Origin of the sequence: Microlunatus endophyticus (assembly GCF_014646195.1) — a bacterium.
Classification (GTDB): Bacteria; Actinomycetota; Actinomycetes; order Propionibacteriales; family Propionibacteriaceae; genus Microlunatus; species Microlunatus endophyticus.
Genome location: NZ_BMMZ01000001.1, coordinates 450,284 through 507,954 on the forward strand (window position 1 = coordinate 450,284; position 57,671 = coordinate 507,954).

The following is a 57,671-nucleotide window of genomic DNA, read 5'->3' on the forward strand; positions in this document are numbered from 1 at the left end:
ATGTATCCAATTTCTTCGCCACCCCGTCCCAGGTGGCCCTTGCGGAGCGGCTGACCGGGCTGGTGCGTCCTGAGCCTGTCGAAGGACCGGGCGCCCTTCGACAAGCTCAGGGATCTGTGGAGGCGAAGGTGTTCTTCGCCAATTCCGGCACCGAGGCCAACGAGGCCGCGTTCAAGATCACCCGGCAGACCGGTAGGACCAGGATCATCTCCACCGAGGGTTCGTTCCACGGCCGGTCGATGGGCGCCCTGGCGGTGACCCACAATCCCAAGTACCGCGAGCCGTTCGAGCCGTTGCCCGGGGACGTGGAGTTCATCCCGTACGGAGATGTCGATGCCCTGCGTGCCGCCGTCGACGACCGGACCGCGGCCGTCGTCCTGGAGCCGATTCAGGGTGAGAACGGCATCGTCGTCCCTCCGGACGGCTATCTCGCCGAGGCCCGGCGGATCACCAGCGAGGCCGGCGCGCTGTTGTGGATCGACGAGGTCCAGACCGGCATGGGCCGTACCGGCCGCTGGCTGGATTCCAGCCGCGAAGGCGTCGTCCCGGACGTCGTGACGCTGGCCAAGGGGCTCGGCAACGGTTTCCCGATCGGTGCCTGCATCGCCCTGGGTCCCGCCGCGGCGCTGCTCGGACCGGGCAGTCACGGCTCGACCTTCGGTGGCAATCCGGTGGCGGCGATCGCCGGTCTGGCGGTCATCGCGGTGATCGAACGCGACCGTCTGCTGGACAACGCCACCGCGATGGGCGACCGGCTGGCCGCCAACATCACCGCTCTTGATCATGCGCTGGTCGATCACGTCCGTGGCCGTGGACTGTTGCGCGGTGTGGTGCTGACCTCCGACGTCGCACCGGCCGTCGCCGATGCCGCCCTGGACGCCGGGTTCATCATCAACGCGCCCCGGCCGAACGTGTTGCGGATCGCGCCGCCGCTGATCATCACCGCCGAGCAGATCGACAGTTTCACCGAGGCGCTGCCCATGCTCCTCGGCCGAGCACAAGGAGCACGTGCATGACCCAGGCGATCAGGAGCTTCCTCGCCGACGATGACCTCAGTCCGTCCGAGCAGGCCGAGGTGCTCGAGCTGGCCCTTGCACTGAAGGCGGATCCGTACGGCGCCAAGCCGCTGGCCGGCCCGGTGAGTGTCGCGGCGATCTACGACAAGCCGACCTTGCGCACCCAGAGTTCCTTCGCCGCCGGGATCGCCGAGCTGGGCGGCTATCCGCTGCAGGTGGACGGCAATCTGGCCGGGATCGGCGTCCGCGAGTCAGTTCCCGATGTCGCGAGGATCCTCGGGCGCCAGGTCGGCATGATCGTTTGGCGGACCTTCGGTCAGGACAAGATCACCGAGTTGGCCGCGTACGCAGGCGTTCCGGTTGTCAACGCCCTGACAGACGATTATCACCCGTGCCAGTTGCTCGCCGATCTGCTCACTGTCAAGGAACAGAAGGGGACGCTTGCCGGGCTCACGGTGGCTTTCCTCGGCGACGCCGCCTGCAACATGGGCAACTCCTGGGCGCTGGCCGGAGTGACCGCCGGGATGCAGGTCCGCTTCGGCGCTCCGGAGGGTTACCTGCCAGACGAGGCGGTATTGGCCCGGGCCGCCGAGATCGGGAAGATCACCGGAGGCAGCACCAGCTGTGATCATGACCCGGTCAAGATCGTCGCCGGTGCCGACGTCGTCGTCACCGACACCTGGGTGTCGATGGGCAAGGAGGACGAGGCGGCCGCTCGCACTGCGGTCTTCCAGCCGTACGCGGTGACCAGCGAGCTGGTCAGTCACGCGAAACCGGACGCGATTGTGATGCACTGCCTGCCCGCCTACCGCGGCAAGGAGATCGACGCCGAGGTCCTCGACGGTCCTCAGTCGGTGATCTGGGACGAGGCGGAGAACCGCCGGCACGCGCAGAAGGCGATCATGGCCTGGCTGTGGCAGCAGTCCGAGGTGCAGCGCCGGACCCGGCAGGAGGCGTCGCGACGATGACCGAGGCCGCCCGCACGATCAGCAAATCGGCCCGGCACGCGAAGATCATCGCGCTGCTGGAGCACCACCAGGTGCGCTCCCAGTCCGAGCTCGCCGAGTTGCTGGCAGCGGACGGGGTGTCGGTGACCCAGGGCACGTTGTCGCGGGACCTGCTCGATCTCGGGGCGTTGCGGGTCCGCGGCCAGGACGGCCAGCTGATCTACGCCGTGCCGGGCGAGGGCGGCGACCGTACGCCGCTGGTGGGGGAGCAGGCAGCCTTCAACGAGCGGCTGGCCCGGCTCTGCGTCGAGATCATGGTCTCGGCCGAGGCGTCGGCCAATCTGGTCGTTGTGCGTACGCCACCGGGCGCCGCGCAGTATTTCGCCTCGGCGGTCGACAGAGCCGGCTGGCCGAGCATTCTGGGCACCATCGCCGGCGACGACACCATCCTGTTGATCACCCGGGATCCCGAGGGCGGCCGGGCGATCGCCGAGGAACTCACCCACTTGAGCACCCGTTGAGCCGGGTGGCAGCTGGAAAGGACGATATGACAGGCACAACCGGCAGCGGCCGGCTCTGGGGTGGTCGCTTCTCCGGCGGCGCCGCGGAGGCAATGTTCGCGCTGAGCAAGTCGACCCAGTTCGACTGGCGGCTGGCGCGCTACGACATCGCCGGGTCCCGGGCCCATGCGGGTGCGTTGCACCGTGCCGGGCTGCTCACCGACGATGAGCATTCGGCCATGATCACCGCGCTCGACCAGCTGGAAGCGGCGGTCGTCGACGGCAGCTTCGCTCCGGCGGACAGCGACGAGGACGTGCACGGGGCGCTGGAACGTGGGCTGCTGGAGATCGCCGGCGCGGATCTGGGCGGACGGCTGAGGGCCGGGCGGTCCCGCAACGACCAGATCGCGACGCTGCTGCGGATGTACCTACGGGACGCGATGGCTGCGGTCCGCGTCGACGTCGCCGACCTGATCCAGGCTCTGCACACCCAGGCAACCAGGTATCTGGGGGCGCCGATGCCCGGACGGACCCACCTCCAGCATGCCCAGCCGATCGGGTTGTCCCATCACCTGCTGGCCCATGCCTGGCCGCTGGTCCGGGACCTGGAGCGGATCCGCGACCTCGATCGCCGGCTTGCCGTCAGCCCGTACGGGGCCGCGGCGCTGGCCGGCACCTCGCTCGGACTCGACCCGGAGCAGACCGCGCGCGACCTCGGCTTCGCCACCAGCGTGGCCAACTCGATCGACGGCACCGCGGCCCGCGACCTCGCTGCCGAGGCGGCGTACGTGCTGGCCCAAATCGGGGTCGACCTGTCCCGCCTCAGCGAGGACGTGATCCTGTGGGCGACCCACGATTTCGGCTACGCCAAACTCGACGACGCCTGGTCGACCGGCTCCTCGATCATGCCGCAGAAGAAGAATCCCGATGTCGCCGAGCTGGCCCGCGGCAAGGCCGGCCGGCTGATCGGCAACCTGTCCGGTCTGCTGGCCACCCTGAAGGGACTGCCGCTGGCGTACAACCGGGATCTGCAGGAGGACAAGGAGCCGCTGTTCGACTCGATCGACCAGCTGCTGGTGCTGCTGCCAGCGGTCACCGGCATGGTCGGCACACTGACCTTCGACACCGACAAGATGGCCGCCCAGGCGCCGCAGGGCTTCTCGCTGGCGACCGACATCGCGGACTGGTTGGTACGCGCCCGGGTGCCCTTCCGCGAGGCGCACGAGATCTCCGGCGCGTGCGTGCGCTACTGCGAAGCGGAAGGTATCGAGCTGTCGGACCTGACGCCGGAGCAACTGACGGGGATCGACCCGCGACTGACGCCCGAGGTGCTGACCGTGCTCACCGTGCAGGGATCGATCGACTCGCGCAACGGTCGGGGCGGCACCGCCACCGAACGGGTACGCGAGCAACTGGACGAAATCACCGAACGGCTGGCCAAGCTCCGCCACTAGGCTTAGCGACGTGGGAGTACTCGAAGAACTGAAGTGGCGGGGCCTGCTCGCCGACTGCACCGACGAAGAAGCACTGCGTGAGCACCTGGACGCGGGGCCGGTCACGTTCTATATCGGGTTCGATCCCACCGCACCGAGCCTGCACTTCGGCAATCTCGTGCAGTTGATCGTCGCCCGGCACTTCCAGGCGGCCGGGCACAACCCCTTGATCTTGGTTGGCGGCTCGACCGGTCTGATCGGCGACCCCAAGGAGACGGCGGAGCGCACGCTCAACTCGAAAGAGACTGTTGCGGGCTGGGTCGACCAGATCCGCCGCCAGGTCAGCAGATACGTGCGATTCGATGGAGCCAATCCCGCTCGCGTGGTCAACAATCTCGACTGGACCGAGGGCGTTGGTGTGCTGGACTTCCTGCGGGATGTGGGCAAGCACTTCCCGGTCAACCGGATGCTGGCCCGTGAGGTGGTGCGTAAGCGACTCGAAGCCGGGATCTCCTACACCGAGTTCTCCTACGTGTTGTTGCAGTCGTTCGACTACCTGAATCTCTTCCGGCAGTACGGCTGCACGCTCCAGTTCGGCGGCAGCGACCAGTGGGGGAACATCACCGCCGGTGTCGAGCTCATCCGCCGCTCCGACGGGGAGCGAGTGCACGCGATCGCGACACCCCTGCTGACCAAAGCCGACGGGACCAAGTTCGGCAAGACCGAGGGTGGCTCGGTCTGGCTGAGCCGCGAGCTGACCAGCCCGTACGCCTTCCACCAGTTCTTCCTGAACGCCGAGGACGAGAAGGTCATCGAATACCTGAAGGTCTTCAGCCCGCGCAGCCAGGAGGAGATCGCGGAGCTGGAGAGACAGACGAACGAGAAGCCGCACCTGCGACTGGCCCAACATGCCCTGGCCGACGATGTCACCGACCTGGTGCACTCGCCCGAGGACACCAAGGCCGCCAACGACGCTGCAGAGGCCTTGTTCGGCAGATCGGAGCTGAGGTCGCTGTCGGCGGACGTGCTTCGGGACGTCTCTGCCGAACTCGGCGGCGCGGATCTGAAGGTCGACGGCGAGTTGCCGACATTCGTTGATGCCCTGGAGGCCGGTGGCGTGGTGGCGAGCAAGTCGGCTGCCCGGCGCGCGATCAGCGAGGGCGGGGCCTATCTCAACAACGAGAAGGTGACTGATCCGGACCGACGTCTGGCGCCCGAAGACCTGCTCGCCGGCGACTACGTCGTCGTGCGCCGGGGAAAGAAGACCGTGGGAGCGGTACGCGTGCTCGCCTGAGTACACAGCGCGGCAGGAATGTCGGTAGCGGTCCCGATGTCAGGCTGCTGCGCACCGACGGCGCCGATTGCCGCGCTGACCAGGGGTTTCAGTGCATGTGACCAGCGACACGGCACCTCGATTTGACCCGCTGGGAGCGTACGCGTAATGTTTTCCAAGCCGCCGGGGAGCGGGACGCGGAAGCCGAGAGGCGAAGCGGCCGGCCCGAGCGGAACCCAAACGGTATCAAAGTAGCCGTGATGGCGTGCGCCCTAGAGCGCAGCAGCCTCTTCACGGTCGACAGAGATGCCCGGAGGGGGAGGGGAAGCGCCGGTTTGACCGGAGCGGAACTTCTGGGTAAAGTTGGTCGGGTTGCCCCAGACGAGATCCGAAGGGTCCGGATGGGACACGAAGACCGAGGTGAAGGCCTCAAAGCGGGATCAACGCCAAGTTGACAAAGCAGCGAGCACTTCACTAAAGTAAGTCGAGTTGCCCCAAGCGGAATTCGAAAGAAAACCGCGCGGTGTGCGCCCGAAACTTGAGAACTCAACAGCGTGCTAAAAGTCAATGCCAGTTTATGCACAAATAAACCCCGTGCCTAGGCATTCAGAGATGATCTTCGGATCATCGACGATCAACTAGGCTCGGATTCCTTTGATTGATGACAGAACCTTTCGAGGTTCACGTCAGAGATCAAACTTGTTGACGGTAAAACAGCCCATGGTTATCAAACGCTGTGGTGCTGCACCGATATATTTCAACGGAGAGTTTGATCCTGGCTCAGGACGAACGCTGGCGGCGTGCTTAACACATGCAAGTCGAACGGTAAGGCCCCTTCGGGGGTACACGAGTGGCGAACGGGTGAGTAACACGTGAGTAACCTGCCCCTAACTCTGGAATAACGGCTGGAAACAGCCGCTAATACCGGATATGACCTCGAGCGTCATCGCTCTAGGTGGAAAGCTCCGGCGGTTAGGGATGGACTCGCGGCCTATCAGCTTGTTGGTGAGGTAACGGCTCACCAAGGCTTCGACGGGTAGCCGGCCTGAGAGGGCGACCGGCCACACTGGGACTGAGATACGGCCCAGACTCCTACGGGAGGCAGCAGTGGGGAATATTGCACAATGGGCGCAAGCCTGATGCAGCAACGCCGCGTGTGGGATGACGGCCTTCGGGTTGTAAACCACTTTCAGCTAGGACGAAGCGCAAGTGACGGTACTAGCAGAAGAAGCACCGGCCAACTACGTGCCAGCAGCCGCGGTGATACGTAGGGTGCGAGCGTTGTCCGGAATTATTGGGCGTAAAGGGCTCGTAGGCGGTTCATCACGTCGGAAGTGAAAACTCAGGGCTTAACCCTGAGCCTGCTTCCGATACGGGTGAACTAGAGGTATGCAGGGGAGAATGGAATTCCTGGTGGAGCGGTGGAATGCGCAGATATCAGGAGGAACACCAGTGGCGAAGGCGGTTCTCTGGGCATTACCTGACGCTGAGGAGCGAAAGCGTGGGGAGCAAACAGGCTTAGATACCCTGGTAGTCCACGCCGTAAACGGTGGGCACTAGGTGTGGGACTCATTCCACGAGTTCCGTGCCGAAGCTAACGCATTAAGTGCCCCGCCTGGGGAGTACGGCCGCAAGGCTAAAACTCAAAGGAATTGACGGGGGCCCGCACAAGCGGCGGAGCATGCGGATTAATTCGATGCAACGCGAAGAACCTTACCTGGGTTTGACATATACCGGAAAGCTGCAGAGATGTAGCCCCCGCAAGGTCGGTATACAGGTGGTGCATGGCTGTCGTCAGCTCGTGTCGTGAGATGTTGGGTTAAGTCCCGCAACGAGCGCAACCCTCGTCCTATGTTGCCAGCACGTAATGGTGGGGACTCATAGGAGACTGCCGGGGTCAACTCGGAGGAAGGTGGGGATGACGTCAAGTCATCATGCCCCTTAAGTCCAGGGCTTCACGCATGCTACAATGGTCGGTACAAAGAGCTGCAATACCGCAAGGTTGAGCGAATCTCAAAAAGCCGGCCTCAGTTCGGATTGGGGTCTGCAACTCGACCCCATGAAGTCGGAGTCGCTAGTAATCGCAGATCAGCAATGCTGCGGTGAATACGTTCCCGGGCCTTGTACACACCGCCCGTCAAGTCATGAAAGTCGGTAACACCCGAAGCCGGTGGCCCAACCTTTTGGAGGGAGCCGTCGAAGGTGGGACTGGCGATTAGGACTAAGTCGTAACAAGGTAGCCGTACCGGAAGGTGCGGCTGGATCACCTCCTTTCTAAGGAGCCATATGGCGACGCGTTCTCTCTGAGGACGTGGCCGTCCATGCGCTCGGATCCAGGACGTTCGTTCCTGGCCGAGCAGGCACCGGAATGTGGAACATTGACTATTAAGCACACCGAAGACAGATCTCGTCAGTACAACCCGTAAGGGAGTGGAACACCGGGTGACGTCGGAAGTGAGCCCAAGCACGCTGTTGGGTCCTGAGGTGTCGGTCGCAAGACCAGGCAACTCAGCGGACCGAGGGCCGGCTGGAAACAGCAGGTAACCGGATCCCGCCCGTATATTGAGAACTTCACAGTGGACGCGAGCATCTTTGTAGTAACAACAAGCTACTAAGGGCAATCGGTGGATGCCTTGGCACCAAGAGCCGATGAAGGACGTTGTAACCTGCGATAAGCCCCGGGGAGCTGGTAAACGAGCTTCGATCCGGGGATCTCCGAATAGGGAAACCTCGAAGGAAACCGGAGTAATGTCCGGCGACCCCTGCCTGAACACATAGGGCAGCGGGAGGGAACGTGGGGAAGTGAAACATCTCAGTACCCACAGGAATAGAAAACAACAGTGATTCCGTGAGTAGTGGCGAGCGAAAGCGGAAGAGGCCAAACCACATCTGTGTGATAGCTGACAGGCGTTGCAGATGCGGTGTTGTGGGGCCACCTGGACCGGGCTGTCGATCGGTCAAACAGTCAGAAATGCTCACTGAAGTCGAAGCGCTCTGGGAAGGCGCGGCACAGAAGGTAATACCCCTGTAGACGTAAGGTGAGCACTGTTAGGTGTTACCCCAAGTAGTACGGAACCCGTGAAATTCCGTACGAATCCGGCGGGACCACCCGCTAAGCCTAAATACTCCTTGGTGACCGATAGCGGACAAGTACCGTGAGGGAATGGTGAAAAGTACCCCGGGAGGGGAGTGAAATAGTACCTGAAACCGATTGCCTACAATCCGTCGGAGCTCTTCGGAGTGACGGCGTGCCTTTTGAAGAATGAGCCTGCGAGTTAGTGGTATGTGGCGAGGTTAACCCGTGTGGGGAAGCCGTAGCGAAAGCGAGTCCAAATAGGGCGATTGAGTCGCATGCTCTAGACCCGAAGCGAAGTGATCTATCCATGGCCAGGGTGAAGCGACGGTAAGACGTCGTGGAGGCCCGAACCCACCAGGGTTGAAAACCTGGGGGATGAGCTGTGGATAGGGGTGAAAGGCCAATCAAACTTCGTGATAGCTGGTTCTCCCCGAAATGCATATAGGTGCAGCGTCGCGTGTTTCTTGCCGGAGGTAGAGCACTGGATAGTTGAGGGGGCCCACAAGCTTACCAACATTAGCCAAACTCCGAATGCCGGTAAGTGAGAGCGCGGCAGTGAGACTGCGGGCGATAAGGTTCGTGGTCGAGAGGGAAACAGCCCAGAACACCAGCTAAGGCCCCTAAGCGATTGCTAAGTGGAAAAGGATGTGGAGTTGCGGAGACAACCAGGAGGTTGGCTTGGAAGCAGCCACCCTTTAAAGAGTGCGTAATAGCTCACTGGTCAAGTGATTCTGCGCCGACAATTTAGCGGGGCTCAAGCAATCCGCCGAAGCTGTGTCATTGACGCATGTGCTTGGTCTTTTAGACCCAGGCGCGTTGATGGGTAGGGGAGCGTCGTGTGCGCGAGGAAGCAGCGGGGTGACCCAGCTGTGGAGAGCACACGAGTGAGAATGCAGGCATGAGTAGCGAATGACGGGTGAGAAACCCGTCCGCCGAATGACCAAGGGTTCCAGGGTCAAGCTAATCTGCCCTGGGTAAGTCGGGACCTAAGGCGAGGCCGACAGGCGTAGTCGATGGACAACGGGTTGATATTCCCGTACCGGCGCAAGAACGTCCCTGCCGAGGCGAGTAATGCTAAGCACGGAAGGTCTTCGGATTCCTTCGGGATGAAGTTGACTGACTCTGCGACCCAAACTTGTATTAGGCAAGCTGCGGAGTGACGCAGGAAGGTAGCCCATCCCGGGCGATGGTAGTCCCGGGGTAACTGTGTAGGGCGAGATGTAGGCAAATCCGCATCTCATGTGCCTGAGACAGGAAGCCTCTCACGGTTTTTACCGTGTTGGAGTGGGTGATCCTATGCTGCCTAGAAAACCTTCGTGAGCGAGTGATTGTGCCGCCCGTACCCTAAACCGACTCAGGTGGTCAGGTAGAGAATACCAAGGCGATCGAGATAACCGTGGTTAAGGAACTCGGCAAAATACCCCCGTAACTTCGGGAGAAGGGGGGCCGACATTGTCTAGGGACTTGCTCCCAAAGGCATTGGAGGCCGCAGAGACCAGGCCCAAGCGACTGTTTACTAAAAACACAGGTCCGTGCCAAGTCGAAAGACGATGTATACGGACTGACGCCTGCCCGGTGCTGGAACGTTAAGGGGAGATGTTAGCCGCAAGGCGAAGCATTGAACTTAAGCGCCAGTAAACGGCGGTGGTAACTATAACCATCCTAAGGTAGCGAAATTCCTTGTCGGGTAAGTTCCGACCTGCACGAATGGCGTAACGACTTGGGCGCTGTCTCGACCACGGACTCGGCGAAATTGCACTACGAGTAAAGATGCTCGTTACGCGCAGCAGGACGGAAAGACCCCGGGACCTTTACTATAGCTTGGTATTGGTGATTGGATGAGCTTGTGTAGGATAGGTGGGAGACTTTGAAGCAGTCACGCCAGTGGTTGTGGAGTCAACGTTGAAATACCACTCTGGTTCTTCTGGTTATCTAACGTAGGTCCGTTATCCGGATCACGGACAGTGCCTGGTGGGTAGTTTGACTGGGGCGGTCGCCTCCCAAAAGGTAACGGAGGCGCCCAAAGGTTCCCTCAGCCTGGTTGGCAATCAGGTTTCGAGTGTAAGTGCACAAGGGAGCTTGACTGTGAGAGAGACATCTCAAGCAGGGACGAAAGTCGGGACTAGTGAACCGACGGCGGCATGTGGAAGCGCCGGAGATCAACGGCTAAAAGGTACCCCGGGGATAACAGGCTGATCTTGCCCGAGCGTTCATAGCGACGGCATGGTTTGGCACCTCGATGTCGGCTCGTCGCATCCTGGGGCTGGAGTCGGTCCCAAGGGTTGGGCTGTTCGCCCATTAAAGCGGCACGCGAGCTGGGTTTAGAACGTCGTGAGACAGTTCGGTCCCTATCCGCTGCGCGCGTAGGAATCTTGAGAAGGGCTGTCCTTAGTACGAGAGGACCGGGACGGACGAACCTCTGGTGTGCCAGTTGTTCCGCCAGGAGCACGGCTGGTTGGCTACGTTCGGAAGTGATAACCGCTGAAAGCATCTAAGCGGGAAGCACGCTTCAAGATGAGGGTTCCCACAGGATAACCTGGTAAGGCCCCCAGCAGACCACTGGGTGATAGGTCGGATGTGGAAGTGCAGCAATGCATGGAGCTGACCGATACTAATAGGCCGAGGGCTTGTTCCTACAAAGATGCTACGCGTCCACTGTGCAGTTCCCGAGATACGGTCGTAGATCGGTGAACTCGAGAGATTGAGTGAGCCTCGATCCGACTACATCTCCAAAGATGTTTCGGTGATCATGGCGAAGGGGAAATACCCGGTTCCATTCCGAACCCGGAAGTCAAGCCCTTCAGCGCCGATGGTACTGCACGGGGGACCGTGTGGGAGACTAGGACGTCGCCGGACTATATAAACACCTCGTGGGTGGCTATTCGTAGCCACCCACGAGGTGTTTTTGCGTTCTGCGCAGTCGTCGGCCGACGTTGCTCGACGCGAGCCGGCGGGCCGGCAGCGCAGCACGCGGAAGTCGCGCCAACTCAAGTTGCCGTTCTGGAATTGTTGTTTCGACGCCCCGAACTCCCGTTGTCGCGAGTTCGGGACGCCGACGAGACGGCCGACAGCGGGGTTCAGGAGGCGCTTGCGTACACCTCGTTGAGGAGGCCGGTGTCCACATCGAAGATGAAGCCACGCACGTCATCGGTGTGCGGCAGGAACGGTGACGCGTGGATCCGTTCCAGCGCTGCGCGGACGTTGTCCTCCTGGGCTCCGAAGGGCCGGGGTCCCCATGGTGGGGTGACGCCTGTCTCGGCGGCCAGCTCGGCCCGGAACTCCTCGTCGCTGAAGGTCGACAGCCCGCATCGGGTGTGCTGGATGATCATGATGGCCTGGGTGCCGAGTTTGCGCTGGCTGATGGCCAGTGAGCGGATCGTGTCCTCCACGACCAGACCGCCGGCGTTGCGAATCACGTTGGCGTCGCCCACGGTCACGCCAAGGGCGCGTACCGGGTCTATTCGACAGTCCATGCAGGTGACGACGGCAACCTTGCGTGCGGGAGTACCGGGCAGGCCGCCGGAGAAGGACTTGGCGAATTCGATGTTCGCCGCTACCAGGGGATCGATCGCTGACACGCCGACCATGCTAACGGGCCGGGTCAGGAGAGTGCCGGGTCAGGAGACGGGCAGGTTCAGGAAACGGCGAGCGTCGCGTCGGGATAGTGGGCGCGCAATGCGCTGCGGTAGCGTTCCCCGATGTCGTGGTGGGCGTCCAGATCCTCCGCGGTCGGCTCGAGATCCATCAGCACCGGCACCTTCCAGTCACCCAGCTCACCGGTCAGCGCCCAGGCCGCTTGGCGGGCGGCCCCGACGGCGACGCTTTCGAAGGGCTCGGTGACGGTCACCGCGAGCCCGAAGACCGCTGGTGCGATGTGCTGCACCGCCGCGGACTGCGCCGCTCCGCCGGTGAGCGTGATCGAGGAGATCGATCCGGTCTGCTCGGCCAGGACCTCGGTGCCGAAGGCAAGGCTCCACAGCACACTCTCGATCGCGGCACGTGCGACGTTCTCCGGCTTCATGTTCGACCGTGTCAAACCCAGCAGCTCGCCCGTGGCCGACGGAAGCGGCGGCGTCCGCTCGCCGTCCAGATACGGCATGAAGGTGATTCCTTCGGCACCCGGGGGCGCCGCCATCGCCATCCGGCTCAGCTCCTGGAGGTCGACGCGCAGCATGCCGGCGGCGGCTTCGAGATTGCGCGCGCAATTCAGCGTGCAGACCAGCGGTAGGAAGCGCCCGGTCGCATCGGCGAAGCCACAGACGGTCCCGGTCGGCTCGTGGCTCTGGTGATCGGCGACGGTGTAGGACGTGCCGCTGGTGCCGAGGCTGACCACGGCTTCCCCGGGTTGGACGTCCAGGGCCAGCGCACCGGCCATGTTGTCGCCCGTTCCGGGCGCGATGGCCAATCCGGAGCGGGTCCGGCCGATGAGCTCGTACGGACCGGCAACCCGAGGTAGCCGTACGTCGTGACCGAGGGCCCGCTCGACGAGGTCGTGGCGGTAGCGGTTGGATTCGGCGTCGAAGTAGCCCGTTCCGGACGCGTCGCCGCGGTCGGTGACCGGATCGAAAGAGCGGTCGCCGATCACCCAGGTCAGGTAATCGTGGGGGAGCAGAACCGAAGCGGTTCGCGCCGCATTGTCCGGTTCGGCCCGAGCGAGCCAGCGCAGCTTGGACACGGTGACGGAGGCGACCGGGACGGTGCCGATCGCATCGGCCCAGGCGGCTCGGCCGCCGAGCTCGGCGATCAGGTCGTCGGCGTCGGCGGCGGAGCGGTTGTCGTTCCACAGCAGAGCGTCGCGGACCAGGTCTCCGGACTCGCCCAGGGTCACCATGCCGTGCTGCTGGCCGCCGACCGCGATCGCCTCGACGCCCTCGAGCAGCCCGGGATCGGCAGTTGCCTGCTCGTAGGCCTGGACCCAGGTGGCGGCGGAGACCTCGGTGCCATCGGGATGGGGCGCCCGCGCGGATCGTACGATCCGGCCCGTTTCAACGTCGCAGACCACGACTTTGACCGACTGGGTGGAACTGTCGACGCCGGCAACCAAAGTCATAGATGCGTACTCTCAATCCACGGTCGGGACCACTGTCAGACCGACTCCGCGGTCGGAGAACGGGCGGTGCAGTCTGTCCGGCACCGAGCCCGCGACCACGACCTCGTCGATCTCCTCGATGGTAGCGAACGTCACGAACGCCGACCGGCCGACCGCCGCCGCATCGGCCAGCGCGATCACCCGGCGGCCGATCCTGGTCTCCGCGCGGCAGACCGCTGCCCCGGCCGGCCTCGGATCGCTGAGGCCGTCCTCGACGCTGATCCCGGCGGGGCAGATGACGCTGACGTCGGTCCGTAGCCGGTTGAGTTCGGTGATCGCCCAGTCGCCCTCCTGACCTCGCGATGTCGGGCTGACTGTCCCGCCGATGTTGTAGACCGCCAGCAGTGGTACCCGGGAGAGCACCACGGCGGCATCGAGATAGTTGGTCACCACCGTCAGACCTGGTCGTTCGGGAGGCGCCGCCGAGATGGCCTCAGCCAGCCCGAGCGCCGGCGGGCCGGTCCCGATCAGCAGCGTTCCCTGGCGCGGCAGTCGTTCCCAGACCGTCCTGCCCAGTCCGATATAGCGGGACTTCGGGGCCGAGCGGGTCACCATCGGACGGGGGACGACCGAGATCGCGCCGCCGTGCACCCGGTGTAGTCGGCCGGCCGTCTCCATCGCCCTCAGATCGCGGCGTACGGTCTCCGGTGCGACGCCCAGCAGCGCCGCCGCCTGCGCCACGTCGACCCGGCCATCGGCCTCCAGCCAGCCGGCGATCCTGGCCTGGCGACCGCCGGCCGCTGCCCGCGAACTCGGGCTCGGATCGGTTTCGAGCCGCGTCATCTGCTACTTGACCGCACCCATCGCCAGACCGCGCACCAACCGCTTCTGGGCGACCCAACCGGCGATGATCACCGGCAGCACGGCAATGGTCGATGCCGCCGACAGGACTGCCAGGAACTGACCGCGGCCGTCGACGAAGCTGCCCAGGAACGGTGGCGTCGTGCGTGCAACGACGGCGGTCAGCAGGTTGACCAGGAAGTACTCGTTCCAGGCGAAGATGAAGCAGATCAGCGCTGCTGCCGCCGCACCGGGGGCGACGATCGGCAGTGACACCCGCCACAGCTCGCGGCTGTAGGACGCTCCGTCGATCTGCGCGGCCTCGACGACCGCGTACGGCACCTCGGCGAAGAACGATCGCATCATCCAGATCGCCAGCGGGAGGTTCATCCCGATATAGAGCACGCCGAGCGCCCACAGGTTGTCCAGCGCGCCCATGACGCGCAGCAGCAGGAAGACCGGGATGATCGAGGCCGCGACCGGCATGAACTTGGTGGAGATGAAGAAGAACAGCAGGTCCTGCCAGCGGCCCACCCGGCGTACCGACAACCCGTACGCCGCCGGGATCGCCAGCGCCATCACCGCCACCGTCGACAGGATCGACAACGCCGCGGAGTTGGCGAGGTAGAGGCCCATCCCGCGCTGGAACACGGTTGCGTACCGGTCGAAGGACAGGTGGGTGATGAAGCTCGGCGGGAACTGGGCCGCCGCCTGTTCGGTCTTGAAGCTGGTGAAGATCATCCACAGTACCGGGAAGAAGAACAGGAACACCACGACCCAGGTCAGGACCGTGACGCCGATCCCGCCGATCCGCCGACCGGTGTACCGGGGCCTGGTCCGGACGGCAGGTCGCTCGCCCGGGTCGCTGGTCGCTGATGCCCGTCCTGGTTGCGCTGCGACACCGGTGCTCATCGCCCGCCACCCCCTTCCTCGGTGAAGACTCGGAACAGGGTGCGCAGTGCGACGGTCGCGACGGCGATCGTGACGATCACCGTGACAACGCCGTACGCCGCCGCCTCGCCGACCTGCTGGCCGATGAAAGCCCTTTCGTACAACAGATAGGACAGCGTCTTGGAGTGTCCTGCGCCGCCGGTCATGATGTTGACCGGGTCGAAGACCTGCACCATCAAGACGGTACCGAGCAGGATCGCCAGCTCGGCGTAGGTCCGCAGGTGCGGCAGTGTCATGGTGCGGAAGATCCGCAGCGGTCCGGCGCCGTCGACCTGGGCTGCCTCGAGCATCTCACCGGACTGGGACTGCAGTCCGGCGAGGAGGATCAACATCATGAACGGCGTGTACTGCCAGGTCAGCACGAACACCACCGTCATGCCGGGGAAGTCGGTGTTCCAGGCGACCGGCGGGATGTGCACCAGGCCGAAGGCCCAGTTGATCATGCCGACGTTGGCGTCCAGCAGCGACCACTTCCAGATCAGCGCCGACGCCGCCGGCATCACCAGGAACGGTGTGATCAACAACGTCCTGGCCACCGCGCGGCCGGGGAACTTCCGGTCCAGCAGCATGGCCAGCAGCAGGCCGAGCACCAGCGAGACGATCACCGAGGACCCGACGATCACGACGGTGTTCAGCAACGCCGGCAAGAAGGCACCGTTGGTGACGACTGCCGCGTAGTTGTGGAACCAGGCGAAGGACCGGGCTTCCGGCCTGGCGAGATCCCAGTTCTGGAACGAGTAGTAGATCGTTGCCAGGAACGGGATCTGGGTGACGATGATCGCGACGGCGAAGGCCGGGATCACGATCTTGCGAGCGAACGATCGCTCGCTGCGTTCCATCCGTGATGCGTTGATGGTCGGACCGGTTCCGGTCCGTTCCAGATCCGAAGCCGCGACGGCGGTCATTTCCCGGCCTCCCTCTTCTGGGTGTCCCCGGCTATCTGGGCGATCTGCTGGCCCTTGTCGAGTGCATCGGCCACCGACTCGCCACCGGAGAACGTGTTGGCGATCTGCTGGGACGTCTGGTTGCCGACGTCCTGGAATTCAGGGATCCCGACGAACTGGATCCCTGTCCACGGTTGGGGATCGACTCCCGGGTGGGTCGGGTCGACACTGCGCAGTGTCTGCGCGGTCAGCCCGGCGAAGGCCGAACTTGCCTGCTGGTATTGCGGATTGGCGTACAACGACTGTCGGGTGCCCGGTGGCACGCGGGCCCAGCCGAGCTGCTGTCCGACGAGTTGCTCGTACTGCTTCGACGTGGCCCACTTGACGAATTCCCAGTCGGCCTGCTGGTGTTTGGACAGCGAGTTGATCGCCAGGTTCCAGGTCCACAGCCAGCCGGATTCCTTGGTCTTGACCACCGGGGCTGAGACGTAGCCGACCTTGCCGGCGACCGGACTGCCCTTCGTCTCGAGGGTGCCGGCTGCGGAGGTGGCATCGTACCACATCGCCGCACGACCCTGCTGGAACAGATTCAGGCATTCGGTGAAGCCGAAGGAGGCCGGATCACGTTCGCCGGACTGTTTGATCGTGTTGACGTAGAAGTTGACGGCGTTGCTGAAGCCCGGCTTGTTGACCTGGGCATCCCAGCTCATGTTGTACCACTGGCCGCCGAAGGTGTTGACCACGGTCGTCAGGGGAGCGAACTGCTCGCCCCAACCGGGCTTGCCCCGCAGGCAGATGCCAGCCCGGTCCTGGGACGGGTCCTTGAGTTTGGCCGCCAGCTGGGCGACCTGCTGCCAGGTCGGGTGGGCGGGCATGGTCAGCCCTGCCTTCTGGAAGAGATCCTTGCGGTACATCAGGAACGAGGACTCGCCGTAGAACGGGGCCGCATAGATCTTGTTGTCGTAACTGACGCTCTGCTGGACGGGTTTGAAGAAGTCGTCGACGTCGTACGAAGGATCCGCCTTCGCCTTGGCGGTCAGGTCGGTGAGCCAGCCGTTGCGGCCCCACATCGGCACCTCGTAGGCGCCGACAGTCATCACGTCGTACTGGCCGCCGCGCGTCGCGACATCCTTGGTGGTGGCGTTGCGAAGATCGTTCTCCTCCATCATGATCACGTTGACCTTGATGTCGGGATGGGCCTTCTCGAATTCCGGCAGCAGCGTGGCGAGGTCCTGCATCTGCGGGTTGTTGACGCTGGCCAGGGTGATCGTGGTGACGCCGGGCTGGTTGCCGAGGTTGCCGAAACCCGCGCAGCCGGAGACGGTCAGCATCAGCGACGCGGCGCCGACGCCGGCGACCAGAGCAGCACGATGACGACCGGTCTGTCGCATTCCGACCCGTCGGAACCCGGGCCGACTCCTGAGCGCCCGGGATAACCACCGATTGCCGAACATAGGCTGCCTCCTCGTCGGTGAGTGACGTCCCGACGATGCCCGCATGTTGCTGGGCGGTCCGAACGCCTGCGAATCGGACCTTACTGCAGTCTTTGATGCCCGGTCCAGAGGGATTGGCGCCCCAGATCCGGAGATTCTGTGACCGAATCGGTGGAACACTGCCCGTATCTGTTGCAGATCGACCCGGCAGGATGGCCGCGGTGCCCTAGTCTTGGTCGGCGAAGGTGCATTCGCTGACGTTCGGGGACGAGGGGCACCGCGATGAGCATGGCTGAGACCGATGCGGGCAGGACCGATCCGGGTGACGCCGACACCCAGGCTGCCCCGGCCCGCCCGGCACCGGCCCACGCAGGCGGCCCGATGTACCCGCCGCAGCGTCAGCAGGCGATCGCCGACATCCTGCTGGAACACCGGGACAGGGTCGGCGTCACCACGATCGCTGCCCGGCTAGGGGTCGCGGCCGAGACCGTACGCCGCGATCTGGAGGTGCTCGAACGGCGCGGCGTGGTGCGGCGGGTCAGGGGTGGCGCGGAACTGGTCGAATCGGTGCCGTTCGAGCAGGCGCTGGCTGCTCGTCACGCCGACCAACGCGCCGAGAAGCAGCGGATCGCGGCGGCGGTCATCGAGGAGTTGCCCGACGACGGCGTCGTCGTCCTGGATTCGGGCTCGCTGACCTTCGTGATCGCGGAGAAGCTTCCCGATCGACCGCTCACCATCGTGACCAACAACCTGCCGGCCGCACTGGTCCTGGCCGACCGTCCGCGGCTCACGGTCATCACCCTTCCGGGCATGATCCGCGGTCTCACCCAGGCATCGGTCGACGGCTGGACCACCAGGAGGCTGGAGACGTTGAGCGCAGACCTGGCGATCGTCGGCGTCAACGGGCTGACCGCCGATCTTGGTGTCACCACGACCAATCCCGAGGAGGCGGCGGTCAAGCGGGCGATGTTGCTGTCGGCCAGGCGGCGTCTGGTGCCGGTGGTTTCTGCCAAGCTGGGCAGGAATTCGTTCTGCAGCTTCGCCGCGGTGAACGAGATCGACAAGATCATTACCGACGACGGGGCCGATCCGGAACTGCTCAGGTCGTTGCGTGGTGCCGGGCCCGATGTCGAGGTTGTCGAGCGCTGACATGGTCGTGCGAAGCGGGGTGGCCGGTTTGTCCTCACGTGTCGCCGTGCAGGAGGATTAGCCGGTGGCTGACAAGAGGTACGGCGGCGATCGCGACGACGATCCCCGTGACGATCGCGGGCGTGACGATCGCAGGCGTGACGATCGCGGGCGCGAAGACAACGGTCGTGGCGATCGGGATAGTGGATCCGGTCGTGGTCAGCGACCCGGTGGCTCCTCTGGACGGGGAGCGGCCGGTCGTGGCGGGTTGGGCAGCCGGGGCAGTGCCGGTGGCCGGAGCAGTGCCGGTGGCCGGGGCAGTGACAGTGGCCGGGGATCGGGGCGCCGGGATTTCGGGGATCGTGGTTCGGGCACCCGGGATACGGGTGGCCGCGACTTCGGCGGCCGGGACTCTGGCGGCCGCGGTTCTGGTGGTCGCGACTTCGGTGGCCGCGATTCCGACCGGCGCTACTCCGGCGGGCGTGACGCGCGCGGAGCGGACCCCCGCCGATCTGGTAGCGAGCGGCCAGGCAAGTCCCGCTACGAGGGTGAGCGGTCCGGTTCGGGTGGGCGCAGTTCCGAACGGGGAGAGTTCGGCGACCGTGGCGCTGCGGGTGCGCGACGACCCGGTGGCCGTTCCGGCGGACGGGATTCGGGTCGCGACTACGGCGGCGCGGACCGTCGTGATTCCCAGGATCGTTCGTATGGCGGCCGCGGGTCGGACCGCCGCGACTCACCGCGTACCGGAGACCGTTCCGCCGCCCGCGGGTCGGAGGGTCGCCGTGGCGATCGGTCCTACGACAACCGCGACAACCGCCGCTCGGGTGGATCGACCTTCGACAGCCGGCGGCCCGCGGGGCAACGCCCGGGCCGGCCGCGCACGGACTCCGGTACCGCGTACCGCGGCCGTGACGATGACCGGCGCCGTGATGACTGGCGCGGCGATGATCGGCGCAGCGATGGTGACCGCGGCAGTGATCGTCGTGGGACCGATCGTCGTGGGACCGATCGTCGTGGGACCGATCGTCGTGGGACCGATCGTCGTGGGACCGATCGTCGTGGGACCGATCGTCGTGGGACCGATCGTCGTGGGACCGATCGTCGTGGGACCGATCGTCGTGGCAGTGATCGTCCGGGCAGTGATCGTCCGCGCACTGATCGTCCGGGCGGCTATCGTCCAGGCACTGATCGCCGCGGCGATGATCATGGTCAGTCCGAGCGGCGGTTCCCGCCCGGCCTTGAAGCGAAGGGCGCCGAGCCGCAGATCCCGGTAGATACCGACATCCGCCGATTGGATCGTGGCGTCCGGGCGGAGCTGCGCAGCCTGCCCAAGGATCTGGCAGAGATCGTCGCCGGGCACCTGCTGCTCGCGGGCGAGCTGATCGACGAGGACCCGGAGCTCGCCTACGCCCACGCCGATGCGGCCCGTCGCCGCGCGGCCCGGTTGCCGATCGTCCGCGAGGGCGCCGCCGAAACCGCTTATGCGGCAGGGAAATACGACGTCGCCCTGAGTGAATACCGCGCGCTGCGGCGGATGACCGGATCGGCCGACTACCTGCCGGTGATGGCCGACTGCGAGCGGGCGCTCGGCCGGCCGCAGCAGGCTCTCCGGCTCGTCCGGGAAGCAGCGGGGCAGCTGATGGATCCGGCATCGTCGATCGAACTGCGGATCATCGAGGCCGGAGCGCGGCATGATCTCGGGCAGACGGCGGAGGCAGCCCGGCTGCTGAGGGCTGCCGTCGGTGATCTTGGTCATCGGGCAACGGGCGGGGGGATGCGGCTGCCGGCGGCGCGCCTGCACTACGCGCTCGGTGACATCCTCCTTGATCTTGGTGACGCGGCCGGGGGCTATCGCGAATTCGTCGCCGCCGCCGATCTCGACACCGATGGGGAGACCGACGCCCAGGAACGGGTGGATGCGCTCGACGGCCTGGACATCGACTTCGACGACAGCGAAGACGATGACCAGAATCAAGACCAGAACGACAACGACGGTGATGATCACGGCGATGATCACGGCGATACCGGCGAGGCTGGAGAGCGTGACGAGGAGCCCGGACGTGCTGATTGATCGCTACGACGCGGCACTGTTCGATCTTGACGGTGTCCTCTATCTGGGGCCCGACGCCGTCCCCGGCGCTCCGGAAGCCGTCAACGGATTGCAGCAACACGACGTACGCGTCGGGTTCGTGACCAACAATGCCGCCCGGACGCCGAAGGTGGTCGCAGAACAACTGCGTGGTTTCGGCATCACCTGCGACGAACAGGATGTCGTCACTTCTGCCCAGGCGGGCGCCCGGGTGTTGTTCGATCGCTTCGGCGCCGGCGCTCGGGTACTGGCCGTCGGCGGTGATGGGTTGCACCAGGCATTATCCGACTTCGGCCTGGTCGCGGTGCTGAGCGCCGATGACCATCCGGTGGCGGTGATCCAGGGCTACGACCCGGAGATGAGCTGGGAAATGATCACTGAGGCCGCCCTGGCGATCCGCCGCGGTGCGCTCTGGGTGGCCACCAACACCGATCCGACCAGGCCGACCGATCGCGGTCTGGTACCGGGCAACGGCGCCGCGGTCGCCGCGGTCCGGACAGCGGTCGAAACCGATCCGCTGGTGGCCGGTAAACCGGAACGACCGCTGCTGGAGGAGACCGTACGCCGGCTCGGCAGCAAGCGGCCGATCTTCGTCGGCGACCGGATCGACACCGACATCGCCGGGGCCGGCAACCTGGACATGGACAGCATGCTGGTGATGACCGGCGCACACGGACCGGTCCAGTTGTTCTCGGCGATCGGCGTGGAGCGCCCGACCCATATCGGGCTGAACGCGGGTGATCTGCTGGCCGAGGAACGCCGAGCCCGCGGCACCGGTGAAGATCGGATCGCCGTCGGCTCCATCGAGGCATATCTCGATCACCAGGGGCTGCGGCTGTCGCGCCGCCCGGGCGACGACGAGCTGATGGATGCGGTGTGGGCTGCGACCCGGCTGTGCTGGCAGTGCGCTGACGCCGAACTGCCCACGGACGCCTTCGACCTGGCAGACGAGCTGACCAACCGGGTCCGCGCCGTGCTCGGCGACTGACCCGCGCCGCCCGGTTGACAGCCGAGATCAGCGCGCAGCAGGGGTCAGTGGGTAGCCGAGATCACAGGCCGACCGGAGCGCACCAGCACTACGGTCCGGCCTGTTCCCCAGCTAGGTTGGATCTCACACGACCACGTGCACGATCAGGCGACAGGGAGACAGCGCATGAGCAAGGATGACGAGTCCCGTCGGACCCGGCTGCTGGGCCAGACGATGCCCGGCTATGCCGCCTTGAGCGAGGCGTTCGGTGCGGCGATCGACGGCGCCTCGCAGTTGACCCGCACCCGCGCCAAGCAGCTCGCTGAGCGACTGCTGACCCAGGCCGGCCTGGACAACGTCGATCTCGGTGAGGCAGCCTCCGAGGCGGGCACCCGGATCAACCAGCTGGCCGAGGAGATCATCGCCGCGCGCAAGGCCAATCGCGCGCTGCTGCAACGCACGATCAGCACGGAGCTCGAGAGGTCGCTCGGCCGGCTGGGACTGGCCCGGGCCGACGAGATCGCGGCGCTGCGCGCCGAGGTCGCCGAGCTGCGCCGGGACCTTGACGTGCTCACTGTTCCCGGAGCGGCTGGCCCAGCGAAGAAGGCACCCGCGAAGAAGGCACCCGCGAAGAAGGCACCGGCCAAGAAGTCGACTGCCAAGCACGCGGCTGCCAAGCACGCGGCTGCCAAGAAAGCGGCTGCGAAGAAGTCGGTCGCCGCGGAGGCGCCGGCCAGGATGACGCCTGCCACGACGACGCCTGCCACGACGACGCCTGCCAAGAAGACGGCGAAGAAGACCCCGGCCAAGAAGGCGGCAGCCGGCGGCACCACGAAGACGTCCGCTCGGAAGTCGACGGGAGCCGGCGCGTGACCGAGCCTGACCAGCAGGCAGACCAGCAGGGCGAACGCGGCGCGACGGCGGAGTCCGGGACCATCCCGGTGACCGGTCAACCGGCCGTTGATCATGCACTGACCGCCCTACAGGGGTTGGAATCCGAGCCGCTGACCGATCACCATGATCGACTGGCCGCGGTCCACGAGGAACTGCATGCGGCGCTCAACCCCGACCAGCCGGACGCGGGCTAGTTGATCATCATCCGGCGGCCCGGATGACCGGCCGGCTGGACGTCGCCCTGGCCGCCCGTGGGCTGGCCCGGTCCCGGACGCACGCCCGGGAGCTGATCGAGGGCGGCAGGGTCTTGATCAACGGCCGCCCGGCGGGCAAGGCGTCATCGACCGTCGGCGACCATGATCATCTCGAGCTGACCGAGTCCGATCCGTACGTGTCGCGGGCGGCGTACAAGCTGCTTGGCGCGCTGGACGATCTGGGCGTCATGGTTCCCCGCACGGCACTGGACGCCGGTGCGTCGACCGGAGGCTTCACCCAGGTGCTGCTGGAACGGGGCTGCGAGCAGGTGATCGCCCTCGATGTCGGCCATGATCAGCTCGACCCGTTGCTGCGTGAGGATCCCCGCGTGATCAATCTCCAGGGAACGAACCTCCGAGACCTCGAGCCGGCGTTGATCGGCGACCGCTCGGTGGAGCTGGTGGTCGCCGACGTCTCCTTCATCTCGTTGACCCTGCTGCTCGGCCCGCTGATCTCGGTGCTCACCACCGGCGGCCGGCTGCTCACCATGATCAAACCGCAATTCGAGGTCGGCCGTCAGCTGCTGGGCAAGGGCGGCGTCGTCCGGTCGCCGGCGCTGCGCGAACACGCCGTACGGACGGTGACCGCTGCAGCCTCCGAGCTGGGGTGGTGGCCGCTTGCGGCCGCCGCCAGCCGGCTGCCCGGTCCGGCGGGAAATGTCGAGTACTTCGTGCTGTTTTCCGGCGACCCGTCCACCGCCGACACCGATCGGGACCCTGGAGTGATCGACCGGTTGTTCGATCCACAGCCTTCGGGGGACGGTGGGCGCTAGCGCCTATGCTGTCCGCGTGATCGCCGAAGCCGACCAGACCAGCCACGCCGGAGGCCAACCGGGCGTGGTCCGGCGGGTCGCCGTGCTCACCCACACCGGACGCGACGAGGCGATCAAGGCGGCGTTGCGGCTGATCAACGGTTTGTGGGCCGACGGCATCGTCTGTGTGCTGCCGACAGCGGACATCGCCAATCTCGGCCTGAAAGCAGGCCAGCCTGGTATCGAGGTGCTGCCCGAGGCTGATCCTGTCGTCGGCCTGGGTGGCACCGCCGTCGGCATCGAGTTGATCGTCGTTCTCGGCGGCGACGGCACCATCCTGCGCGGCGCCGAATGGGTGATGGCCGCCGACATCCCGCTGCTCGGGGTCAACCTCGGGCACGTCGGATTCCTGGCCGAGGCCGAGTCCAGCGAGATCGACCTGATCGTCGAGACGGTGGTCAACCGCAGCTATCGGGTCGAGGAGCGCTCCACGATCGACGTCCGGATCCTGCGGGGCGAGCACCAGCTGTGGAGTTCGTTCGCGATCAACGAGGTCACGATCGAGAAGGCCGCCAGAGAGCGGGTGCTGGAGTTGATGGTCGAGATCGACGGACGGCCGCTGTCGCGTTGGTCCTGCGACGGTGTCCTGGTCTCGACGCCGACCGGTTCGACGGCGTACGCGTTCTCCGCCGGCGGACCGGTGATCTGGCCCGGGGTCGATGCCATGCAGGTGGTCCCGCTCAGCGCCCACGCACTCTTTGCCCGCCCGATGGTGCTCAGCCCCAAGTCGCGGGTGCTGATCGAGATGCTGCCGGGGATGGCTCCCGAAGCCGTCGTCTGGTGTGACGGCCGGCGGTCGACGATCCTGCGCCAGGGGATGCGGGTTGAGGTCGTGCAGGGAAAGCACCGGCTGCGGCTGGCACGACTGTCCGAGGCGCCGTTCACCGATCGCCTGGTGCACAAGTTCGGCCTGCGGGTGGAGGGCTGGCGGGGCGCTGCCCAGCTCCGGCACGAGGCAGCCCGCGCCGCGGCACTGCGGGACGGCACTCCCGCCGACGGCTCCGGACCCGCCACCGACCGAGGGGACGCATAGGGCCATGCTCGCGGAGCTGCGGATCACCGATCTCGGTGTGATCAGTGAGGCGACCCTCGATCTCGATCCCGGACTGACCGTGGTGACCGGCGAGACCGGCGCCGGCAAGACCATGATCGTCAGTGGCATCGCGTTGCTGCTGGGTGGCCGTGCGGACGCCGGTGCGGTGCGTACCGGCGCCGAGCGCGCCCGGGTCGAGGGTGTCTTCCGGCTACCCGGCGGCGCGGCCGCGATCAGCGCCGCCGTGGCCGAGGCGGGTGGCAGCGTCGAGGACGACGAGTTGCTGGTGGCCCGGCATCTGACCGCGGCCGGCCGCAGCCGGGCCTATCTCGGCGGAGCCCAGGTGCCGGCCGCCACCTGCGGCGACCTGGTCGCCGATCTGGTCACCGTGCACGGGCAGTCCGAGCAGATCCGACTCGGACGCTCCGAGCGGCAACGCGAGATCCTCGACCGCTTCGCCGGATCCAAGCTGGCCAGGCTGCTGCAGGAGTACGGCTCGGGTTACGCGGAGCGGCGGCGGACGGCCGCGGAGCTGGACGAGTTGCGCCGCAACGCCCAGCAGCGGGCCCGCGACATCGACCTGCTGCGCTTCGGTCTGGAGGAGATCGGCGGCGTTGACCCGCAGCCGGGTGAGGACGAGGCGTTGGCCGCGGAGGCGATCCGACTGCAGGCCGCCGACGACCTGCGGATCTCGGCCACCACGGCGATGGTCGCGCTGGCCGGCGACGAGGACGACCCGAATGCGCCGCTGGGCGGCGACGCACTCTCGGCGATCGGCACCGCCCGCAAGGCCGCCGAGCAGCTCGCCGGCCTGGACGCCGATGCGGAGCAGCTGTCCCAGCGGATCGCCGAGGTGAGCTATCTGCTGACCGATCTCGCCGCTGAGCTGAGCCGCTATCTCGCCAGCCTGGAGACCTCACCCGGCCGGCTCGAACAGATCGCCGCGCGCCGTTCGGAACTGGCACAGCTGACCCGCAAATACGGCAGCACCGTCGACGAGGTGATCGCCTGGGGTGACGACGCGGCCGGGCAGTTGGCACAGCTGGAGACCGGCGACGAACGGATCGACGACCTGCAGGCCCGGCTCACCGAGCTCGACGCCACTCTCGCCGACCAGGCGGCCAGGATCACCAAACTCCGGACCACCGCAGCCGGCCGGCTGAGCAAGCTGGTGCTGGCCGAACTGGCCGCGCTGGCGATGCCGCACGCCCGATTGGAATTCGCCATCACGCCGACCGAACCGGGCCCGTACGGCACCGATCAGGTCGAGCTGTTGTTCAGCGCCAATCCCGGCACTGAACCGCGGAATCTGGCCCGGGTGGCCTCCGGCGGCGAACTGTCCCGGGTGCGGCTGGCGCTGGAGGTGGTGCTGGCCGGGGACGACGCCGGCGGCACCTTCGTCTTCGACGAGGTCGATGCCGGTGTCGGCGGCAAGGTCGCGGTGGAGATCGGCCGCCGGCTGGCGGCCCTCGCCGAGCATTCCCAGGTGATCGTGGTCACCCACCTGGCCCAGGTCGCCGCCTTCGCCGACCGGCACTACGTGGTCGCCAAGGCCGATGACGGTCAGGTCACCACCAGCGGCGTCAGCCGGGTCACCGATGCGGAACGGGCCGCCGAGCTCGCCCGGATGATGGCCGGTCTGGACCGGACGCAGTCGTCGATCGCGCATGCCGAAGAGCTGCTGGAACTGGCAATGCGCAGGCCGTCCTGATGTCAGGAGTCCGGCTCGTGCGGGCGTGATCACACAGCCCGACATGACAGACTGGTCAGGATCGCCATGAAGCTCTCGACTCTGTTGCGCCGGCGCGCCGCCGGCACCGATCTCGGGGGAGTCGTGCGCCTTGACCGGCGTACGAAGAATCTGACCAAGCGCATCCGACCGGGCGAGATCGCGGTGATCGACCACCAGGACCTCGACCGGGTGAGCGCCGAGGCGCTCGTGCAGCGCGGCGTCGCCGCGGTGATCAATGTCGCCGCGACCGTCTCCGGGCGGTATCCGACCTTCGGCCCGCAGATCCTCCTGGACGCCGGCATCCCGCTGATCGACCGCGCCGACGGCGAGCTGTTCGACACCCTGACCGAAGGCGATCGGGTGCTGCTCGAGCGCGGTACGGTGCTGAACTCCCGACATGAGGTGCTCGGCAAGGGCGAGCTGGTCGATCAACAGGCTCTCGACAGCCAGCTCGCAGGCGCCCAGGCCGGGCTCAGCGACCAGATCCTCGCCTTCACCGAGAACACCATGAACTACCTCCGCGAGGAGAAGGACCTGCTGCTGGAGGGCGTCGGCGTCCCGGAGGTGAAGACGGTCTTCGAGGGCCGGCACGTCCTGATCGTGGTCCGTGGTTACGACTACCGCGAGGACCTCGCCGCGCTGAGGTCCTACATCACCGAGACACGGCCGCTGCTGATCGGGGTTGACGGCGGCGCCGACGCACTGCTCGAGGCCGGCTATGTGCCCGACATCATCCTCGGCGACATGGACTCCTGCAGCGACGCCGCCCTGCACTGCGGCGCCGAGCTGGTCGTGCACGCCTACCGCGACGGCAGGGCGCCCGGACTGGAACGGATCGAACGTGCCGGTCTGACGGCTGTCGTGTTCCCGGTGCTGGGGACCAGCGAGGACGCGGCCATGCTGCTCGCCGACTCCAAGGGCGCCCAGCTGATCGTCGCGGTGGGAACTCACGCCTCCCTGGTGGAGTTCCTGGACAAGGGGAGATCGGGCATGGCCTCGACCTTCCTGACCCGGCTGCGGGTGGGGCCGAAACTCGTCGATGCCAAGGGCGTGTCCCGGATCTACCACAGCGAGGTCAAGGTCTGGCAGGTGTTGCTGCTGGTCCTGTCGGCCCTCGTGGCCCTGGTCACGGCCATGGCGTTCACCGACTTCGGCCGGCAGGTGGGCGATCTCCTGGTGGCTCGCTGGAACGACATCGTCTACTGGGTGAAGGAACTGTTCACTTGATCAACTTCCGCTACCACATCGTGTCGCTGATGGCGGTGTTCCTGGCGCTGGCGGTCGGTATCACGCTCGGGGTCACGCTGGTCAGCGGTGAGGCCAACAAGGGTTTGGCCTCCCAGGCAGAGCAGGATCGCCGACAGGTCCAGACCTACCGGGAGCAGATCAGCAACATGCAGGAACTTGACAAGTACCGGGATGCGTACGCCAGTCAGGTCGGCAAGGAGCTCACCGCCGACATGCTGGTCGGGGTTCCGGTGGCGATCGTCACGATGCCCGACGCCCCGCGATCGGTGACCAACAATCTGCAACAGGCCGTCCGGGATTCGGGCGGGACGGTCGCCTCGGTGACCACCGTCAAGCAACAGGTCTTCGATCCCACCCAGCGGCAACAGGTGCTGACTGCGCTACAACCTTTCAGCAACCAGTACAAGCCCGGCGACGACGTCGCGGCCCGCTTCGGGAAAGTGCTCGGGCGGGCCCTGCTGTCCGGCCGCGACTCGATGATCGACCAGATGGGCAACAACATCGGCAACGCGCTGAACGGCAGCCTGATCAGTCTCGACCGGAGCACCCAGGACGTCGCGCGGCTGGTGATCGTCGTCAGCGCTCCGGCCTCGACGCCGCCGCTGAGTGCCGACATGCTGAAACGGCACGTCGACTTCGACGTCGCGCTCTCCGGTGACGTCCAGGGCCATCTGGTGGTCGCAGGCCCCAACAGCACCGACATGGACGCCACCGACGTGGCGACCGTCCGGACGGATCCGGAGAGCAGCAATCTGCTCAGCTCGGTCGACGCGGCCGACCTGCCCAGCGGTATCAGCACGGTGATGATGGCCGGCGCCGAACAGCTCGAGGGCGGCCAGGGCCACTACGGCTGGCACAGCAGTGCCGACGCACCGGCACCCGAGCTGCCGATCAGATGAGGCCTCGTGTCGGCCGCCTGGTCACCGCCACGACATCGGCCGCGGCGGCCGCGGGCGTTTCGTCCGCACTCGGTCGCCTGAGCCGTACGCGTCCGGGCGGCAGCCGCTGGCAGCGGACCAATCACGCCGGCGCGTCGGTCACCCTCGTCGAGGGACCGATCGCGACCGCTGCTGCCGTGGCCGGGCTGCTGGTCGCCGCCGTTGCGGACCGGCAGCCCGATGCCCGCCGGACCACAGCGGCCGTCCTGGCGATCACCGGCGCCGGCGCCGTCGGCTGCTACGACGACCTCTTCGGCACGACACAGGCCAAGGGATTCGGTGGACATCTCCGGGCGCTGCGGCGCGGAGTGATCACCAGCGGCATGATCAAGATCGCCGGGATCGGCGCAGCGGCGCTGGCGGCTGCGATGGTCGACCGGCCGCAGACCGGCAGCCCGGCGGCGCGGGGTATCGACGTGCTGGTCAACACCGCTCTGACGGCCGGGACCGCGAATCTGATCAATCTTTTCGACCTCCGACCCGGCCGGGCCGCGAAGGTGCTGGTCACGGCCGCGCTCCTGACCCCCGGTGCTGCGCCGATCGCCGGTGCGGCGGCGGGGGTGCTTCCGGCCGATCTTGCCGGGCGGTCGATGCTGGGCGACTGCGGTGCGAATGCGCTGGGCGCCGGCCTCGGCATCGCCGCCGGACGGTTGCCGCGACCGCTGCGGCTGCTGGCTCTGAGCGGCGTCGTCGGCCTGACGCTGGCCAGCGAGAAGGTCAGCTTCACCCGGGTGATCGAGAACAACCGGATGCTGGCCGCACTCGATCAGCTGGGCCGGCCGCTCCCGGCCACCACACCCAGCGACGACCCCGCCGGGGACGGACCGACCGGAACCGGCGATGACGACTGAGCGGACGGCGCGGTTCGCCAGCGTCGCGGTCGGCGTCGCCGCGCTCACCCTGACCTCGCGGATCGTCGGCTTCGGGCGCTGGCTGGTGTTCTCCAAGACCGTCGGAGACACCTGTCTGGGGGACGCGTACAACTCCGCCAACCAGTTGCCGAACGTACTCTTCGAGATCGCCGCCGGCGGTGTGCTGGCCAGCGTCGTCGTCCCGGTGATCAGCCGGCAACTGGCCGAAGGGCGGCAGGAGCAGACGGCCCGGACCGCCTCCGCACTGATCTGCTGGACCCTGGTGGTGCTGACGCCCTTCGCGATCGCGGCGATGCTGCTGGCCCACGTCTACGCGCGGGTCTTCGTCCAGTCCGACTGCCCGGGGGCGGCGGCGACCGCCGGTTCGCTGTTGATCATCTTCGGGCCTCAGCTGTGGCTCTACGGGCTGGCGGTGGTCAGTGCGGGGCTGTTGCAGGCCCACCGCCGGTTCACGGCCGCGGCCGCAGCACCCCTGGCCTCCAGTGCGGTGGTGATCATCACCTATCTGATCTTCGCCCTGGTCGCCGATCCGGCCGGTCGTGATCATCCCGAGCTGCTGCAGCGCTCGGCCCTGCTGCTGCTCGGCATCGGCACCACGGTCGGCGTCCTGGTGCTCACCCTGGTCACCCTGGTGCCGCTGCTGCGGATGGGGCTTCGGCTGCGCCCGACACTGTACTTCCCACCCGGGGTGCCGCGGTTGATCATGTCGATGGCCGCCGCCGGTGTCGCGGGACTGGTGATGCAGCAGCTCAGCGTGATGACCGGGATGTTCGCCGCCAACCACACCCGGGTCTCCGGAGCCTGGACCAGGGCGACCTGGGCGGCTGCGGTCTATCTGCTGCCGTACGCGGTGCTGATCTATCCGCTGCACCAGTTGGTATTCCCCCGGCTGGGGTCCGCGGCCAGCCGCGGACGGGAGGAGCTGGAACGGGTGCTGGCCGGCGTCGCCGCACCCCTGGTCACCCTGGCTGCCCTCGGAGCCGGGCTGTTGATCGCCGTCGCCATTCCCGGCGCCCGACTACTGGTCCTCGGCCCTGGCTCCGGGGACACCATGACACTGGCGGTGCCGATCATCTGCTACGCGCCGGCCGTCGTCGGTTTTGCGCTGATGGGACTGGCGACCCGGGCGCTGTACGCCGAGCATCGGGCTGCGCCGGCCGGCATCACCACCGCCATCGCCTGGTCGGTGGTGATCGGCGGCATCCTGATCGCCCGCTCCGTGCTCCCGGCGGCCGACATCGTGGCCGGCATCGCCGCCGCGAACTCGATCGGCATGCTGGTCGGGGCGGTGATCGGCTGGGCGCTGATCCTCGGCAGCCGGACCGGCTCCGTACGGCTGCAGATGGTACGGCCGCTGCTGATCGACACCGTGCTCGGCGTACTGCTCGGCGCCGTGATCGCCTACCTCGGGCGCGGCCTGGTCACGACCGGCATCCTGGGCGCGTTGCTCGGTGCGCTGGGCGCCGGGATCGCCTGCGTCGCCGCTTACGCGGCCGGGGTCCGGCTGCTGGACCCGCGGTCCTGGCGCGCCATCCTCGCGCTGCGCCGACCGGAGGTGTCGTGAGCGGCCCCATCGATCCGCCCATCGATCCGCCCATCGATCCGCCTATCGATCCGCGCGTCGATCCTGAGGCCGATACCGGGGCCGACAGCCGCGGCCGGTGGGCGCTGGGCCTGATCGGGCTGTCGGTACTGCTGGTGCTGGTGATCGGCTCGTTCGGTCCGACCGCCGCCCAGGCGAAGCTGCCCGGCGGGCCGGCCTGGCTGCCGCCGTACGGCTTCGCCTCGTTCGGATGGATTCGTGACCCCGGTCCATTCGTCGTCACCTGCCTGCTGATGCTGGCGATGGCGATCGGGGCCACCGGGCTGCTGACCGGCCTCGGTGCCATCGATCGCGGCTGGCGTCCGGACACCCGGCGCCTCGGCCGGGCCGGCATCGTACTGACGGTGTTGATGATCATGGTCGGGCCGATGGGATCGACCGATGTGCTGATGTACGCCGGATACGGCCGGTTGGCCGCGACGGGGCGTAATCCCTATGTCCACACGGTTCGCGAGTTGATCAACAGCGGCGACCCGATCGGCGTTGCGACCACCGGCATCCGCTGGGTGGACACCACCTCGGTCTACGGCCCGATCGCGACCGGCATCCAGGCCCTGGCATCGCTGATCGGCCGATCCTCGGTGCACACGACGGTCTTCGTGATCACCGCAGCCGGGGCGATCGCGTACGTGATCACGGGCATCCTGCTCCGCCGGCTGGCCGGTGCGGACGAGATCCGCCGGAGCCGGGTGCTGTTGCTCTGGACCCTCAATCCGATTCTGTTGTTCATCGCGGTCAACTCCGGCCACGCCGACACCATCGGGATCGTCTTCGCGGTCGCCTCCCTGTGGGCGCTGTCCCGGAAGCGCTGGATCCTCAGCGGGCTGCTGATCGGCGCGGCCTGTGCGGTCAAGATCACCTTCGGCATCTACGTGCTGGGTCTCGTGATCGTCCTGCGTGGGTTGCCGCGCCGACTGGCGACGGTTTTGGTCGGCGGCCTCGTTCTGGGCGCGGTGAGCTATGCGCTCGTCGGGCCGCAGGCACTGCGGTCGACCTTGCTGGCCGGCGGCAACTATGCCGCCGCCAGCCCGCTGCGCTGGCCGCTCTATCCGCTCAGCGCCCTGATCGGCCAGCAGCACGGCGTCACGGTCATCGTCGCGGTGGGCTGGCTGCTGATGTTCGTCTTCGGTCGACTGCTGTACCGGCTGCTGCCGCATCCGGCGCCGGCCTCCGGCGAGGACCAGGACCTGGCGGCGCGGGCCGTACCGGTGCTCGCCGCGCTCGGGCTCGGCTGGATCCTGACCTCGGCGTACGCGCTCGGCTGGTACGACGTGATCGCCTGGGCACCGCTGACGCTGGTGGCCGGGGCACGGCTGGTCGACCGGGTGGTGACGGTACGGACCGCGGTGCTGGTCGCCGCCTATCTGCCGGGCGCCGCGTCGGCATTCACACCGGCCACGCAGTGGCTGACCGACGGCGTCCGCAATGTGGTGGCGCCGGCTGTCGGCTTCGCGTTGATGGCGGTGATCTGCTGGGCGGTCTGGCGGCAGCGGCGGGGGTCGGAAGGGGCCGCGAGGCCGACACGCCGCAGCGCCGTGTGAACATTCGACCAACCCGGTCCCGAGCCCGTATGCTGGAGGTCCGTGGATGCTCACCAGTTGACCAAGCATGTATTCGTCACCGGGGGCGTCGCCTCCTCTCTCGGCAAGGGTCTGACGGCCTCGTCGCTGGGCAGCCTGCTGGTCGCCCGCGGCCTGCGGGTCACCATGCAGAAGCTCGATCCCTATCTGAATGTGGATCCGGGCACGATGAATCCCTTCCAGCACGGTGAGGTCTTCGTCACCGAGGACGGGGCGGAGACCGATCTCGACGTCGGCCACTACGAGCGGTTCCTGGATCGCAACCTGCCCGGCGATGCCAATGTCACCACCGGCAAGGTCTACTCGACGGTGATCGCCAAGGAGCGTCGCGGCGACTACCTGGGCGACACCGTCCAGGTGATCCCGCACATCACCAACGAGATCATGGACCAGATGCTGCGGATGGCCGAGCCGGCGCCGGACGGGACGCCGATCGACGTCGTGATCCACGAGATCGGCGGAACGGTCGGCGATATCGAGTCACAACCGTTCCTTGAGGCTGCCCGCCAGGTCCGCCATCTGGTCGGGCGGACCAACGTCTTCTTCCTGCACGTGTCGCTGTTGCCCTACATCGGTCCGAGCGGGGAGCTGAAGACCAAGCCGACCCAGCACTCCGTTGCGGCGCTGCGCCAGGCCGGCATCCAGGCCGACGCGATCGTCTGCCGTGCCAACCGGGAGATCCCGGACTCCGTGAAGCGCAAGATCTCGCTGATGTGCGATGTCGACGAACAGGGCGTGATCGAGAACGTCGATGCCCCCAGCATCTACGACATCCCGAGGGTGCTGCACTCCCAGGGGCTGGACGCCTATGTCGTCCGCCGCCTCGATCTGCGGTTCCGCGACGTGGACTGGACGCGCTGGAACGACCTGCTGGACCGGGTGCACAACCCCAAGGAGGAGGTCACGATCGCCCTGGTCGGCAAGTACATCGATCTGCCCGACGCCTATCTGTCGGTGGTGGAGGCGCTGCGTGCCGGCGGCTTCGCCAACCGCGCCAAGGTCAACATCCGGTGGGTGCGGTCCGATGACTGCGAGACCCCGGAGGGTGCCGCCCAAGCACTGGCCGACGCCGACGGTGTCTGCATCCCCGGCGGCTTTGGGATCCGCGGTGTCGAAGGCAAGATCGGCGCGATCACCTACGCGCGCACCCAGGGGGTCCCGATCCTCGGGTTGTGCCTGGGGCTGCAGTGCATGGTGATCGAGGTGGCGCGCAACCTGGCCGGGTTGGCCGGTGCCGACTCCAGCGAATTCACTCCGGACACCGAGCATCCGGTGATCGCCACGATGGCCGAGCAGGTCAAGATCGTTTCCGGTGATGGTGATCTCGGCGGATCGATGCGGCTGGGTGCCTACCCGGCCGAGCTGGTCGGCGGGACCATCGTCGCCAAGCAGTACGGCACCACCGAGGTGAGTGAGCGGCACCGGCACCGCTACGAGGTCAACAACGGCTACCGTGATCAACTCGAGAAGGCCGGCCTGGTGATCAGTGGCACGTCCCCGGACTCGACCCTGGTCGAATTCGTCGAGCTGGCCAAGGAACTGCACCCGTACTTCGTCGCCACCCAGGCCCATCCGGAGCTGAAGTCCCGGCCGACCAAGCCGCACCCGCTCTTCGTCGGGCTGGTCGAGGCAGCGCTGGAACGCAAGCTGTCCACCCGGCTTCCGGTCGACGGGGCTGTCGCGTGACCGCCGACCCGACCCCGATCGAGAAGTTGATCATCGGCCGGGATGACCTCGTCGACGTGCCGCAGTCCTGGCAGGTCAGCGAGCAGCGCCTGCTGGCCAAGGGCGCGGTGACCTCCTTCGCCGAGGAGACCGTGCTGACGCCCGACGGGGAGGAGTTGCGGCGGCAGTTCACCCTGCATCCGGGTGCGGTCGGGATCATCGCCATCGACGACCAGGACCGGGTCGCGCTGGTCCGGCAGTACCGGCACCCGGTCCGCCATCGGCTGATCGAGCCGCCGGCCGGGCTGCTGGACGTCGAGGGTGAGGCGTACGTGCTGGCGGCCCAGCGGGAACTGGCCGAGGAGGTCGGGCTGGCCGCGACCGACTGGCGGGTACTGGCGGAGGAGTTCACCTCGCCGGGCGGACTGGCCGAGAGCATGCGGATGTTCCTGGCCCGGGGTCTGTCGCAGGTGCCGGCCCCGGACGGTTTCGTCAAGCACGGTGAGGAAGCCCATATGGACACCGTGTGGGCCGGCCTCGACGACCTGGTGGACGGCGTTCTCGGCGGCCGGCTGCACAGCCCGACCTTGATCACCGGTGTGCTCTCGGCCTGGGCGGCCAAGACCCGCGGTGGTTTCGACTCGTTGCGGCCGGCGGATGCTCCCTGGCCCGCTCGTGAGGAGTTGCTGCGGCGGCAGACGGTCTACTGATCGGCCACCCAACAGGACTTTTGGCGTCGGTCCGGTCCGTAGGCCGAAGGATCTCCGCCGAGTGGTCCGACCGGCTCGATATGCTCGGGCCAGACCACGGAAAGAGGAGCGGCTGGCATGAAGGTTGGGGTTCCGACAGAGATCAAGAGTCAGGAGGGCCGGGTCGCGATCACCCCGGCCGGCGTCCGGGAGTTCACCTCCCATGATCATCAGGTGTTGATCGAATCCGGCGCCGGACTCGGCTCGACGATCACCGACGAGGAGTTCCGCGCAGCCGGTGCAACCGTCATCGGTACCGCCGACGAGGTCTGGGGCGAGTCCGAGTTGATCTTGAAGGTCAAGGAGCCCATTGCCGCCGAATACCGTCGGATGCGCCAGGGGCAGGTGTTGTTCACCTACCTGCATCTGGCAGCCGGTCGCGACTGCACCCAGGCGCTGCTGGAGCGGGGCGTCACGGGGATCGCCTACGAGACGGTGCAGAACGCCGACGGATCGCTGCCGCTGCTGGCGCCGATGAGTGAGGTCGCCGGTCGGCTGGCGCCCCAGGTCGGGGCTTACCACCTGATGCGCGGTGCGGCCGGGGCCGGCGGCGGTGGCCGAGGAGTGCTGATGGGCGGGGTGTCCGGGGTGTACCCGGCCAAGGTCGTGGTGATCGGCGCCGGTGTGGCCGGCATGAACGCCGCCTCGATCGCGCTCGGGATGCAGGCCGAGGTGTTGCTCCTGGACAAGAACATCGAACGCCTGCGGCAGGCCGACCGGATCTATCGCGGCCATCTTCAGACGGTCGCCTCCAACACCTACGAGGTGGAGCGGGCGGTCGCCGACGCGGACCTGGTGATCGGCGCCGTGCTGGTGCCGGGTGCCAAGGCGCCGACCTTGATCAGCAACGAGCTGGTCTCGCAGATGCTGCCCGGCAGCGTGCTGGTCGACATCGCGATCGACCAGGGCGGTTGTTTCGAGGACTCGCATCCGACCACCCATGCCGATCCCACCTACCGGGTGCACGACTCGGTGTTCTACTGCGTGGCGAACATGCCCGGCGGCGTACCGCACACCTCGACCTTCGCCCTGACCAACGTGACCTTGCCGTACGCGGTCAATCTGGCCGACCGCGGTTGGCGGCAGGCACTGGCCGCCGATCCTGCGCTGGCGGCGGGACTGAACACCTACGACGGCCGGGTGACCTATCCTTCGGTGGCTGAGGCCCACGACCTGGAGCTGCTGCCGCTGGAGAAGGTACTGGCCTGACCGGTGGACCGGATCGAGCGGATGATCAGCTCCTACCTTGATCATCTGGCGGTGGAGCGGGGGCTGTCGGCCAACACGGTCGCCGGCTACCGCCGTGATCTGCGGCGCTACGCGGAGTATCTGGGGGACGAGGGGATCGACGAACCGGCCATGATCACTCCGGCAGTGATCACCGGATTCGCCGCGAGCCTGGCTGAGGGTGTACCGGAGCCGGACCACGATCGGAATGCCGGAGATCAGAAACCGGCCCAAGAGCAGAAAACAACCCAAGATCAGAAACCAACCCAAGATCAGAAACCAATGTGGCGGCATCCGCCCCTGGTCCAGTCCAGCTCGGCCCGAGCGCTGGCGGCGGTCCGCGGAGTCCACAAATTCGCCGCGGAGGAAGCAATCACGGCCGATAACCCGGCCGCCAGGATCACACCACCCAAGCCGCCGCGCCGGCTACCCAAGGCCCTGCCGCTGGACGCGGTCCAGGCATTGCTCGCGGCGCCGGGGACCGAGACGCCTGCCGCACTCCGGGACACGGCGCTCCTCGAACTGCTCTACGGCACGGGTGGCCGGATCTCGGAGATCGTCGGCCTCGACGTCGACGAACTGTCCGGGCTGCTCACCGATCCGGACGAGGTCGGGGGGCTGCGGGTGATCGGCAAGGGCAACAAGGAGCGCTTCGTGCCACTGGGCCGCTATGCCAAGAAAGCGGTCGCCGACTATCTCGTCCGCGGCCGGCCCGAGCTGGCCCGCAGGGGACGGGGTGCCCCGGCGCTGCTGCTCAACGCCCGCGGCGGCCGGCTGTCCCGGCAGGGTGCCTGGCTGATCCTGCAGCAGACGGCCGAACGGGCCAAGATCAACAGCGACATCTCCCCGCACACCCTGCGGCACTCGTTCGCCACCCACCTGCTGGACGGCGGTGCCGATGTCCGGGTGGTTCAGGAACTGCTCGGCCACGCATCGGTGACGACCACCCAGATCTACACTCTGGTCACCGTTGATCATCTGCGCGAGGTCTATCTGACCTCGCACCCGCGGGCGCGCTAGCCCAAATAATCAGCCAGTTTGGAGAAAATGAGGCTGATCGGGAACGGCTCGCTGACTTCGAGCCGACCACTGTGGACGCCGGTCGAGACATAGGACCTGGTGGTCGGGTCAAGCCGGTAGGTGAAGATCACCGGCTCGTCTCCGTCTCGCTCCACCCGCCAGAAGTGCTCGATCCCTGCCCGGGCGTACTTGTGTGGTTTGGTATCCCGGTCCCGGTCGACGGAATCAGGCGAAACCACTTCGACCACCAGAACGGCAACCTCCGGCAGGTAGTGGTTGACGTCCAGGCCGTGCGGTCGTGACCCACGGATCACCGACACGTCGGGATCAACCGCTGTTCGGGGCTCGAGCTTGACCGTCATCTCCCGATTGACACGCAGACCTGCCGGCACCTGGCGACGGAACTCCGTGGCCACAAAGTCGATCATGGCCATGTGGAAGACCCGTTGCGGTGCCATGAAGACCAGACTCCCGTCGATCAACTCGGTGTGGCGGGGGAGATCGGTCATGGCCAGGAACTCGTCGGCGGTGTAGCCGTTCGGCGGGCGCAGCCAGTCGGGGACCGAACCGCGGACCACGGATTCGGTAGCCATCGATCCTCCCATGCCGACACCGTACGAGTTCCGGGCCTAAGCCTAACCGCGGTTGTCCACAGCCGGATCCGCCGCAATGCCACCGGCTGAGGCTGCAACCGGCACTGCGGGCGTACTAGAGTCGTGCGGAATATGGACGGGTCAGGGCAGGGACGCAACGAGCTGCCTCATGAAGGAGGATCGGTGCAGACGACGCAGGAACCGCGCGAACCGGACTTCCCGGAGGCTGAATCAATTCGGCCCGATCCTGATCCCGACCAGGCCGGTCCCGACCAGGCCGATCCGGGCCCCGTCGAGCCGCAGCTCTTCGATCCCGGCACCGACGGGCAGGCGGCCGCGGACTTTGTCGTTCCGCCCGAGGCACCGCCGCAGGCCGAGGCGATGTCCCCGGCGAAGAAGGCCGAGCCGGAGTTGGGCCCGACCGGTCGGCCGTGGCCCGATCTCGGTGAGCCGCCGGCGGTCCGGCCGGGCGACAAGGCCCTGATCATGGCGATGTGCAACCAGAAGGGCGGCGTCGGCAAGACCACGACGACGATCAATCTGGGCGCGGCGCTGGTCGAGCTGGGCCGCAAGGTGTTGCTGGTCGATTTCGATCCGCAGGGCTCGCTCTCGGTCGGTCTCGGCGTCAATCCACACAACCTCGAGCTGAGCATCTACAACTTGCTGTTGAGCCGGGACGTGACTCCCGACGAGGTGATCGCGCAGACCTCGGTGCCCGGCCTGGACATCTTGCCCAGCAATATCGACCTGTCCGCGGCCGAGCTGCAACTGGTCTCGGAGGTTGCCCGCGAGCAGACCCTGCTCCGGGTGCTGTCCAAGGTCCGCGACGACTACGACATCATCCTGATCGACTGTGCGCCATCGCTCGGGCTGCTGACGATCAATGCGCTGACCGCCGCCGACCAGGTGATCATTCCGCTGGAGTGCGAGTTCTTCGCGCTGCGCGGGGTCGCCCTCTTGACCGACACCATCGAGAAGGTGCAGGAGCGGCTGAATCCGGATCTGGAGATGCTCGGCATCCTCGGGACGATGTACGACCCGCGCACGCTGCACAGCCGCGAGGTGCTGGAACGGGTCGTGCAGGCCTTCGGCGACAAGGTCTTCCACACCGTGATCCGGCGGACCGTCAAATTCCCCGAGACCACCGTGGCCGGTGAGCCGATCACCACGTACGCGTCCGATTCGCCCGGTGCCGGCGCCTATCGGATGCTGGCTCGCGAGGTGCTTGCCCGATGCCTCGTCGGGTGAGTCTGCCGGGCGCGGCCGAGCTCTTCCGCGCCACGCCGGCGACACCGACGGATCCGGCGACGGCCCAGGATGGCACCTCCGAACACCACCCGTCGGCGGCTGCATCACCGGTGTCGCCCACCAGACGGCAGTCGGTCCGACCGGTCCAGGCCTCACCGGAGTCACCCGATCGCGAGCCTGCCGCTGCGGTAGAGCCGCAGACCGACGGCAGGCAAGCGCGCGGATCCGGCCGCGTCCGGCACGACGAGAAGATCACCGTCTACGTCAGCAATGACGAACTGCTCGACCTGGAACGGGCCCGGCTGATGCTGCGGGCCGACCACGGCATGGCGGTCGACCGGGGCCGGATCGTCCGGGAGGCGCTGGCGCTGGCGATCGGCGATCTTGCCGCCCGTGGCGTCGATTCCGAACTGGTCCGAAGGCTGTCGCAACCGTGATCGCCGTGACGGATCCTGACGAGCAGACCAGTTCCGTCGAGCAGACGAGCGCCGACGAGCAGATCACGGCACAGACCGAGACCGAGGATCGCGCCGACAAAGGCTTCAGCGTCCGGCTGACCAACTTCGAAGGCCCGTTCGATCTGCTGCTGCAGTTGATCAGCAAGCACAAGCTCGACATCACCGAGGTCGCCCTCTCCCAGGTCACCGACGAATTCATCGCCCATATCAAGGCGGCCGGCGACCAGTGGGACCTGGAGCAGACGAGTCAGTTCATCGTCGTCGCGGCGACGCTGCTCGACCTCAAGGCCGCCCGGCTGCTCCCCAGCGGCGAGATCGACGATCCCGAGGACCTCGCGCTGCTGGAGGCTCGCGACCTGCTCTTCGCGCGGCTGCTGCAGTACCGCGCCTTCAAGCAGTTGGCGGCGGCCTTCGCCGAGCGGCTGCAGGCACAGAGCCGTCGGGTCGGACGGACCGCGGGCCTCGATCCGGAATTCACCCGGCTGCTGCCCGAGATCACGATCGCGGTGACGCCCGAGCGCTTCGCCCGGATCGCCGCCCGGGCGATGACGCCCAAGGAAGCCGATGTGCTGTCGCTGGCGCATCTGCACGCCCCGGAGGTGAGCGTCCGGGAGCAGGCGCTGGTGGTCGTCGACCGCTTGCGCTCCCGGGGCTCGCTGACCTTCCGGGAGCTGACCGACGATTCTCCGGACAAGCTGACGACGGTCTGTCGGTTCCTGGCGCTGCTGGAGCTCTTCCGGGAGCAGGCAGCGGTCTTCGAGCAGCCCGAGCCGCTGGCCGACCTGATGATCCGCTGGACGGGCACCGAGGGCCAGCAGCTGACGATCTCCGACGAATTCGACGTGCCGCCGGATCAGAACGACAATCAGAACCAACAGAACGCCGAGCAGGACAGCGGGTCCGGGGCCTCGGAAGGGGTTTCGGACACGACGGATGGGACGCATGACTGACCAGGCACAGGAAGCCGACGAGCTGCAACCGGAGGCGGCTCCGGACCCAGCACACGACGCGGCACACGACGATGGGGGAGGCGCCCAGGAGGTGCTGCTCGACCAGCCGCGGGTCAGCTCTCCCGAGCAGTTGCGGGGTGCGCTGGAGGCATTGCTGCTGATCGCCGACGAGCCGGTCAGCGAGACCAATCTGGCGGCCGCGCTGCGAGTGCCCACCGACGAGGTGGCCGAAGCGCTGGCCGAGCTGAGGGCCTTATACGCCGAGACTGGTCGCGGTTTCGAGCTGCGCAAGGTGGCCGGCGGCTGGCGCTACTACACCCGCGAGGATTACGCGGACCTGATCGGGGCGTACGTCCTGGAGGGGCAGGTCGCCAAGCTGTCCCAGGCCGCGCTGGAGACCCTGGCGGTGATCGCCTACCTGCAGCCTGTCAGCCGATCGCGGGTCTCAGCGGTCCGCGGCGTCAACGTCGACGGCGTCGTCCGCACCTTGCTGGCCCGCGACCTGATCACCGAGACCGGCGCCGAGGAGTCCGGCGCGACGCTGTTCCGGACGACCGACTACTTCCTGGAACGGATGGGACTGCAGTCGCTGGAGGAGTTGCCCGAGCTGGCGCCCTATCTGCCCGAGGCGACCGAGCTCGAGGAGGAGCTCGGCCAGCTGGCCGTCGTGCCGGCAGCTGAACCGGCAGCTGAACCGGTCGCGACCGAATCCGCTGCGGAGCAGAGCGCGGATCCGGAGGCCGGAGCGTGACCCCGGCCGACGAGTCCGAGGAGGACGGCGTACGGCTGCAGAAAGTGCTCGCCGCCGCGGGCGTCGCATCCCGGCGGGCCAGTGAGCAACTGATCAACGAGGGCCGGGTCGAGGTCAACGGCAAGGTCGTCACCGTCCAGGGGCTGCGGGTCGACCCGCAGCGCGACGTGGTCCGGGTCGACGGGGAACGGATCCCACCGCCGCGCCGGCATGTGTACCTGGCCTTCAACAAGCCGCGCGGCGTGGTGTCGACGATGGACGACCCGGAGGGCAGACCGGCACTGGCCGAGTATCTGACCGGTCGCAAGGAGCGGCTGTTCCACGTCGGCCGGCTGGACGCCGACACCGAGGGACTGCTGCTGCTGACCAACGACGGCGAATTCGCCCATCGGCTCGCCCATCCGTCCTACGAGGTGTCCAAGACCTACGTCGCCGAGGTGACCGGCGTGATCACGCCACCGACGCTGAAGAAGCTGCGCGGGACGCTGGTGCTCGAGGACGGTCCGGTACGCGCCGAGCAGGTTCGGCTGGTTTCGACCGGAGCGGAACGTAGCATGGTCACCATCACCTTGCACGAAGGGAGAAACCACATCGTGCGACGCATGCTGGATTCCGTCGGCCATCCGGTCCGGAGGCTGTCCCGGGTCTCGATCGGCCCAGTCAGGCTGGGCAATCTCAAACCCGGCGAGCTCCGTGATCTTGATCGGTCCGAACTGGGCAAGCTGCTGGACCTGGTCGGTCGGTAACAGGCGCGCCCATGGACCGACGGATCTTCGGACTGGAAACCGAATACGGTGTCGCCTGCACCTCCAACGGGAGCCGGCGACTGACCCCAGACGAGGTGGCGCGCTACCTCTTCCGGCGGGTGGTGACCTGGGGGCGTTCGAGCAATGTCTTCCTGCGCAACGGGTCCCGGATCTATCTCGACGTCGGCTCGCACCCGGAGTACGCGACCGCCGAGTGCGACAACCTCACCACCCTGATCGCTCACGACAAGGCGGGCGAGCGGATCCTGGAGGACTTGATCGTCGACGCCGAGCAGCGCTTGGGCGCCGAGGGGATCAGCGGTGACATCTACCTCTTCAAGAACAACACCGACAGCCACGGCAACTCCTACGGCTGCCACGAGAATTACCTGATCAGCCGGATCGGTGACTTCTCCAAGATCACCGACGTGCTGGTCCCGTTCCTGGTTTCCCGGCAGTTGGTTTGCGGCGCCGGCAAGGTGCTGCAGACCGTACGAGGCGCGGAGTATTCGGTCTCCCAGCGCGCCGAGCACATCTGGGAATCGGTGTCGAGTGCGACCACCCGGTCGCGGCCGATCATCAACACCCGCGACGAGCCGCATGCCGATCCGGAGCGCTACCGGCGGCTGCACGTGATCGTCGGCGACTCCAACATGAGCGAGACGACGACGCTGCTCAAGGTGGGCGCTACCGAGTTGGTGCTGCGGCTGGTCGAGGCCGGGGTGCAGATGCGCGACCTGACCCTGGAGAATCCGATCCGCGCGATCCGCGACATCAGCCGGGACCGTACCGGCCGGGTGCCGGTGGCGTTGGCCAACGGCCGCAAGATCAGTGCCCTGGATCTGCAGAAGGCCTACTACGACAAGGTCTCCACCTTCGTCGCCGAGCGCGGGCTGGAGACGGCGACGACGCTGCGGGTGCTCGATCTCTGGGAGCGGACGATCCGGGCGGTCGAGGACGACAAGCTGTCGCTGATCGATACCGAGATCGATTGGGCGATCAAGCTCAAGCTGCTGGACGCGTACGCCGCCAAGCACGGGCTGAGCTTCGCCGATCCGCGGATCGCCCAGCTCGATCTGGCCTACCACGACATCCGCCGGGGCCGGGGCCTGTTCACGATGCTGGAGCGCCGCGGATCGGCTGCCCGGGTGGTCACCGACCCCGAGGTCTTCCGGGCCAAGTCGGTGCCGCCGCAGACGACCCGCGCCAAGTTGCGCGGCGATTTCATCCGGCACGCCCAGGAGGGTCGCAACGACTACACCGTCGACTGGGTGCACCTGAAGCTCAACGACCAGGCGCAGCGCACGGTGCTCTGCAAGGATCCCTTCGCCTCCACCGACGAGCGCGTCGACCGGCTGATCGCCAGCATGCACAGGCACTCCTAAGGCTTTCTCAGCAGCGCCGATCTACGTTTCTCAACCTCCCCCAGGTAAGGTCTGGGTGCCGAATCTCGGGTGACCGACCCGGGATCGGGCGAATCCTCTACGTCGAGAATCCGCCGAGAACCCCTGGACCGAGCCGAAAGCCGAGGCCGACGCGCGTGACCCCGTCGCTGCACCTGCCGTTGTCGATCCGTACCCGCCGGTCCTCCGGTGTGGCCGTCCGAGCGCTGGTCGTCGGCGCGGTCGCGACCAGCGTGGCGCTGCTCGGGGCGTGCGGCAATGACAACTCCGCGAATGCGGGCAAGAGCCCGTCGGCATCGGCGTCGGCGAAAAGCTCCGCCAGCCCGTCGGCCACGACGTCGGCCAGCCCGTCACCGAGTGCGACCCCGACGGTCAAGCCGTCGACGAACCTCGACGCGATCAAGGTCAAGGGCTCCTACGGCAAGGCCCCGAAGATCACCGTCAAGCACCCCTGGGCGATCAACAAGACCCAGTCCAAGGTGCTCAGCAAGGGCAAGGGCGCGAAGGTTACCGGCACCGCGACCGTCGGGGTGGACTACTCCGGCTGGGACGGTAGGACCGGCAAGGAGTTCGACTCCTCCTTCGACAAGAGCTTCGGGCACCAGCAGACGACCTACTTCCCCCTCGACCAGGTCGTCGCGGGCTTCAAGAAGGGCCTGCAGGGACACCACGTCGGGGACCGGGTGCTGATCGCGATGACCGGCAAGGACGGCTACGACAGTTCGGGTGGCAATGCCCAAGCCGGTATCAACGTCGGGGACTCGCTGATCTTTGTCGTCGACATCGAGTCGGCCACCCTGCCGTCCGCGACCGGGACCACCGTGAAGCCGAAATCCGGCCTGCCGACAGTGACGATGGTGGACAACGCGCCGAAGGTCACGATCCCGTCCACCGCCGCGCCCACCAAGACCACGGTCCAGCCGCTGATCAAGGGCACCGGCGCCAAGGTCAAGTCCACCGACCTGGTGACCACCCGGTCGGTGACAGTGCTGTGGAACGGCGGCAAGGTCGTCGACAACAGCTGGAAGACCCCGTTCGCGCCGCAGCAGGATCCGAGCACCGGCGCGGTGACGCCCACCCGGCTCAAGGCGATGCAGACAGCCATGGTCGGCCAACCGGTCGGCAGTCGGCTGCTGATCGTCTTCCCGCCCGGCAAGGGCTACCCCAACGGGGACAAGAGCCAGGGGATCGCCAAGACCGACACCGTGGTGATGGTCGTCGACATCCTCTTCACCCAGCCCGCCCAGTAGCACCCCGCTTCGGCCCATGGTGATTGGGCCGCGCTACTGGGTACCGAACCGGCATGGAAGCTACAGATCCGGCTGCCGATCCGACCGCTGATCCGGCCAGGAGTCGGGCCCAGCATTCCGCGACGAGCGAACCGACCGTACGCGTACCACCCCCCGCCGGCGACACTGAGACACCCGGTGGCGGGACGACAACCGGCGAACCGGTCGCTCCGGTCACCACTGTCAACGACCGGTCCGAGGTCGTACGCCGCCAGCGCGAGGCCTACGGCGGGATCAAGTTCGGCTCCTGCTTCTTCGGCTGGCTGACCGCGACCGGCATGAGCGTGCTGCTGACCGCACTGGTCGCAGCCGCCGGACTTGGCGTCGGCCTGGCCAACAATGTCACCACCGACACGGCCACCCAGAACTCCGAGTCGCTCGGGCTGGCCGGAGCGATCGCACTGGTCGTGATCGGCTTCATCGCCTACCTGTGCGGCGGTTACGTCGCCGGCCGGATGGCCCGCTTCAACGGCGTACGGCAGGGGACCGGCGTCTGGCTGTGGGCGATCGTGATCGCGATCGTGCTGGGTGTGATCGGGCTGATCGCCGGCAACAAGTACAACGTGCTGGACCGGACGAACAGCTTCCCGCGGCTGCCCGTCGGAGACGGAACGCTCACCTCCGGCGGAATCATCGTCGCGGCCGCCCTCGTGATCGTCGCCCTGATCGGTGCCGTCGTCGGAGGCCTGCTGGGCATGCGGTTCCACCGCCGAGTCGACCGGGTCGGTCTGGAGCCGGTGGATCCGGAGGTCTGAATACTGCTGGCTTGCATCCGACAATTCATTACCGTACGGTAAGGCTTACTATTCGGTAATGCATTGGAGGGCACGTCATGCCGCAAGTCGAGCGAACATTGGACATCGCAGCCCCACCCAGCACTGTCTGGGCGTGGTTCAGCACGCCGGAGAGGTTGCGCCGCTGGCTGGCGCCCAGCCTCGACATCGATCTGCGGGAAGGTGGCAGCTACCGGATGCGCGGCGCCGACGACGAGACCTGGATCAGTGGCACGGTACTGGAACTGGTTCCCGAGGGCAGGCTGGTGCTGTCCTGGCTGGAAGAGGACGCCGGCTGGCTGAATCCCGGGCGACTGGTAGTCGCGCTGACCGCCGTTCCCGCGGGAACGCGGATCAGTCTGGTGCACGACGGTTTCGCCGGGATCGGCAAGCCGGGGTGGCAGGCCACGCGGCAGGCGTACGAGCGCGGAGCCGACAAGCACCTGATCCTCCAGCAGTTGGCCGCCGTGGTGGCCGGGGACCAGGGTGCCTAGTCCCGACGATCCCTTCCGGTTGATCGCGGACCCGACCCGGCGGCGGATGCTCGACCTGCTGGCCGAGCGGGGATCGCTGACGGTGGGGGAGTTGGCCGCGGAATTCCCCGGGCTGGTGGCCTCGGGCATCTCCAAGCATCTGATGGCGCTGCGGGCCGCCGGCCTGGTCCGGGCCGAGAAGCGCGGGCGCAACCAGCACTACCGGATCGACCCGGCCGGTTTCGACGATGCCTTCGGTGCGTGGGCACGGCGCTACGAGGTCTACTGGGATGCCTCGCTCGCTCGGCTGCGCGCACTCAGCGAGGCCGAATCGGATTCCGAGACCTCTTGATCTTATGCGATTAGTCGTGTGAGACTAATCGCATGAGTGATGCCAACCTCGGGCGGCTGATGATCCTCGGCCTGCTGGCCGGCGGTCCGCTGCACGGCCACCAGATCCGCCGCACCGCGGAACTGACCGGCGTGGAGAATTGGGGCGGGGTTAAGGTCGGCGCGTTGTACGGGATGTTGCACCGCCTCGAGGCCGAGGGCCTGATCGCACCCGTCAAGGTCGAGCAGCAGGGCAATCGGCCCCAGCGCACGGTGTACGAGATCACCGACGACGGGCTGGCCGAGCTGGCGATCCATCGCGACCGCGCCCTCACCCAGCCGTCGATCTACTCGACAACTGTCGAGGCAGCCCTGAAGTGGCCCGCCGGTTTGGATGAGGACGCGCTGCAGGAGCGGTTGTCGCGTCGGCGTGCCGCGCTGGCCGCCGAACTGGACGACCTGGTCGCCGGCCGCGAGTTGTATCGCCAGGAGTGCAAGCTCCCGGCTTCGGCGCTGGCCGGCTACCGGCGCGGGGAGTTGCACCTTCGCGCCGAGCTGGCCTGGCACGACGAGCTGGAGGATCTGCTCGGTGAGATCGCTGCCGAGCAGGCCGGGTCCTGATCATGGGCAACGTGATCGAGGTCCGGCACCTCGTCAAGCGGTACGGCGACGTCGAGGCTGTCGCCGACGTGTCCCTTGCGCTGCCGGAAGGCGACGTGCTCTGTCTGCTCGGCCCCAACGGGGCAGGCAAGTCGACAACGGTGCGGATCCTGTCCACGCTGACCCGGGCCAGTGCGGGCTCCGGGCAGATCGCGGGCTACGACCTGAACCGCCAGACCCGCCAGATCCGGCAGTCGATCGGCTATGTCGCGCAGGAGGCGGGGACCGACGCGTATCTGACCGGGCGGGAGAATCTGCTGGTCCAGGCGGCGGCGCACCGGATCCGCGGCCGCGCGGCCCAGGATCGGGTGGCGGAGCTCCTCGAGCTCGTCCAACTGGAGTACGCCGCCGATCGGCTGGCACGGACGTATTCCGGAGGCATGCGGCGACGGCTGGAGATCGCGATGGGGATCGTGCACCGCCCGCGGCTGCTCTTCCTGGACGAGCCGACGACCGGACTCGATCCACAGGCGCGTACGGCCCTGTGGTCCGGGCTGGCCGGGATCGCGGCCGAACAGCAGCTCAGCATCCTGCTCACCACCCACTACCTGGAAGAGGCCGACCAGCTCGCCGATCGGATCGTGATCATCAACGGCGGCCGGGTGGTGGCGGAGGGGACGCCGGCCGAGCTCAAGGCTCGCGTGGCAACGGATAGCGATCATCCGGCCGGGCTCGATGAGGTCTATCAGCGCTACGCCGGTCCCGTCGAGGAGGTCCTGGCACCATGATCATCGCGATCATCACCAGAACGTCGATCGCGGCGGTCGGAGATCAGTTCACCGCTACGACGACCATGCTGGGCCGCGGCTACCGGATGCTGCGCCGGCAACCGCTGCTGTTTCCGATCATGCTCGTCCAGCCGATGGTCTGGCTGCTGCTCTACAGCCAGTTGTTCAATCGACTGCCGCGGTTGGGCGGCTTCGGCACGGACTCCTACCTGCAGTTCCTGGCCCCGGGTATCGCGGTTATCTCGGCTTTCAGCCACGGCGCCTGGGAGGGGCCGGGCATGATCGCCGACATCGAGCGCGGTGCGCTGGATCGCTTCCTGACAACGCCGATGCCGCCGAGCACGCTCGTCGTGTCGCGGACCGTCCAGGCGGCGATCATCGGCTCTCTGCAGGCGGCGGCCGTCGTCGCGGTGGCGTACGCCTTCGGAGCCCGGCCGAACGATCTGATCAGCGTGCTGGTGATCCTGGTCTCCGCGGCGCTGATCTGTGCGGGCTTCGCGGCCTTCTCCTATGCGCTTGCCCTGCTCTTCCGCCGGCAGGAGACGATGATCGCGGTCGGACAGTTTGCCGTGCTGCCGTTCATGTTCCTGTCGGCGACCCTGACATCTGTCGCCCAGATGCCGCCCTGGATGCAGGAGGTGTCGGCGCTGAACCCGGTCAGCTGGGCGGTCGACGCCGCGAGGACGTCCATGCTCGGCACGGCCGGGTCGCGGGTGCTCGTTGATCTGGCCGTTCTGGTGCTGCTGGTCGCGGCGATGCAGGTCTTCGCCCGTTTCGCGCTCGGGCGATACCGGCGGGCGCTGTGATCAGTCGAGTCCGGCGGCAGTGATGATCTTCGCGGCGATGTCGGCGGCGGCCAGGTCGCCGGAGTCGAAGACCAGGTCGGCCGGGATCTGGTCCTTGAGCGATCGATAGCGGGCATGCGCGGACTCGTGGAATTCGCGTTGCCTCGACGCGCCGCGATGGACGTCGGCGGTGACCCGCTCCCAGGTCGCGAAGATGGGAGCGTCGATCAACACCCGCACGACGACCGCATCCTCAGGAAGCCTTGTGTACAAGGCATCCTGCTCCTCGCGCGTGTAGACCGGGCCGATGCTGATCACGACGTCGACATCCGAACGCATCCACTGACCCACCAGCGCGCCGTGTGCCTGATGCGCCCGGAACCACAGCCGGCCCTTGCCGTCACCGGCAGGCATTCTCAGCATGTCCGCGACATCATCGACGTCGGCGACCACAACCGTGCGGCCGGTGCTGAGGACATGATCAGCCAGCAGTTCGGCGACGGTGTTCTTCCCCGCGGCGATCGGCCCCGTGATGGTGATCAGGATCGGCATCGTGGCGTCAGAGCGGACGGGCCAGCCGGTTGATCCGGACCGTGCTGTCGTCCGCGCCACGGACCCGCCAGGTCGAGGTCGGGGTTGGGTAGGCCCGCAGTGTCCGCGGAGTGCCGGACTCGCCGAAGACCTCGATCATGCTGCCGTCGACCAGGATCCGTACCGTACCGGGCTCCTCCGCGACCACCCGATCTTCGTCTCCGTGCAGCTCCAGCACCACCGGGCCGGTGCTGCGCACCTCGAAGGCGCGCTCGGTGATCTCGGGGCCGGTCAGGTCCCCGGCTCGCAGCGTATCCAGCTCCGTTGCCGGGATCGAGACCAGTCGACCGTCTCGGACCCGCAATTCACGCGGGAAGGTCAGCGCACCGGCCCAGCCCGCGGCCAGCAGGTCCTCGTCGCTGCGATCGATCTCGCGCGCCCAGCCCCAGATCAGCACCCGGTCGTCGGCCAGCATCACCTGCGGCGCGTAGAAGACCGGGCTCTGGTCGACCAGCCCGCCGGACGTCGGGACGAAGCGCAGCCCGTCTCCGTCCGGCTGCAGATCGCCGATCAGATAGACACTGGCAAGATCACCACGCCGGTTGCAGGCCACCACCAGGACCCACTGATCGTCCAACCGGAAGAGATTCGGACATTCCCAGGTGGTCGACTCGGCGACATCGCGGACCAGGGGATCGGTGTAGTCGAGCAGCACGCCGAGCTCGGTCCAGTGGTCAAGATCATCACAGCCGTAGAGCAGGATGGCCGGGTCCGCGTCGGGGCCGCCGGTTCCCTGCACCGCATACCGATGGTCGCCATAGCTGAAGACGTACGGATCCCTGGTCTCGGCAAGTCGTCGGTCCGCCGGCGGACCCATCACACCGCGGTCGGACTGCTGCCAGACCTGGAGATTCCGGTCACTGCGGGCCAGGGCGACGACGGCATCCGAAGCCCGATCGGCGACCGCGGTGTAGACGGCGGTCGGCACGCCGTGATCATCGACGACGCAGCCGGTCCAGCAGCCGGCCTCGTCGATCGTTCCCGGCCGGTTGATCAAAGCCGGCTCGTGGTAGTCCCAGGCGAGCAGATCCGTCGAGCTGGCATGACCCCATTTGATCGACCCGTGCAACGGCCGGTCCGGGTTGTACTGGAAGAATACGTGGTAGCGGCCGTCGACCAGGGCGAGACCGTTGGGGTCGTTGACCCAGCCGGACGGCGGGCGGACGTGCAGGCCAGGGAAACCGGGATCGTCGATCATGACCCCAGTATCTCTACCGCCAGCCTGCCGGCCGCGGCCGCCGCCAGGAAATAGGCCGGGTCGGCGTCCAGGTCGCGGCCCATCGTGGACAGGCTGATCGGAGACTCCAGCAGGGCCCGGTCCAGCCCACCGAGTCCGATCCGGTGCAGCCGATGCAGTGGGGTCAGGGCGGCGACCGACTCGAAGACCCGGTCGGCCAGCCGCGGCAGGGTGTAGAGGTCGCGGATCCCAGCCAGCGCCGACACGTCGGAGAAGTCGGGGACGGCGATGTCCGCCGTCCGCAACGCCACCTTGCCGTAAGCCGTCAGGCTGTGGTGGGAGACGTCGCGATGCCGGAACCGCGGGTCGGCGCTGGAGATCCGCAACGTGCCGATCGGTCGGCCGTTCAGCACCGAGGCGGCGTTGATCACGTCGCCGGCGCCGGTACCGGAGAACCCCCAATGCGTACCGGTACCGAGGTTGCCAGGACCCTGACTCACGATCACCAGATCGGCGCCGAGGGCGACCTTGGCCGCGAGCAGGCCGGAGTGCACGTTCACCGCTTCAAGATCACCGCCGTACGCCTGTCCGCAGGTGATCGTGCCCGCCAGCCAGCCGTGGTCCTTGAGAGCCGAGACCGTCCGGGAGAAGGCGATCGGCAATGCCGCCTCGTCGGTCATCAGGTAGCCGACCCGAAGATCACGCGCGTCGGCACGGATCGCGGCGATGATCGGCACCACGGCCGAATGCAGATCGGCGACGATCACCGGCAGGCCGTCCAGGTCGTCGGTGGCATCGAGTTGATCATGGAATTCAGAGCCCTGCTCGTCGACACCGGCGATCATCACCTGCGTCGGTGTGTAGCGCGCCTTCACCAGGTGACCCTTGGGCAGGTCCGGTTGCCCGATCAGCCGGCTCTGGTCATCGAGGACGGCGACGACCAGTGCGTAACCGCCGGTTCCGAGGCCGCGGGCCACCGCCGCGATGTTGATCAACACCCGGTCCCCGATCCGCGGCAGCGGCATCAGTTGGAGGTAGACCAACGACCGGAATGACTGCCCGCCAGGCGTGTCGATGATCAACTCGGCCGCTCCCGTCCAGCGGTCGCCGATCGCCGCCACGGTTCCCTCGGCCCAGATGATCACGGCATCGAGACTATCGGGCGGTCGATCAGAGGATCGGCTTGCCTCCCGTGACGGCGATCCGGGCACCCGACACGTAACTGCCCTCGTCGGAAGCGAGCATCACGTAGACCGGGGCCAGTTCTGCCGGCTGGCCGGGACGTTGCAGCGGTGCTTGCTGGCCGAAGTTCTCGACCTTCTCCGGTGGCATCGTCGACGGGATCAGCGGTGTCCAGATCGGTCCCGGCGCGACACTGTTGGCCCGGATCCCGCGGTCGGCGAGTAACTGGGCCAAGGAGGCGGTGAGGTTGGCAATCGCAGCCTTGGTGGCGGCGTAGGGGGCCAGCGTCGGCGACGGTGAATCGGAGTTGACCGAGGACGACCCGATGATGCTCGCACCCTCCGACATGTGCGGCAGCGCCGCCTTGACCAGATAGAAGTAGGCGTTCAGATTCGTGCGGACCGTGTAGTCGAACTCCTCGTCGCTGATCTCCTCGATGGTCTCGTGGGTCATCTGGTAGGCGGCGTTGCTGACCAGCACGTCGACCCGTCCGAACTCCTCGACGGTTGTGGAGATGATCTTGCGGCAGTGCTCGGGGTCGGAGACGTCGCCGGGAATCAGGACCGCGCGCCGGCCGGCCTTCTCCACCCAGTGCTTGGTGTCCTCGGCATCCTCCTGCTCATTGAGGTAGCTGATCACCAGGTCCGCGCCCTCGCGGGCGTACGCGATCGCGACGGCCTTGCCGATCCCGCTGTCGCCGCCGGTGATGACGGCGATCTTGCCCTCCAGTCGACCGGAGCCGACGTAGCTCTGTTCACCGTGATCGGCCTTCGGGTCCAGGTCCGATTCGGTCCCCGGTGGCTGCTGTTGTTGTGCTGGTTGGCTCATGGTCGGGTCGTACCCGAGAGTGGCGGAAATCAATCCCGGCCCGGCGCAGTGACGACCCATGGCGTACGGGGCAGTCGGGCGGGGTCGAAACGGTCCCGCAGTGTTGCAAGATCAACTTGTTCGTCGGCGGTGGCCAGTCCCAACGACACCGCAATCAGGCTGAGTACCTGGGGTGCTCCGATGCCGTACGGGGCCAGGTCGGCCAGCGTCACGGCACCGTCGCGCTTGGCCAGCCGCTGCCCAGCGGTGTTCAGGGCCAATGGGACGTGGGCGTAGGTCGGCGGCTGCTGGCCGAGCAGCCGGGCCAGGTAGGCGTGACTGATCGCCGAATCCAGCAGATCGTCGCCGCGAACCACCTGATTGATTCCGGAGCCGGCATCGTCGACTACTACCGCCAGGTTGTAGGCGGGGGAGCCGTCGTTGCGCTGCAACACGATGTCGTCGGGCCTCCCGGTGATCTCGCCGTGCATCAGGTCGACGACCGTGACGGGTTCCGGCTCGGCCCGCAGTCGGATGGCCGGCGGCCGGGACCGGCGGCGTTCGGCCCGCTCGGCCGCGCTGAGGTTACGGCAGGTCCCCGGGTACCGGCGGGGTGTGCCGTGCGGTGCCGAGGCAGACTCGGCGATTTCCCGCCGACTGCAGAAGCACTCGAAGGTCTGCTCGCGCAGCGAATCCAGGGCGCTCGCGTACGCCTCGAACCGGGTGGACTGGATCACCAGCGGGGGATCGAAGACCAGGCCGAGGGATTCCAGATCGGCGCGTTGCCGGTCGGCGGTGCCGGGCCGTACCCGCGACGGGTCCAGGTCCTCGATCCGGTACAGCAGCTCACCCGGCCCGACGTCCCGATGATCGCCCCGATGATCGCCGTGGTGGGCGAACAGCCACGCCAGGACGGCGGTCCGGAGGTTGCCCAGGTGCAGGTCACCGGTCGGGCTGGGGGCGTATCGACCGCGGACGCGCTCGGGTGCAGTCACCGGCTCACGGTACTGGCTCACCGGGCGGGGTCCGCAAACACGCTTGGGGAAAAACCTCGGCGCGGCGCATAATCGAACGGTTGTGTGATGGTAGCGTCCGAATCTGCCCGACTTCCTAGGAGACAGCCAGCGCCATGGCCCCTCGCAAGACGGAGCGGATCCTCAACCTGACGATCTGCCTGCTGGTCACGCGGAGTTTCCTGCCCAAGAGCCGGATCCGCGAGATCGTCGAGGGTTACCACGATCTCAGCGACCAGGCGTTCGAGCGCACCTTCGAGCGGGACAAGGAAGAGTTGCGCAAGCTCGGGATCCCGTTACAAGTCGGATCTTTCGACGCGTTCTTCGACGACGAGCCCGGCTACCGGATCGAGCGGTCGGCCTTCGAGCTGCCGTCGATCGAGCTGGATGCCGAGGAGGCTGCCGTGGTCGGGGTCGCCGCGCGCTCCTGGCAGCACACGGCGGTCGCCGAATCCACCCGCAGTGCGCTGGCCAAACTGCGCGCCGCGGGGATCGAGCCGGACGCGTCCCGGCTGGGCGCGTTGGAGCCCAACGTCTCGGCCAACGAGCCGGCCTTCGAACCGCTCTGGCATGCGGTCCTGGACCGCGCCCGGGTCTGTTTCACCTACCGCGGCGGCACCACCCGGACGCTGGAGCCGTGGGGGATGACCTCCAACAAGGGCCGCTGGTACGTGATCGGTCACGACACCGACCGCCGGGCGACCCGGATGTTCAAGCTGTCGCGGATCCTCGACACGCCCAGGCGGGTGTCGAAGGAGGGCGCGTACGAGGTCCCGGCCGATCTCGACCTGCGCGCTCTGGCCAGGTCGCTGGCACCCGAGGAGCCTCGCGCGGCCGCTGTGATCGCGATCCGTCCCGGCCGGGCTCCCGGGCTGCGGCGCAACGGCCGGCCCGTTGAGGCGGAGCGGCTCGGGCAGTTGAGCCACGCCTGGCCGCCGGGATTCGACGTGGTCGAGGTGCCGTACGCCGACCTCGGCTACCTGTGCGAGGAGGTCGTCGGCTATGCCGCCGACGCCGTGGTGCTGGAGCCGGCGGAATTGCGGACGGCTGTGATCGAGCAGCTGCGCCGGGTGGCGGCGACCCGGTCCGCGCCCCGGCACTACGCACCGTCGGTCGGATCGCCGGTTGAAGGAGCCGTGCGATGAGTCCCGAGAAAACCGAGAAGAGCGCCACCGGGCAGACCGCCCAGGCGCAGGTGCGGCGGCTGCTGAGCCTGATCCCGTACCTGCGCCAGCATGACGGCGCGTCGATCGCCGACGTTGCCGAGGCGTTCGGGGTCCCGCCGAAGCGGATCCGCGAGGATCTCAACGTGTTGTGGATGTGCGGGCTGCCCGGACTCAGCCCGGGCGATCTGATCGACATCGACATGGACGCGGTGGACGGCGAGGGCGTCATCCACCTGTCCAACGCCGACTATCTGACCCGTCCGCTGCGGCTGTCCGCCGACGAGGCGCTGGCGCTGATCCTGGCGCTGCGGACGCTGCGCGGAGTGACCGCGACCGGGGACCGGGATGCGATCGACCGGGCGCTGGCCAAGCTGGAGAGCGTCGCCGCCGAGGGGCCGGACCGGGTCGCAGGGCAGGCCGAGGTAGCGGTGACCGGCGGCGGTGAGGACACCCGCGCCACGGTGACCGAGGCGCTGCGCCGCGGCAAGCGGCTGGAGCTGACCTACGACGTCGCCAGCCGGGCCGAGACCACCCACCGGTTCGTCGACCCGTTGCGGGTCTTCGTGTTGGAGGGATACGGCTATCTGGATGCGTTGTGCTATCTGGCCAACGCGGTGCGGTCGTTCCGGCTGGACAGGATCGCGTCGATCCGGATCACCGACACCGATGTCGCGGAGCACCAGGTCCAGCTGCGCGATGTCACCAAGGGCTGGTTCGACGCCCTCAAAGACGCCCCACTGGTCACCCTGGCGCTGGATCGGGCCGCCGCCTGGGTGGCCGAGTACTACCCGATGGAGTCGGTCACTCCGGCCGACGACGGCGGTCTGACCGTGACCACCCGGGTCAGCGACCCGGCCTGGCTGCGCGGGCTGCTGCTGCGGCTCGGCGGCGGGGCGCAGGTGCTGTCGCCGGAGGATGCCGGCGATTCGGCGGCCGATGCCGCGTCGGAGGCACTGGACCAGTACGCCGCCCTGGCGGGTTGATCGAAGAGCCCGACCGAAAGCTGACCGGAAAGGGCCACGATTCCTTGCCGGTGCCGTACGCTGGCGGCCGTGATCTGGGTCTATGTGTTCGGCGGTATCGCCGTTGCCGGGCTGATCATGCTCGTCGCGTACGCGGTCTGGCTGGCCCACAAGGCATCCGACGTGTTCGCCGAGCTGAGGGTGCTCGGACAGCGGACGGCGCGGTTGGCCGATCTTGCCGCCCAGATCCAGGTTCCGGAGCTGGGCACAGGACCCGAAAGGTTCCGAGATCCTGATAAGAATGCAATCTCTTCCGACCGTGAAGCCGAATATCACGACGTAGGATGACGTGAGTTGCAGCCGTCGCACCGATGCGACAGCGACAAGCAACCGCATCACAGCGAAATGAGGAAACGCACATGACCCCGATGGCTCCCTTCGGACTCGGCCCCGCCGAGCTCGTCATCATCCTTGTCATCGTCCTGGTGCTCTTCGGGGGCGCCCGCCTCGCGGGCCTGGGCAAGAGCACTGGTCGTGCCATCAAGGAGTTCAAGGAAGAGACCCAGGGTCTCACCGGCGACAAGAAGGCCGACTCCGAGGTCGTCGACGCCGAGGTGATCAACGAGGAGAAGCGGCAGCAGACGCCCCCGGCCGTTGGTGGCGTGCAGCCGACCCAGCAGAACGTGAACAACTCGGCGGCCCAGCCGTCCGAGGCCCGTCGCGACAACTGATCAGGTCTGGCGCACCAGGCCTGCCAACCCGATCTCGTAGAGACGGTCAATCGACGTGGCACTCACTCTCCGTGGACGACCCATACGGTTCAGCCTTGCCTGGCTGAAACCGCCGCCCATGCCCGAAGACGGCAACATGACGCTTTGGGAGCACTTGCGGGAACTTCGCTATCGGCTGGTGATCATCGCTGCCGCGACCATCATCGGCACGATCGTGGCCTACATCTTCAATGCGCAGATCTTCGATGTGTTGATGCGGCCGTACCAGATCGCCAGAACGAATCTGGAGGCCACCCATCCGCACCTGCATCTGCAGACGGTCGTCGAGGGCGTCACCAACCCCTTCACGCTGATCCTCAAGACCTGCTTCGTTGCAGCATTGGTTGCGACATCACCGATCACGCTATACCAGATCTGGGCGTTCATCGTTCCCGGTCTGCTGGCTAAGGAGAAGAAGTGGGCGCTGATCTTCCTGAGCGCTGCGGTTCCGCTGTTCCTGAGCGGTGTCGCACTCGGCTACTACCTCATTCCCAAGGGCATCTCTGTTCTGATCGGCTTCACCCCGGGCAACGGTGATATCGAGAACCTGCTCGATCTGACCAACTTCCTGAATTTCCTGATCCGGGTGATGTTGGTCTTCGGAGCGGGATTCCTGGTGCCGGTGTTCGTGCTCGGGTTGAACTTCATCGGCATTGTCAGCGCCAAACAGTTGGCCAAGGCGCGATCGTTCGTGATCTTCGGCTGTTTCGTCTTCGGCGCTGTGGCGACTCCCCAGACCGACCCGGTCTCGATGCTGATGCTTGCCGTGCCGATGACCGTGCTGTACCTGGCGGCCGAAGTCATCGCCCACATCCATGACCGGGCGCTGATTCGTCAAGGCATCCAGCCGGGCTTCATGAACCGCGGTGGCCGCGGCGTCGAGTCCGACAAGGCGCTGGCCGCGCTCGAAGGCAGAGATCTCGAGGCCGAACAGGCCGCGAACAAACCGACCCTGGCCGACCTGTTGGGGCTGGACAAGAAGGACGATGCCTGATCGGCAGGCCGCCGCAACGGCGCGGCGGCCGCCGACCAGCATCGCGCTGGTCGTCAATCCCTCCGCCGGCAAGGGCCGTGCGCAGGAGATGCTGCCGGAGATCGCCGGACGGATCCGCGATGCCGGACACGAACTCGACATCTGGCTGAGCCGGGACTACGGCGAGGCCGTCGCATTGATCAACAAGGCCGCCAATTCCGGTGCCGGCGTCGTGGCGGTGATGGGCGGCGACGGCATGCTGCACGTCGGCGTCAACGAGGCGGTCCGGGCCCAGCAGTCGGCTCCCGCCGCGCCCACTCTCGGATTGATCCCCGCAGGAACCGGCAACGACCTCTGCCGTGGCCTGGATTTGGGAACCGACCCGTTGGTGGCGCTGGACGCCATCCTGGGCGCGCACGAGACCGCGGTCGACCTGGCCCGGGTGGGGGACGCGTACATCGGCACCATCGTCGCGACCGGGTTCGACGCGATGGTCAACCGCCGGGCCAATGACATGAGCTGGCCGAAGGGCTCGATCCGCTACCCGATCGCGCTGTTGTCGGTGCTGCGGACCTTCAAGCCGCTGCACTACCAGCTTACCATCGACGGCGTACGGCGTGATCTGGACGCGATGCTGGTCGCGGTCGGCA

The 57,671-nt window shown here is 67.0% G+C and carries 54 protein-coding genes and 3 rRNA genes (2 of these 57 running past the window's edge); 45 read left to right on the top strand and 12 right to left on the bottom strand.

Translation table 11 applies throughout. The features are described from left to right. The 8 genes from IEY07_RS02285 to rrf all read left to right on the top strand — a co-directional run. Window positions 1-1,016, top strand: partial view of an acetylornithine transaminase gene (locus IEY07_RS02285; protein ID WP_373288799.1) — the 3' portion only. The gene continues 247 nt to the left of window position 1, outside the view; 1,016 of the gene's 1,263 nt are visible here — the last part of the coding sequence; the start codon falls outside the window, past its left edge; its stop codon occupies window positions 1,014-1,016. Beyond that, window positions 1,013-1,984: an ornithine carbamoyltransferase gene (gene argF / locus IEY07_RS02290; RefSeq protein WP_188893533.1), complete on the top strand. Its 972-nt coding sequence runs from the start codon at window positions 1,013-1,015 to the stop codon at window positions 1,982-1,984. The genes IEY07_RS02285 and argF overlap by 4 nt, the downstream gene beginning before the upstream one ends. Beyond that, on the top strand, window positions 1,981-2,484 hold the full coding sequence (locus IEY07_RS02295; RefSeq protein WP_188893534.1) for an arginine repressor: 504 nt from the start codon (window positions 1,981-1,983) through the stop codon (window positions 2,482-2,484). The genes argF and IEY07_RS02295 overlap by 4 nt, the downstream gene beginning before the upstream one ends. Window positions 2,485-2,510: 26 nt before the next feature. Continuing rightward, window positions 2,511-3,917, top strand: coding sequence for an argininosuccinate lyase (gene argH, locus IEY07_RS02300; RefSeq protein WP_188893535.1), 1,407 nt, complete (start codon window positions 2,511-2,513; stop codon window positions 3,915-3,917). A gap of 10 nt (window positions 3,918-3,927) precedes the next feature. Then, a complete protein-coding gene (tyrS, locus tag IEY07_RS02305) occupies window positions 3,928-5,190 on the top strand; it encodes a tyrosine--tRNA ligase (protein ID WP_188893536.1) in 1,263 nt (420 codons plus the stop codon). Between the two features lie 736 nt (window positions 5,191-5,926). Continuing rightward, window positions 5,927-7,443: ribosomal RNA gene (locus IEY07_RS02310) — 16S ribosomal RNA — on the top strand. A gap of 327 nt (window positions 7,444-7,770) precedes the next feature. Further along, window positions 7,771-10,880 (top strand): 23S ribosomal RNA (locus tag IEY07_RS02315). Between the two features lie 104 nt (window positions 10,881-10,984). After that, a 5S ribosomal RNA gene (gene rrf / locus IEY07_RS02320) occupies window positions 10,985-11,101 on the top strand. The 16S, 23S and 5S rRNA genes sit together here, the layout of an rRNA operon. Window positions 11,102-11,322: 221 nt before the next feature. Here the strand turns inward: rrf and IEY07_RS02325 are convergent. From IEY07_RS02325 to IEY07_RS02350, 6 genes are read right to left on the bottom strand one after another with little or no spacing between them, the layout of a single operon-like run. Then, the gene (locus IEY07_RS02325) at window positions 11,323-11,823 is read right to left on the bottom strand and encodes a beta-class carbonic anhydrase (protein ID WP_188893537.1); all 501 of its coding nucleotides are present in this window, start codon (window positions 11,821-11,823) and stop codon (window positions 11,323-11,325) included. A 56-nt stretch (window positions 11,824-11,879) separates the two neighbouring features. Continuing rightward, window positions 11,880-13,295, bottom strand: a complete 1,416-nt coding sequence (gene xylB, locus IEY07_RS02330; RefSeq protein WP_188893538.1) for a xylulokinase — start codon at window positions 13,293-13,295, stop codon at window positions 11,880-11,882. Between the two features lie 12 nt (window positions 13,296-13,307). Further along, complete coding sequence (locus IEY07_RS02335; RefSeq protein WP_188893539.1) at window positions 13,308-14,117, bottom strand: DeoR/GlpR family DNA-binding transcription regulator; 810 nt, start codon at window positions 14,115-14,117, stop codon at window positions 13,308-13,310. 3 nt (window positions 14,118-14,120) lie between these two features. Next, on the bottom strand, window positions 14,121-15,026 hold the full coding sequence (locus IEY07_RS02340; protein WP_188893540.1) for a carbohydrate ABC transporter permease: 906 nt from the start codon (window positions 15,024-15,026) through the stop codon (window positions 14,121-14,123). After that, window positions 15,023-15,970 (bottom strand): carbohydrate ABC transporter permease, encoded by a 948-nt coding sequence (locus tag IEY07_RS02345; protein ID WP_188893541.1) that lies wholly within the window; start codon window positions 15,968-15,970, stop codon window positions 15,023-15,025. Before IEY07_RS02345 ends, IEY07_RS02340 begins: the two co-directional genes overlap by 4 nt. Then, window positions 15,967-17,340, bottom strand: a complete 1,374-nt coding sequence (locus tag IEY07_RS02350) for an ABC transporter substrate-binding protein (RefSeq protein ID WP_188893542.1) — start codon at window positions 17,338-17,340, stop codon at window positions 15,967-15,969. Before IEY07_RS02350 ends, IEY07_RS02345 begins: the two co-directional genes overlap by 4 nt. A 324-nt stretch (window positions 17,341-17,664) precedes the next feature. On the opposite strand from IEY07_RS02350, the gene IEY07_RS02355 reads away from it, so the two are divergent. From IEY07_RS02355 to IEY07_RS02440, 18 genes are all read left to right on the top strand, one after another. Further along, window positions 17,665-18,531 (top strand): DeoR/GlpR family DNA-binding transcription regulator, encoded by an 867-nt coding sequence (locus tag IEY07_RS02355; RefSeq protein WP_229669618.1) that lies wholly within the window; start codon window positions 17,665-17,667, stop codon window positions 18,529-18,531. A 122-nt stretch (window positions 18,532-18,653) separates the two neighbouring features. Next, window positions 18,654-19,784, top strand: coding sequence for a hypothetical protein (locus tag IEY07_RS02360; RefSeq protein ID WP_188893543.1), 1,131 nt, complete (start codon window positions 18,654-18,656; stop codon window positions 19,782-19,784). A gap of 17 nt (window positions 19,785-19,801) precedes the next feature. After that, window positions 19,802-20,581 (top strand): tetratricopeptide repeat protein, encoded by a 780-nt coding sequence (locus IEY07_RS02365; RefSeq protein ID WP_188893544.1) that lies wholly within the window; start codon window positions 19,802-19,804, stop codon window positions 20,579-20,581. Then, entirely contained in the window at window positions 20,553-21,587 is a 1,035-nt protein-coding gene (locus IEY07_RS02370; protein WP_229669619.1) for an HAD-IIA family hydrolase, read from the top strand. The genes IEY07_RS02365 and IEY07_RS02370 overlap by 29 nt, the downstream gene beginning before the upstream one ends. 165 nt (window positions 21,588-21,752) lie before the next feature. Then, a complete protein-coding gene (locus tag IEY07_RS02375; RefSeq protein WP_188893546.1) occupies window positions 21,753-22,439 on the top strand; it encodes a hypothetical protein in 687 nt (228 codons plus the stop codon). Next, a complete protein-coding gene (locus tag IEY07_RS02380; RefSeq protein ID WP_188893547.1) occupies window positions 22,436-22,654 on the top strand; it encodes a hypothetical protein in 219 nt (72 codons plus the stop codon). Before IEY07_RS02375 ends, IEY07_RS02380 begins: the two co-directional genes overlap by 4 nt. Before the next feature lie 23 nt (window positions 22,655-22,677). Continuing rightward, window positions 22,678-23,487 (top strand): TlyA family RNA methyltransferase, encoded by an 810-nt coding sequence (locus tag IEY07_RS02385; RefSeq protein ID WP_188893548.1) that lies wholly within the window; start codon window positions 22,678-22,680, stop codon window positions 23,485-23,487. A gap of 16 nt (window positions 23,488-23,503) precedes the next feature. Continuing rightward, window positions 23,504-24,559 (top strand): NAD kinase, encoded by a 1,056-nt coding sequence (locus IEY07_RS02390; protein ID WP_229669620.1) that lies wholly within the window; start codon window positions 23,504-23,506, stop codon window positions 24,557-24,559. Window positions 24,560-24,563: 4 nt separating this feature from the next. After that, a complete protein-coding gene (gene recN, locus IEY07_RS02395; protein ID WP_188893549.1) occupies window positions 24,564-26,270 on the top strand; it encodes a DNA repair protein RecN in 1,707 nt (568 codons plus the stop codon). Window positions 26,271-26,336: 66 nt separating this feature from the next. After that, window positions 26,337-27,518, top strand: coding sequence for a putative cytokinetic ring protein SteA (gene steA, locus IEY07_RS02400; RefSeq protein WP_188893550.1), 1,182 nt, complete (start codon window positions 26,337-26,339; stop codon window positions 27,516-27,518). Further along, the gene (locus IEY07_RS02405) at window positions 27,515-28,438 is read left to right on the top strand and encodes a copper transporter (protein ID WP_188893551.1); all 924 of its coding nucleotides are present in this window, start codon (window positions 27,515-27,517) and stop codon (window positions 28,436-28,438) included. Before steA ends, IEY07_RS02405 begins: the two co-directional genes overlap by 4 nt. Then, window positions 28,435-29,328, top strand: a complete 894-nt coding sequence (locus IEY07_RS02410) for a hypothetical protein (RefSeq protein WP_229669621.1) — start codon at window positions 28,435-28,437, stop codon at window positions 29,326-29,328. Before IEY07_RS02405 ends, IEY07_RS02410 begins: the two co-directional genes overlap by 4 nt. Further along, window positions 29,318-30,913, top strand: a complete 1,596-nt coding sequence (murJ, locus tag IEY07_RS02415; RefSeq protein WP_188893552.1) for a murein biosynthesis integral membrane protein MurJ — start codon at window positions 29,318-29,320, stop codon at window positions 30,911-30,913. The genes IEY07_RS02410 and murJ overlap by 11 nt, the downstream gene beginning before the upstream one ends. Then, entirely contained in the window at window positions 30,910-32,493 is a 1,584-nt protein-coding gene (locus IEY07_RS02420) for an MptA/MptB family glycosyltransferase (RefSeq protein WP_188893553.1), read from the top strand. Before murJ ends, IEY07_RS02420 begins: the two co-directional genes overlap by 4 nt. Window positions 32,494-32,550: 57 nt before the next feature. Then, the gene (gene pyrG / locus IEY07_RS02425) at window positions 32,551-34,218 is read left to right on the top strand and encodes a CTP synthase (RefSeq protein ID WP_188893554.1); all 1,668 of its coding nucleotides are present in this window, start codon (window positions 32,551-32,553) and stop codon (window positions 34,216-34,218) included. Then, window positions 34,215-34,907, top strand: coding sequence for an NUDIX domain-containing protein (locus IEY07_RS02430; protein WP_373288789.1), 693 nt, complete (start codon window positions 34,215-34,217; stop codon window positions 34,905-34,907). Before pyrG ends, IEY07_RS02430 begins: the two co-directional genes overlap by 4 nt. 117 nt (window positions 34,908-35,024) lie before the next feature. Further along, complete coding sequence (ald, locus tag IEY07_RS02435) at window positions 35,025-36,155, top strand: alanine dehydrogenase (protein ID WP_188893555.1); 1,131 nt, start codon at window positions 35,025-35,027, stop codon at window positions 36,153-36,155. Between the two features lie 21 nt (window positions 36,156-36,176). After that, window positions 36,177-37,193 (top strand): site-specific tyrosine recombinase XerD, encoded by a 1,017-nt coding sequence (locus IEY07_RS02440; RefSeq protein ID WP_188893556.1) that lies wholly within the window; start codon window positions 36,177-36,179, stop codon window positions 37,191-37,193. Here IEY07_RS02440 and IEY07_RS02445 read toward each other — a convergent pair. Further along, entirely contained in the window at window positions 37,190-37,786 is a 597-nt protein-coding gene (locus IEY07_RS02445; protein WP_229669622.1) for a Uma2 family endonuclease, read from the bottom strand. The genes IEY07_RS02440 and IEY07_RS02445 overlap by 4 nt on opposite strands. A gap of 381 nt (window positions 37,787-38,167) precedes the next feature. On the opposite strand from IEY07_RS02445, the gene IEY07_RS02450 reads away from it, so the two are divergent. The 13 genes from IEY07_RS02450 to IEY07_RS02510 all read left to right on the top strand — a co-directional run bounded on the left by IEY07_RS02450 (window position 38,168) and on the right by IEY07_RS02510 (window position 48,401). Beyond that, window positions 38,168-39,034: a ParA family protein gene (locus tag IEY07_RS02450; protein ID WP_188893823.1), complete on the top strand. Its 867-nt coding sequence runs from the start codon at window positions 38,168-38,170 to the stop codon at window positions 39,032-39,034. Continuing rightward, window positions 39,019-39,471 carry a hypothetical protein gene (locus tag IEY07_RS02455; RefSeq protein ID WP_188893558.1) on the top strand — a complete coding sequence of 151 codons (453 nt, stop codon included), beginning with the start codon at window positions 39,019-39,021 and terminating at the stop codon, window positions 39,469-39,471. The genes IEY07_RS02450 and IEY07_RS02455 overlap by 16 nt, the downstream gene beginning before the upstream one ends. Continuing rightward, a complete protein-coding gene (locus tag IEY07_RS02460; RefSeq protein WP_188893559.1) occupies window positions 39,468-40,442 on the top strand; it encodes a segregation and condensation protein A in 975 nt (324 codons plus the stop codon). Before IEY07_RS02455 ends, IEY07_RS02460 begins: the two co-directional genes overlap by 4 nt. After that, on the top strand, window positions 40,435-41,193 hold the full coding sequence (scpB, locus tag IEY07_RS02465) for an SMC-Scp complex subunit ScpB (protein ID WP_188893560.1): 759 nt from the start codon (window positions 40,435-40,437) through the stop codon (window positions 41,191-41,193). The genes IEY07_RS02460 and scpB overlap by 8 nt, the downstream gene beginning before the upstream one ends. Then, window positions 41,190-41,939, top strand: coding sequence for a pseudouridine synthase (locus tag IEY07_RS02470; protein ID WP_188893561.1), 750 nt, complete (start codon window positions 41,190-41,192; stop codon window positions 41,937-41,939). Before scpB ends, IEY07_RS02470 begins: the two co-directional genes overlap by 4 nt. A gap of 11 nt (window positions 41,940-41,950) precedes the next feature. Continuing rightward, window positions 41,951-43,324, top strand: coding sequence for a Pup--protein ligase (gene pafA, locus IEY07_RS02475; RefSeq protein ID WP_188893562.1), 1,374 nt, complete (start codon window positions 41,951-41,953; stop codon window positions 43,322-43,324). A gap of 155 nt (window positions 43,325-43,479) precedes the next feature. After that, window positions 43,480-44,592, top strand: coding sequence for an FKBP-type peptidyl-prolyl cis-trans isomerase (locus tag IEY07_RS02480; RefSeq protein ID WP_229669623.1), 1,113 nt, complete (start codon window positions 43,480-43,482; stop codon window positions 44,590-44,592). Window positions 44,593-44,645: 53 nt separating this feature from the next. Beyond that, entirely contained in the window at window positions 44,646-45,386 is a 741-nt protein-coding gene (locus IEY07_RS02485) for a hypothetical protein (protein WP_188893563.1), read from the top strand. A 77-nt stretch (window positions 45,387-45,463) separates the two neighbouring features. Continuing rightward, on the top strand, window positions 45,464-45,898 hold the full coding sequence (locus IEY07_RS02490; protein WP_188893564.1) for an SRPBCC family protein: 435 nt from the start codon (window positions 45,464-45,466) through the stop codon (window positions 45,896-45,898). After that, on the top strand, window positions 45,891-46,229 hold the full coding sequence (locus tag IEY07_RS02495; protein ID WP_188893565.1) for an ArsR/SmtB family transcription factor: 339 nt from the start codon (window positions 45,891-45,893) through the stop codon (window positions 46,227-46,229). The genes IEY07_RS02490 and IEY07_RS02495 overlap by 8 nt, the downstream gene beginning before the upstream one ends. A 32-nt stretch (window positions 46,230-46,261) precedes the next feature. Further along, on the top strand, window positions 46,262-46,828 hold the full coding sequence (locus IEY07_RS02500) for a PadR family transcriptional regulator (RefSeq protein WP_188893566.1): 567 nt from the start codon (window positions 46,262-46,264) through the stop codon (window positions 46,826-46,828). Window positions 46,829-46,830: 2 nt separating this feature from the next. Further along, a complete protein-coding gene (locus IEY07_RS02505; RefSeq protein WP_188893567.1) occupies window positions 46,831-47,595 on the top strand; it encodes an ABC transporter ATP-binding protein in 765 nt (254 codons plus the stop codon). Beyond that, window positions 47,592-48,401: an ABC transporter permease gene (locus tag IEY07_RS02510; RefSeq protein ID WP_188893568.1), complete on the top strand. Its 810-nt coding sequence runs from the start codon at window positions 47,592-47,594 to the stop codon at window positions 48,399-48,401. Before IEY07_RS02505 ends, IEY07_RS02510 begins: the two co-directional genes overlap by 4 nt. On the opposite strand, the gene IEY07_RS02515 is transcribed toward IEY07_RS02510, so the two are convergent. Genes IEY07_RS02515 through gluQRS form a run of 5 tightly spaced genes read right to left on the bottom strand, consistent with a single transcriptional unit; the run spans window position 48,402 to window position 53,132 of the window. Beyond that, the gene (locus IEY07_RS02515) at window positions 48,402-48,932 is read right to left on the bottom strand and encodes a hypothetical protein (RefSeq protein WP_188893569.1); all 531 of its coding nucleotides are present in this window, start codon (window positions 48,930-48,932) and stop codon (window positions 48,402-48,404) included. A gap of 7 nt (window positions 48,933-48,939) precedes the next feature. Next, window positions 48,940-50,169 carry a glycoside hydrolase family 32 protein gene (locus IEY07_RS02520; protein ID WP_188893570.1) on the bottom strand — a complete coding sequence of 410 codons (1,230 nt, stop codon included), beginning with the start codon at window positions 50,167-50,169 and terminating at the stop codon, window positions 48,940-48,942. After that, window positions 50,166-51,293: a DUF3866 family protein gene (locus IEY07_RS02525; RefSeq protein ID WP_188893571.1), complete on the bottom strand. Its 1,128-nt coding sequence runs from the start codon at window positions 51,291-51,293 to the stop codon at window positions 50,166-50,168. Before IEY07_RS02525 ends, IEY07_RS02520 begins: the two co-directional genes overlap by 4 nt. 25 nt (window positions 51,294-51,318) lie before the next feature. Continuing rightward, complete coding sequence (locus IEY07_RS02530) at window positions 51,319-52,158, bottom strand: SDR family oxidoreductase (RefSeq protein WP_188893572.1); 840 nt, start codon at window positions 52,156-52,158, stop codon at window positions 51,319-51,321. A gap of 29 nt (window positions 52,159-52,187) precedes the next feature. Continuing rightward, on the bottom strand, window positions 52,188-53,132 hold the full coding sequence (gene gluQRS / locus IEY07_RS02535; protein ID WP_188893573.1) for a tRNA glutamyl-Q(34) synthetase GluQRS: 945 nt from the start codon (window positions 53,130-53,132) through the stop codon (window positions 52,188-52,190). A gap of 134 nt (window positions 53,133-53,266) precedes the next feature. Here gluQRS and IEY07_RS02540 point away from each other — a divergent pair, with 134 nt between their 5' ends. The 6 genes from IEY07_RS02540 to IEY07_RS02565 form a co-directional block, all read left to right on the top strand. After that, a complete protein-coding gene (locus IEY07_RS02540; RefSeq protein ID WP_188893574.1) occupies window positions 53,267-54,295 on the top strand; it encodes a helix-turn-helix transcriptional regulator in 1,029 nt (342 codons plus the stop codon). Then, window positions 54,292-55,299 carry a helix-turn-helix transcriptional regulator gene (locus IEY07_RS02545; RefSeq protein WP_188893575.1) on the top strand — a complete coding sequence of 336 codons (1,008 nt, stop codon included), beginning with the start codon at window positions 54,292-54,294 and terminating at the stop codon, window positions 55,297-55,299. The genes IEY07_RS02540 and IEY07_RS02545 overlap by 4 nt, the downstream gene beginning before the upstream one ends. A 69-nt stretch (window positions 55,300-55,368) precedes the next feature. Then, window positions 55,369-55,626: a hypothetical protein gene (locus IEY07_RS02550; protein ID WP_188893576.1), complete on the top strand. Its 258-nt coding sequence runs from the start codon at window positions 55,369-55,371 to the stop codon at window positions 55,624-55,626. A 71-nt stretch (window positions 55,627-55,697) separates the two neighbouring features. After that, window positions 55,698-56,009: a twin-arginine translocase TatA/TatE family subunit gene (tatA, locus tag IEY07_RS24640; protein WP_373288790.1), complete on the top strand. Its 312-nt coding sequence runs from the start codon at window positions 55,698-55,700 to the stop codon at window positions 56,007-56,009. Between the two features lie 118 nt (window positions 56,010-56,127). Next, window positions 56,128-57,042 carry a twin-arginine translocase subunit TatC gene (gene tatC / locus IEY07_RS02560; RefSeq protein ID WP_229669624.1) on the top strand — a complete coding sequence of 305 codons (915 nt, stop codon included), beginning with the start codon at window positions 56,128-56,130 and terminating at the stop codon, window positions 57,040-57,042. After that, on the top strand, window positions 57,035-57,671 hold the 5' portion of the coding sequence (locus IEY07_RS02565; protein WP_188893578.1) for a diacylglycerol/lipid kinase family protein. 296 nt of this gene lie beyond the right edge of the window; 637 of the gene's 933 nt are visible here — the first part of the coding sequence; its start codon is at window positions 57,035-57,037; its stop codon lies beyond the right edge, outside the window. Before tatC ends, IEY07_RS02565 begins: the two co-directional genes overlap by 8 nt.

Excerpts from the sequence above, each read along its gene's own strand:
- argF (WP_188893533.1), top strand. The coding sequence starts at position 1,013 with ATGACCCAGGCGATCAGGAGCTTCCTCGCCGACGATGACCTCAGTCCG.
- IEY07_RS02295 (WP_188893534.1), top strand. The coding sequence starts at position 1,981 with ATGACCGAGGCCGCCCGCACGATCAGCAAATCGGCCCGGCACGCGAAG.
- argH (WP_188893535.1), top strand. The coding sequence starts at position 2,511 with ATGACAGGCACAACCGGCAGCGGCCGGCTCTGGGGTGGTCGCTTCTCC.
- xylB (WP_188893538.1), bottom strand. The coding sequence starts at position 13,295 with ATGACTTTGGTTGCCGGCGTCGACAGTTCCACCCAGTCGGTCAAAGTC.
- IEY07_RS02335 (WP_188893539.1), bottom strand. The coding sequence starts at position 14,117 with ATGACGCGGCTCGAAACCGATCCGAGCCCGAGTTCGCGGGCAGCGGCC.
- IEY07_RS02340 (WP_188893540.1), bottom strand. The coding sequence starts at position 15,026 with ATGAGCACCGGTGTCGCAGCGCAACCAGGACGGGCATCAGCGACCAGC.
- IEY07_RS02345 (WP_188893541.1), bottom strand. The coding sequence starts at position 15,970 with ATGACCGCCGTCGCGGCTTCGGATCTGGAACGGACCGGAACCGGTCCG.
- IEY07_RS02350 (WP_188893542.1), bottom strand. The coding sequence starts at position 17,340 with ATGCGACAGACCGGTCGTCATCGTGCTGCTCTGGTCGCCGGCGTCGGC.
- IEY07_RS02355 (WP_229669618.1), top strand. The coding sequence starts at position 17,665 with ATGAGCATGGCTGAGACCGATGCGGGCAGGACCGATCCGGGTGACGCC.
- IEY07_RS02375 (WP_188893546.1), top strand. The coding sequence starts at position 21,753 with ATGAGCAAGGATGACGAGTCCCGTCGGACCCGGCTGCTGGGCCAGACG.
- IEY07_RS02385 (WP_188893548.1), top strand. The coding sequence starts at position 22,678 with ATGACCGGCCGGCTGGACGTCGCCCTGGCCGCCCGTGGGCTGGCCCGG.
- recN (WP_188893549.1), top strand. The coding sequence starts at position 24,564 with ATGCTCGCGGAGCTGCGGATCACCGATCTCGGTGTGATCAGTGAGGCG.
- steA (WP_188893550.1), top strand. The coding sequence starts at position 26,337 with ATGAAGCTCTCGACTCTGTTGCGCCGGCGCGCCGCCGGCACCGATCTC.
- IEY07_RS02410 (WP_229669621.1), top strand. The coding sequence starts at position 28,435 with ATGAGGCCTCGTGTCGGCCGCCTGGTCACCGCCACGACATCGGCCGCG.
- murJ (WP_188893552.1), top strand. The coding sequence starts at position 29,318 with ATGACGACTGAGCGGACGGCGCGGTTCGCCAGCGTCGCGGTCGGCGTC.
- ald (WP_188893555.1), top strand. The coding sequence starts at position 35,025 with ATGAAGGTTGGGGTTCCGACAGAGATCAAGAGTCAGGAGGGCCGGGTC.
- IEY07_RS02440 (WP_188893556.1), top strand. The coding sequence starts at position 36,177 with ATGATCAGCTCCTACCTTGATCATCTGGCGGTGGAGCGGGGGCTGTCG.
- IEY07_RS02445 (WP_229669622.1), bottom strand. The coding sequence starts at position 37,786 with ATGGCTACCGAATCCGTGGTCCGCGGTTCGGTCCCCGACTGGCTGCGC.
- IEY07_RS02450 (WP_188893823.1), top strand. The coding sequence starts at position 38,168 with ATGTCCCCGGCGAAGAAGGCCGAGCCGGAGTTGGGCCCGACCGGTCGG.
- IEY07_RS02455 (WP_188893558.1), top strand. The coding sequence starts at position 39,019 with ATGCCTCGTCGGGTGAGTCTGCCGGGCGCGGCCGAGCTCTTCCGCGCC.
- scpB (WP_188893560.1), top strand. The coding sequence starts at position 40,435 with ATGACTGACCAGGCACAGGAAGCCGACGAGCTGCAACCGGAGGCGGCT.
- pafA (WP_188893562.1), top strand. The coding sequence starts at position 41,951 with ATGGACCGACGGATCTTCGGACTGGAAACCGAATACGGTGTCGCCTGC.
- IEY07_RS02485 (WP_188893563.1), top strand. The coding sequence starts at position 44,646 with ATGGAAGCTACAGATCCGGCTGCCGATCCGACCGCTGATCCGGCCAGG.
- IEY07_RS02490 (WP_188893564.1), top strand. The coding sequence starts at position 45,464 with ATGCCGCAAGTCGAGCGAACATTGGACATCGCAGCCCCACCCAGCACT.
- IEY07_RS02500 (WP_188893566.1), top strand. The coding sequence starts at position 46,262 with ATGAGTGATGCCAACCTCGGGCGGCTGATGATCCTCGGCCTGCTGGCC.
- IEY07_RS02505 (WP_188893567.1), top strand. The coding sequence starts at position 46,831 with ATGGGCAACGTGATCGAGGTCCGGCACCTCGTCAAGCGGTACGGCGAC.
- IEY07_RS02510 (WP_188893568.1), top strand. The coding sequence starts at position 47,592 with ATGATCATCGCGATCATCACCAGAACGTCGATCGCGGCGGTCGGAGAT.
- IEY07_RS02515 (WP_188893569.1), bottom strand. The coding sequence starts at position 48,932 with ATGCCGATCCTGATCACCATCACGGGGCCGATCGCCGCGGGGAAGAAC.
- IEY07_RS02520 (WP_188893570.1), bottom strand. The coding sequence starts at position 50,169 with ATGATCGACGATCCCGGTTTCCCTGGCCTGCACGTCCGCCCGCCGTCC.
- IEY07_RS02530 (WP_188893572.1), bottom strand. The coding sequence starts at position 52,158 with ATGAGCCAACCAGCACAACAACAGCAGCCACCGGGGACCGAATCGGAC.
- IEY07_RS02540 (WP_188893574.1), top strand. The coding sequence starts at position 53,267 with ATGGCCCCTCGCAAGACGGAGCGGATCCTCAACCTGACGATCTGCCTG.
- IEY07_RS02545 (WP_188893575.1), top strand. The coding sequence starts at position 54,292 with ATGAGTCCCGAGAAAACCGAGAAGAGCGCCACCGGGCAGACCGCCCAG.
- tatA (WP_373288790.1), top strand. The coding sequence starts at position 55,698 with ATGACCCCGATGGCTCCCTTCGGACTCGGCCCCGCCGAGCTCGTCATC.
- tatC (WP_229669624.1), top strand. The coding sequence starts at position 56,128 with ATGCCCGAAGACGGCAACATGACGCTTTGGGAGCACTTGCGGGAACTT.